The 57,671-nt window shown below is 42.6% G+C and carries 48 protein-coding genes and 2 tRNA genes (2 of these 50 running past the window's edge); 18 read left to right on the forward strand and 32 right to left on the reverse strand.

Features of this window, described 5'->3' with window-relative positions; genetic code table 11:
* Together msrB and ACFQZS_RS02045 are read right to left on the reverse strand one after the other, a co-directional pair.
* Window positions 1–243: the 5' portion of a peptide-methionine (R)-S-oxide reductase MsrB gene (msrB, locus tag ACFQZS_RS02040; RefSeq protein WP_377096820.1), read on the reverse strand. The gene continues 234 nt to the left of window position 1, outside the view; the window shows 243 of its 477 coding nt (coding positions 1–243); the start codon lies at window positions 241–243; its stop codon lies off the left edge, out of view.
* A 64-nt stretch (window positions 244–307) separates the two neighbouring features.
* Complete coding sequence (locus tag ACFQZS_RS02045) at window positions 308–886, reverse strand: fasciclin domain-containing protein (protein ID WP_377096822.1); 579 nt, start codon at window positions 884–886, stop codon at window positions 308–310.
* Window positions 887–1,060: 174 nt separating this feature from the next.
* Here ACFQZS_RS02045 and ACFQZS_RS02050 point away from each other — a divergent pair, with 174 nt between their 5' ends.
* The gene (locus ACFQZS_RS02050; RefSeq protein WP_377096824.1) at window positions 1,061–1,426 is read left to right on the forward strand and encodes a GntR family transcriptional regulator; all 366 of its coding nucleotides are present in this window, start codon (window positions 1,061–1,063) and stop codon (window positions 1,424–1,426) included.
* Between the two features lie 2 nt (window positions 1,427–1,428).
* Window positions 1,429–2,367 (forward strand): slipin family protein, encoded by a 939-nt coding sequence (locus tag ACFQZS_RS02055; RefSeq protein ID WP_377096826.1) that lies wholly within the window; start codon window positions 1,429–1,431, stop codon window positions 2,365–2,367.
* Between the two features lie 172 nt (window positions 2,368–2,539).
* Here ACFQZS_RS02055 and ACFQZS_RS02060 read toward each other — a convergent pair whose 3' ends face one another.
* The 5 genes from ACFQZS_RS02060 to ACFQZS_RS02080 form a co-directional block, all read right to left on the reverse strand.
* Entirely contained in the window at window positions 2,540–6,289 is a 3,750-nt protein-coding gene (locus tag ACFQZS_RS02060) for a beta-galactosidase small subunit-related protein (protein ID WP_377096827.1), read from the reverse strand.
* 126 nt (window positions 6,290–6,415) lie between these two features.
* Complete coding sequence (locus ACFQZS_RS02065) at window positions 6,416–7,165, reverse strand: helix-turn-helix domain-containing protein (RefSeq protein WP_377096829.1); 750 nt, start codon at window positions 7,163–7,165, stop codon at window positions 6,416–6,418.
* A gap of 560 nt (window positions 7,166–7,725) precedes the next feature.
* Window positions 7,726–7,810 (reverse strand) — tRNA-Leu (locus ACFQZS_RS02070).
* 53 nt (window positions 7,811–7,863) lie between these two features.
* A tRNA-Gly gene (locus tag ACFQZS_RS02075) sits at window positions 7,864–7,939 on the reverse strand.
* A gap of 97 nt (window positions 7,940–8,036) precedes the next feature.
* A complete protein-coding gene (locus tag ACFQZS_RS02080; RefSeq protein WP_377096831.1) occupies window positions 8,037–8,519 on the reverse strand; it encodes a regulatory protein RecX in 483 nt (160 codons plus the stop codon).
* A gap of 11 nt (window positions 8,520–8,530) precedes the next feature.
* Between ACFQZS_RS02080 and ACFQZS_RS02085 the strand changes: the two genes are divergently transcribed.
* Complete coding sequence (locus ACFQZS_RS02085) at window positions 8,531–11,044, forward strand: bifunctional UDP-N-acetylmuramoyl-tripeptide:D-alanyl-D-alanine ligase/alanine racemase (protein ID WP_377096833.1); 2,514 nt, start codon at window positions 8,531–8,533, stop codon at window positions 11,042–11,044.
* Window positions 11,045–11,059: 15 nt separating this feature from the next.
* Window positions 11,060–11,653 carry a DUF502 domain-containing protein gene (locus tag ACFQZS_RS02090; RefSeq protein WP_377096835.1) on the forward strand — a complete coding sequence of 198 codons (594 nt, stop codon included), beginning with the start codon at window positions 11,060–11,062 and terminating at the stop codon, window positions 11,651–11,653.
* Here the strand turns inward: ACFQZS_RS02090 and ACFQZS_RS02095 are convergent.
* Genes ACFQZS_RS02095 through ACFQZS_RS02110 form a run of 4 tightly spaced genes read right to left on the reverse strand, consistent with a single transcriptional unit; the run spans window position 11,637 to window position 16,485 of the window.
* The gene (locus ACFQZS_RS02095) at window positions 11,637–12,935 is read right to left on the reverse strand and encodes a TCR/Tet family MFS transporter (protein WP_377096837.1); all 1,299 of its coding nucleotides are present in this window, start codon (window positions 12,933–12,935) and stop codon (window positions 11,637–11,639) included. The genes ACFQZS_RS02090 and ACFQZS_RS02095 overlap by 17 nt on opposite strands.
* A gap of 35 nt (window positions 12,936–12,970) precedes the next feature.
* Window positions 12,971–14,200 (reverse strand): TCR/Tet family MFS transporter, encoded by a 1,230-nt coding sequence (locus ACFQZS_RS02100; RefSeq protein WP_377096838.1) that lies wholly within the window; start codon window positions 14,198–14,200, stop codon window positions 12,971–12,973.
* 35 nt (window positions 14,201–14,235) lie between these two features.
* Window positions 14,236–14,943, reverse strand: coding sequence for an LOG family protein (locus ACFQZS_RS02105; protein WP_377096840.1), 708 nt, complete (start codon window positions 14,941–14,943; stop codon window positions 14,236–14,238).
* 60 nt (window positions 14,944–15,003) lie between these two features.
* Window positions 15,004–16,485, reverse strand: coding sequence for a sodium:solute symporter (locus tag ACFQZS_RS02110; protein ID WP_377096841.1), 1,482 nt, complete (start codon window positions 16,483–16,485; stop codon window positions 15,004–15,006).
* Between the two features lie 156 nt (window positions 16,486–16,641).
* Here ACFQZS_RS02110 and recR point away from each other — a divergent pair, with 156 nt between their 5' ends.
* From recR to ACFQZS_RS02125, 3 genes are read left to right on the forward strand one after another with little or no spacing between them, the layout of a single operon-like run.
* Window positions 16,642–17,259 carry a recombination mediator RecR gene (gene recR, locus ACFQZS_RS02115; protein ID WP_377096842.1) on the forward strand — a complete coding sequence of 206 codons (618 nt, stop codon included), beginning with the start codon at window positions 16,642–16,644 and terminating at the stop codon, window positions 17,257–17,259.
* 1 nt (window position 17,260) lies between these two features.
* Window positions 17,261–18,094 carry a glycosyltransferase family 2 protein gene (locus tag ACFQZS_RS02120; protein WP_377096843.1) on the forward strand — a complete coding sequence of 278 codons (834 nt, stop codon included), beginning with the start codon at window positions 17,261–17,263 and terminating at the stop codon, window positions 18,092–18,094.
* On the forward strand, window positions 18,078–18,893 hold the full coding sequence (locus tag ACFQZS_RS02125; RefSeq protein WP_377096845.1) for an SDR family oxidoreductase: 816 nt from the start codon (window positions 18,078–18,080) through the stop codon (window positions 18,891–18,893). The genes ACFQZS_RS02120 and ACFQZS_RS02125 overlap by 17 nt, the downstream gene beginning before the upstream one ends.
* Here ACFQZS_RS02125 and ACFQZS_RS02130 read toward each other — a convergent pair.
* From ACFQZS_RS02130 to prmC, 3 genes are all read right to left on the reverse strand, one after another.
* Window positions 18,885–21,020: a tetratricopeptide repeat protein gene (locus tag ACFQZS_RS02130; RefSeq protein ID WP_377096847.1), complete on the reverse strand. Its 2,136-nt coding sequence runs from the start codon at window positions 21,018–21,020 to the stop codon at window positions 18,885–18,887. The genes ACFQZS_RS02125 and ACFQZS_RS02130 overlap by 9 nt on opposite strands.
* 116 nt (window positions 21,021–21,136) lie before the next feature.
* Window positions 21,137–21,454, reverse strand: coding sequence for a phosphoribosylpyrophosphate synthetase (locus tag ACFQZS_RS02135; RefSeq protein ID WP_377096849.1), 318 nt, complete (start codon window positions 21,452–21,454; stop codon window positions 21,137–21,139).
* 36 nt (window positions 21,455–21,490) lie between these two features.
* Complete coding sequence (gene prmC / locus ACFQZS_RS02140; RefSeq protein WP_377096851.1) at window positions 21,491–22,342, reverse strand: peptide chain release factor N(5)-glutamine methyltransferase; 852 nt, start codon at window positions 22,340–22,342, stop codon at window positions 21,491–21,493.
* A gap of 34 nt (window positions 22,343–22,376) precedes the next feature.
* On the opposite strand from prmC, the gene ribD reads away from it, so the two are divergent.
* Both ribD and ACFQZS_RS02150 read left to right on the forward strand, forming a co-directional pair.
* The gene (ribD, locus tag ACFQZS_RS02145) at window positions 22,377–23,423 is read left to right on the forward strand and encodes a bifunctional diaminohydroxyphosphoribosylaminopyrimidine deaminase/5-amino-6-(5-phosphoribosylamino)uracil reductase RibD (protein WP_377096852.1); all 1,047 of its coding nucleotides are present in this window, start codon (window positions 22,377–22,379) and stop codon (window positions 23,421–23,423) included.
* A gap of 8 nt (window positions 23,424–23,431) precedes the next feature.
* Window positions 23,432–24,046, forward strand: coding sequence for an IMPACT family protein (locus ACFQZS_RS02150; protein WP_377096854.1), 615 nt, complete (start codon window positions 23,432–23,434; stop codon window positions 24,044–24,046).
* 235 nt (window positions 24,047–24,281) lie between these two features.
* On the opposite strand, the gene ACFQZS_RS02155 is transcribed toward ACFQZS_RS02150, so the two are convergent.
* Entirely contained in the window at window positions 24,282–24,719 is a 438-nt protein-coding gene (locus tag ACFQZS_RS02155; protein WP_377096856.1) for a hypothetical protein, read from the reverse strand.
* A 207-nt stretch (window positions 24,720–24,926) separates the two neighbouring features.
* On the opposite strand from ACFQZS_RS02155, the gene ACFQZS_RS02160 reads away from it, so the two are divergent.
* Window positions 24,927–25,583, forward strand: a complete 657-nt coding sequence (locus ACFQZS_RS02160) for a 3-keto-disaccharide hydrolase (RefSeq protein WP_377096858.1) — start codon at window positions 24,927–24,929, stop codon at window positions 25,581–25,583.
* A gap of 142 nt (window positions 25,584–25,725) precedes the next feature.
* Here the strand turns inward: ACFQZS_RS02160 and ACFQZS_RS02165 are convergent, their stop codons facing one another.
* Entirely contained in the window at window positions 25,726–26,697 is a 972-nt protein-coding gene (locus tag ACFQZS_RS02165; RefSeq protein ID WP_377096859.1) for a DUF4097 family beta strand repeat-containing protein, read from the reverse strand.
* A gap of 200 nt (window positions 26,698–26,897) precedes the next feature.
* Here ACFQZS_RS02165 and ACFQZS_RS02170 point away from each other — a divergent pair, with 200 nt between their 5' ends.
* A complete protein-coding gene (locus ACFQZS_RS02170; protein ID WP_377096861.1) occupies window positions 26,898–27,116 on the forward strand; it encodes a VF530 family protein in 219 nt (72 codons plus the stop codon).
* 80 nt (window positions 27,117–27,196) lie between these two features.
* Entirely contained in the window at window positions 27,197–28,444 is a 1,248-nt protein-coding gene (locus ACFQZS_RS02175) for a PQQ-dependent sugar dehydrogenase (protein ID WP_377096862.1), read from the forward strand.
* A gap of 109 nt (window positions 28,445–28,553) precedes the next feature.
* Here the strand turns inward: ACFQZS_RS02175 and ACFQZS_RS02180 are convergent, their stop codons facing one another.
* From ACFQZS_RS02180 to ACFQZS_RS02205, 6 genes are all read right to left on the reverse strand, one after another.
* Entirely contained in the window at window positions 28,554–31,703 is a 3,150-nt protein-coding gene (locus ACFQZS_RS02180) for a tolB protein precursor (protein WP_377096864.1), read from the reverse strand.
* A 73-nt stretch (window positions 31,704–31,776) separates the two neighbouring features.
* Window positions 31,777–34,077, reverse strand: a complete 2,301-nt coding sequence (locus ACFQZS_RS02185; RefSeq protein ID WP_377096866.1) for a penicillin-binding protein 1A — start codon at window positions 34,075–34,077, stop codon at window positions 31,777–31,779.
* A 100-nt stretch (window positions 34,078–34,177) separates the two neighbouring features.
* Window positions 34,178–34,516: a TfoX/Sxy family protein gene (locus tag ACFQZS_RS02190; protein WP_377096867.1), complete on the reverse strand. Its 339-nt coding sequence runs from the start codon at window positions 34,514–34,516 to the stop codon at window positions 34,178–34,180.
* Window positions 34,517–34,521: 5 nt separating this feature from the next.
* Window positions 34,522–37,086: a GH92 family glycosyl hydrolase gene (locus ACFQZS_RS02195; protein ID WP_377096869.1), complete on the reverse strand. Its 2,565-nt coding sequence runs from the start codon at window positions 37,084–37,086 to the stop codon at window positions 34,522–34,524.
* A 26-nt stretch (window positions 37,087–37,112) separates the two neighbouring features.
* Window positions 37,113–37,895, reverse strand: a complete 783-nt coding sequence (locus ACFQZS_RS02200) for an amidohydrolase (RefSeq protein ID WP_377096871.1) — start codon at window positions 37,893–37,895, stop codon at window positions 37,113–37,115.
* Window positions 37,896–37,920: 25 nt separating this feature from the next.
* On the reverse strand, window positions 37,921–39,072 hold the full coding sequence (locus tag ACFQZS_RS02205) for a methionine aminotransferase (protein ID WP_377096873.1): 1,152 nt from the start codon (window positions 39,070–39,072) through the stop codon (window positions 37,921–37,923).
* A 74-nt stretch (window positions 39,073–39,146) separates the two neighbouring features.
* Here ACFQZS_RS02205 and ACFQZS_RS02210 point away from each other — a divergent pair, with 74 nt between their 5' ends.
* The 4 genes from ACFQZS_RS02210 to ACFQZS_RS02225 all read left to right on the forward strand — a co-directional run bounded on the left by ACFQZS_RS02210 (window position 39,147) and on the right by ACFQZS_RS02225 (window position 42,484).
* Entirely contained in the window at window positions 39,147–40,121 is a 975-nt protein-coding gene (locus tag ACFQZS_RS02210) for an ABC transporter substrate-binding protein (protein WP_377096875.1), read from the forward strand.
* Window positions 40,118–40,990, forward strand: a complete 873-nt coding sequence (locus tag ACFQZS_RS02215) for an ABC transporter permease (protein WP_377096877.1) — start codon at window positions 40,118–40,120, stop codon at window positions 40,988–40,990. Before ACFQZS_RS02210 ends, ACFQZS_RS02215 begins: the two co-directional genes overlap by 4 nt.
* 12 nt (window positions 40,991–41,002) lie before the next feature.
* Window positions 41,003–41,800 (forward strand): NIPSNAP family protein, encoded by a 798-nt coding sequence (locus ACFQZS_RS02220; RefSeq protein WP_377096879.1) that lies wholly within the window; start codon window positions 41,003–41,005, stop codon window positions 41,798–41,800.
* 69 nt (window positions 41,801–41,869) lie between these two features.
* Window positions 41,870–42,484, forward strand: a complete 615-nt coding sequence (locus ACFQZS_RS02225; RefSeq protein WP_377096881.1) for a TMEM175 family protein — start codon at window positions 41,870–41,872, stop codon at window positions 42,482–42,484.
* Here ACFQZS_RS02225 and ACFQZS_RS02230 read toward each other — a convergent pair.
* Window positions 42,481–43,869, reverse strand: coding sequence for a DUF3943 domain-containing protein (locus ACFQZS_RS02230; RefSeq protein WP_377096883.1), 1,389 nt, complete (start codon window positions 43,867–43,869; stop codon window positions 42,481–42,483). The two genes, ACFQZS_RS02225 and ACFQZS_RS02230, sit on opposite strands and share 4 nt — an antisense overlap.
* A 196-nt stretch (window positions 43,870–44,065) precedes the next feature.
* A complete protein-coding gene (locus ACFQZS_RS02235; RefSeq protein ID WP_377096884.1) occupies window positions 44,066–44,518 on the reverse strand; it encodes a VOC family protein in 453 nt (150 codons plus the stop codon).
* Between the two features lie 379 nt (window positions 44,519–44,897).
* Between ACFQZS_RS02235 and ACFQZS_RS02240 the strand changes: the two genes are divergently transcribed.
* Window positions 44,898–45,107, forward strand: coding sequence for a hypothetical protein (locus ACFQZS_RS02240; protein WP_377096886.1), 210 nt, complete (start codon window positions 44,898–44,900; stop codon window positions 45,105–45,107).
* A gap of 187 nt (window positions 45,108–45,294) precedes the next feature.
* Here ACFQZS_RS02240 and ACFQZS_RS02245 read toward each other — a convergent pair whose 3' ends face one another.
* The 8 genes from ACFQZS_RS02245 to ACFQZS_RS02280 form a co-directional block, all read right to left on the reverse strand.
* Window positions 45,295–47,067 (reverse strand): SMP-30/gluconolactonase/LRE family protein, encoded by a 1,773-nt coding sequence (locus tag ACFQZS_RS02245; protein ID WP_377096887.1) that lies wholly within the window; start codon window positions 47,065–47,067, stop codon window positions 45,295–45,297.
* Window positions 47,068–47,234: 167 nt separating this feature from the next.
* Window positions 47,235–49,532, reverse strand: a complete 2,298-nt coding sequence (locus ACFQZS_RS02250) for a TonB-dependent receptor (protein ID WP_377096888.1) — start codon at window positions 49,530–49,532, stop codon at window positions 47,235–47,237.
* 68 nt (window positions 49,533–49,600) lie between these two features.
* Window positions 49,601–49,918: a hypothetical protein gene (locus ACFQZS_RS02255; RefSeq protein WP_377096890.1), complete on the reverse strand. Its 318-nt coding sequence runs from the start codon at window positions 49,916–49,918 to the stop codon at window positions 49,601–49,603.
* Between the two features lie 79 nt (window positions 49,919–49,997).
* Window positions 49,998–50,210, reverse strand: coding sequence for a hypothetical protein (locus ACFQZS_RS02260; protein ID WP_377096892.1), 213 nt, complete (start codon window positions 50,208–50,210; stop codon window positions 49,998–50,000).
* Between the two features lie 130 nt (window positions 50,211–50,340).
* Window positions 50,341–51,792: a TolC family protein gene (locus ACFQZS_RS02265; RefSeq protein ID WP_377096894.1), complete on the reverse strand. Its 1,452-nt coding sequence runs from the start codon at window positions 51,790–51,792 to the stop codon at window positions 50,341–50,343.
* Between the two features lie 3 nt (window positions 51,793–51,795).
* On the reverse strand, window positions 51,796–54,960 hold the full coding sequence (locus ACFQZS_RS02270) for an efflux RND transporter permease subunit (RefSeq protein WP_377096895.1): 3,165 nt from the start codon (window positions 54,958–54,960) through the stop codon (window positions 51,796–51,798).
* A gap of 53 nt (window positions 54,961–55,013) precedes the next feature.
* Complete coding sequence (locus ACFQZS_RS02275) at window positions 55,014–56,150, reverse strand: efflux RND transporter periplasmic adaptor subunit (RefSeq protein ID WP_377096897.1); 1,137 nt, start codon at window positions 56,148–56,150, stop codon at window positions 55,014–55,016.
* Between the two features lie 91 nt (window positions 56,151–56,241).
* On the reverse strand, window positions 56,242–56,637 hold the full coding sequence (locus tag ACFQZS_RS02280; RefSeq protein ID WP_377096899.1) for a hypothetical protein: 396 nt from the start codon (window positions 56,635–56,637) through the stop codon (window positions 56,242–56,244).
* A 338-nt stretch (window positions 56,638–56,975) separates the two neighbouring features.
* On the opposite strand from ACFQZS_RS02280, the gene trpD reads away from it, so the two are divergent.
* Window positions 56,976–57,671, forward strand: the 5' portion of a protein-coding gene (trpD, locus tag ACFQZS_RS02285; RefSeq protein ID WP_377096901.1) for an anthranilate phosphoribosyltransferase. The gene runs 294 nt beyond the window's last position; 696 of the gene's 990 nt are visible here — the first part of the coding sequence; it begins with the start codon at window positions 56,976–56,978; the stop codon falls past the right edge of the window.

Below are 57,671 nucleotides of genomic sequence, written 5' to 3' on the forward strand. Positions count from 1 at the left end.
AAGCACGTCGCCGGTTGCGGCGCTAACATAAACCCCTTTTTGGTGGTTATCATGGTACGCGTTTTGAAAAGGCGTTTCTGTTCCGCTTTCAACCATTATTTGGTACTGGTTAGGGGTGAGGATTTTTTTCCATTCGGCCGCGGTTTTGGCTGCCGGTCTTTTTGTTTGCTGTCCGTTACTTGTTTGGCAGCTTACTACCGCTATACTGAGCATAATTAATAATGCTCCTGCTATCTTTCTCATATCTATTAAGTATTTATCAAAAATACGCAAAACCTAAGTTATCGGTTTGTCACAAATAAGTAGTTTAAATAGACTTAAATTTAGGTATCAATACAGATGAAATCAAATGTATAAGTCCGTTTTTTTGTTTCAGATCAGTTTTTAATAGTTTGCTTTTGTTGCCGCTTTCGTCTTGCAATTCAATATTCCCACCTTCATCAAACCGCGCTTTGAGCGGAGCGCCTGATATGGTTCTAAAAACCGCAACCCCTTTACCGCGACCAATCTCCTTAGCGATATTTTTCGCCGAAACCTTACCCGGTAGGGCATGATAGGTTATTAGCGCGATCAGATCAAATTTCTTTTTGGATAGCGTTGCAGTGTCCAGTTTATAGGGTGGCGATTGATTAAAGGCGCTATCTGGTGGGAGAAAGACCGTTAGGGGGCCGGGATCATTCATGGTTTGTATCAGGCCGCATGCCTTTATCCATCTGGAAAATATGTCCGCTTGCTTTAATGTGGCAATATTTGCGGCGATATCCTTTTTGGGATCTATAGCGTTCACCCGTTCGTCACCAGCTGAAATGTTGGTTTTGACTGCATTTTGGGCAACAGTTGTATTAATAACAGCACAGAAGGCAAGGGATAGCAATAATATTTTCATCGCTGCTACATTACGCTAATACCGTGCCTTATGAGTTGCAGCTGTAATCGAAAGCAATTAATAGAACATAAAGTCAGATTGCTCTTACTGATTTTATAGTTAGAAAAATAAATTTTGAAAGTGTAAAAGATGTTGTATGTTTGTACTATACATATAGTACAATAGTAGTTTAAAATGATTAATTTCAAATTAGATCCTAAAACAGGCACACCATTTTATCGGCAGATAATTGATCAAATTACATTCGGAATTGCAGCAGGAAACCTTAAAGTGGGCGAACAATTGCCTACCGTGCGAGCGTTAGCTGTGGATTTGAAGGTAAACCTGAATACTGTGGCGAAGGCATATAAAGAATTGGAAATACAGCGGGTTTTAGAAACCCAGCAGGGGACAGGTACATTTATAAGTGAAATAAAAATTCAAATATCTGATTATGAAAGAAGTGCCAAATTGAAAGATATATGTAATGAGTTTTCCTCTATTGCATTTAGCTATGGTTTTTCTACAGACGACATTATTAATCAATTAAAAAAGCAATAAATATGATAACACCTAAAAAAATTACCAAGCTGGGGCTTAATCCCATTGCAGGAATAATAGTTCTTGTATTGATAGGAGGATCTATCGCGATTTACGGTACGGGATATATTAGCGGTTTGATGCTTGCGCTACTCATGATAGTTTCTTTGTTTATTGCCGGTTCAATAAATGTAGCCGATCAATGGGAAAAAGCCATTGTTTTACGAATGGGTAAATACACAGGGCTTCGGGGTCCGGGGATATTTTTTACCATACCTATAATTGATAAAGTAGATAACTATATAGATCAGCGGGTTAGGGTTACCGAATTTAAAGCAGAACAAACACTTACAAAGGATACTGTGCCGGTAAATGTTGACGCGGTAGTGTATTGGACGGTTTGGGATGTTGAAAAAGCCGCGCTTGAAGTGCAGGACTATGAAATGGCAATTGCATACACGGCTCAAACCGGGTTAAGAGATGTAATAGGTAAACATGAATTAGCCGACCTTTTGCAGGAACGCGACAAGGTAACAGATTTACTGCAAAGAATGCTGGACGAGCATACCAACCCATGGGGCATTACCTGTCAAAATGTGGGTATTAAAGATATCGTTATTCCACAGGCATTGGCTGATGCGATGAGTAAGGAAGCCCAGGCAGAAAGAGAGCGTAGGGCCCGGGTAATACTTGGAACGGCTGAGACAGAAATTGCCGAAAAATTCGCGGAGGCCAGCCAGCAATACGTTAACAATCCGGTAGCGTTGCATCTTAGAGGAATGAATATGTTGTTTGAAGGTTTAAAAGAGAAAGGGTCTATGGTAATTGTTCCAAGTTCGGCGTTAGATTCAATGAATCTTGGAGCTATGGGTGGCTTAATTTCATTAGCGCAAGCAAACCAACCTCACAATGAACAGGTTACGGAAACGGAAAACAAAAATAAGCCCGGAAGAAATGTGTAATATATAAAACCTCTCAACTATGCCGGTAAGCTCGCTTTATTACGCGGGCTTACCGGCTATTTAATCGCATGAAATGCTGAAGTTTATCTAATGATTGCTGACAACAGTCGCTATTATTTTTTGAACCCTAAACCAATGTAATATAGCTTTGCTATTTTATGGATAATCAGCCTTACTTATTGATTTTAAATGGTTTTATAGAACTTGTGAACTGTATGGTTTTGGGAATGGTTTGATATTTATCAAGCACCCCTATCGCCGTGCATCCTACTCCGGTAGTTTGGTAGTCGAAATTGAATGTAACCCCATCCGATTTGACCAGATTATAAGTGTACTTTGCCTTTGACAAGTTTTCGGTGCTGTAATTATAGCAATTGAAATTGAATGGTTCGGTTGACGAAAATTCCATTCCTATTCCATCAGCAGTCGTCAGTCGTACGTAGCGGTTGTCGGTGCATAATCCATTATCCTGAGGTATCAAATACGGTACAAACATGGCATCAACTGTCGATTTATAAAGCCCCATCCGATAGCCTGTTTTGCGGTCCGGATAGTTTTCCTGCGGGCCACGTCCAAACCATTCTACATTTTGCAATTGATCATTAAAAACCCATTTAGTTCCGATGCGTGGTAACGATGTAGGCATTTTTCCATTCGGATCAATCGTGTGCTTCAAAGTAATTTCACCGTCGGGTGAGATCGTATAGACCATATCATTATCAAAGCCTGCACTGTTTGAAGTTCCTAAGGGTGCAAGTTGATGAACACTGACAATTACCTTCCCATCCTTATTTTCAACCCTAAATGTTTCCAATTTTGACTTTAGTTTATTCAGACCAACGGAATACCATGCAGTGGCAACCGTCTTTCCATAACCCTCGGCTCTAACTCCCGTAGAGGTCCAGTCGTCCTGTTCGTTCGCGAGCGGGGCACGCCAAACGTTAAGTTGCGCTCCCTGTTTCAGCAGCTCTGTGCCCATATATTTCATGGAGGTCAATTGTCCATCAACTTTACTAAAGGTATAATCAAAGTTTACTCCGGATACGCTCAACTGTTTCTCATTATCTGCCACTTTTAAAGCATTAGTGTTCTGCTGTACCGGCTTTTGATCGGTAGGAACAACCCATGGCAATTCTAATTGATCCCAACATTGTTCAAAACCTTTAGGCGCCCATTCCGTGGCTTCTTTTGAATGAAAGCTAACTGTTGCAAAATAGGTTGCACCGGCTTTTAACTGAGGCTTTGCAATAGGAAGAACAAAGGTCTTTTTCGCTTGCGGTTCAACATCCACTTCTAATTTTCCGGAAGCTATCGTTATTCCGTTTTCCTCCAGATTCCAACGTGCTTCAAGGGCATTGGTATTGGTAAAAAAGTTTCGGTTCTGTACTTCAATTTCCATTTTTTCGGCATTGCTCCACTTTACAGAAATAGGTTGAGCCGATTTTTTTATTTGCCACATTTCAGGTTCCGGAACCCGATCAGGCCAAATACTTCCATAAGTACGTGCGCCGATTCCATAGCTGAAAAAGTCGCCTTTGTTTTGCTCCTGTTCAAAATCAAGCCACAAAGCTGCGCGATTTTTCAAGTCAGCTTTTGAAGTAAATAAATCATTTATCTCAATCGCTTTTGGAAAAATACCAACCTGATCTATAATGGCATCGCACAAATAAACAGAGGTATGCTGCCCCTGTGTCTCGGTGTTTTTGCCCACATTAATCGGAAAAGGGAAATTAGTGATCTTTCCGGTAACCGGAGTTTCAGCTATCTTTTTGCTATCAATATATATTGCTATCGACTTCCCGTTGTAGATACCTGCCACGTGGTGCCATTTTTGTGTCCAGTCTTTGGGTAATTCACCACGTACAACTGTTTTTCTCGAAGTGTAGATATAGAACTCGATGGAGTTATCACCAACTTGCTGCAAACCAAATTGATTGTTTCCTTTAGTAAGCATTGTGCCACCCATTTTCATTAGATCGCGTGGATAGATCCAAAACGAAGCCGTTAGCTCATCGCCCGAGATCTCAATATTTTTGTCCTGGTAAACTTCCACCCACTGATCGTGCCCATTCAGATCAATGCCCTTTCCATCGTGTCCGGCCACCAGTTTAGCGCGGCCCATAATGTGAGTTGCAATATTATTTGGTGAAGAATCTGTCAGTTTGCGAACTGCCTCGCGCAATCCCGGACTCACAAAATCCCAGATCGCGCCGCCCATAATGCGCGGATACTTGTAAATTATATCCCAATATTCGTCTAGTCCGCCACCGCCATTTCCGGCCACCGAAAGGTATTCATCCATAAAGGATGGTCGCGGATCAACACTTTCCGGAACCATCGCCACCTGATTTTTAAGTTCAAACGGGGTTGGGTAACGTGGGCCGATGATCTCCTCGCAAGAATGCGCAAAAGCGTTTCCGCCATACATCCAATATCTTGTTGCATCGTATTTCCGTCCTTCCTCAATCACGGCACAAATATTTTTCCCTTCACCGCTTTCATTTCCGGCGCTCCAAAACAAAATGCTGGCATGATTACGATCGCGAAGTACCATTTTCCGCACACGTTCCCGATACATGGGTTCCCACGCAACATTGTTAGACAAAAATTCAGTGGCATGAGCCTCATCCCCGGTTTCGTCAATTATGTAAAATCCATATTCGTCTGCTAATTCTAAATAGCGTGCTACAGGCGGATAGTGGGATATGCGTACACAATTTATATTGAATTGTTTAAACAGCTCAAAATCCTTCCGAATGGTCGCTTCGTCCATGGTATGCCCCAGAGTAGGGTGCTGCATGTGCGTATTGATGCCGTTCAATTTTATGGCCTTGCCATTAAGGTAGAAAACCTGATTGCGAACTTCGGTTTCTTTAAAACCTATGCGCCCGGTAATTACTTCTTCTGTTTTTCCTTCACCGTTTATTAATTCCATTGTTAAGCGGTAAAGATCAGGCGTTTCGGCGGTCCACTTTTTAGGATTTAATACGTCTGATGAAATATTAACAACTTGCTTATTATTAGCAGTTATTTGAACTGCGTCAGAAGTAAGACTCTTGAATAAAACATTAGCGGAATTAAACAGCGAAGCACGAACCTTATAGTTCTTTTTATCAGTTTTTGATTGGTTATTTACCGTGATCTGCAAATTCAGTTTTGCGTTCTCATAATTTTTATCCAGGTCGGTAGTGGCACTCCAGTCAAAGAGATGAACATCCGATTTTGCGTACAACCAAACATCGTCAAAAATACCTGCCAGTCGCCAATAGTCCTGACTTTCCAGATACACACCGTCTGAGTATTTCATTACGTTTACGGCAATAGTATTTTTTCCTGGTTTCAGGAAAGGGGTAACATCATATTCGGCAGGCTCTTGCGCACCTTCGTTGTAGCCAACTTCCTGTCCGTTGATCCATACAAACGATGCAGAAGCAGTTTTTTCCATGCGTAAGAAAATGCGTTTGCTTTTCCAATTTGCCGGTAAGGTAAATGTTTTTCGGTAAGAACCGGTTGGGTTGTATTCGCGCGGGACGAAGGGAGGATTGGAGCGAAACGCATGTGCAACATTTCTGAAAAAAGGATCGCCAAAACCTTGCATCTCCCAGTTGGATGGAACTGTAATATCAGACCATTTCTGATCATTAAAACCGGTTGCAAAAAAGTTATTGGGTGTACCTTCCGGTGTATTGGCAAAATGGAACTTCCACTTTCCATTCAATGAAAGCACGTTATCTGACTTCGATTTCTGAAGGTTTAATGCATCAGCAACCGATTTGAAGGGAATACTAACCGTATGACCTTCAATCTGGTTGACTTCAAATACCGTTGTATTTTCGATAAAGGAATAAACGTTAGCAAATTTCTGTTGCTGTGCTGACGCTGATAAACTCATCAGGGTAAAGAAGTAAAATAATTTTTTCATTATCGAATCTTTCTAATAATTGGTTTTAAGACATGAGGGTTAGTCTAATTCAAAATTAAACTTTCGTTAAACCAAAAATTATACAGAAACAGACTATTTTTTGCACCAAACCTGACTTTTGGTAATTTAATTGGAGTACGAACTATTTATACGACGTTTATAAGCGCTCGGCGAAAGTCCGGTAACTCTTTTGAATGTTCTTGAAAAGTTTGATAAACTTTTAAAACCAGTTAATTCAGCTATCGATTCATAAGAGTGTCTGCTTGCTCCAATCATATGTTGGGCACGCTCAACTCTTTTTTGTGTAATGTAGGCCAATGGCCGCGTTCCGGTATGCGCCTCAAACGTCCTCGAAAAATATTCGGCATTTTGATTTGCCCTTTCGGCTAATGATGCAACCGTTAAAGGTAAATGCAGGTTAGCTTGTACAAACCGCATGGCATCCAAAATTTTCTCAGGAATAAACTGTTGACGTTTTTTCTTAAATATTTCAGGTAATGTGAAGCGGGATATAAATTGCAGTAAAATTCCCTGCGTTTCCAGGAAAACAGATAAGTTTTGATGGTTATTTAATTGCTGATATTCTTTATAATAAACGTGCTTTTCATAAACCTGGGGGTTATCGGAGCGATTAATCCCTCTACCGGGGTTTATTTCGATCAATCGCCTGAAATTGATGACATCAACTTCAGATGCTTTCACTTTCAATATAGAGGGGTTTGCAGGAAACAAGGATTCTCCCTCTAATGATTCTTCAAAAAACTGGACAAAATATTGACTTAAAAAACTGGTACAGGTTAAATCACACAAGGTGTAACTTGGTATAATGTAAAGATATCCCGCTTCTAATTTGAATTTTTTATCAGAATCAGACAATTCTCCTTCTCCATCGTCAATGTAATATATACGATGATAGGGACTGATTACACTTCTATAATTCCATTTACTATTTAGTTTCACATAGTCCACGTGCAAAAGAGAGAAACTATGCCTTAGAACTCTGCGGACTGACATGGGGTAAATGCTATTAATTTCATTTTAGGTATAGAAGTTCGACTTGTTCAAATTTTAATTAATGTAAAAGTCTTACACGCAATATACAATAACAGACTTTTATAAACAAAAATACGCTAAACACCCATATTCAAATAGTTCACTTTGCTGATCGCGAAAGTATTGATGCAGAAAGAGGGATGTTTATTGCGCAAACTTGTGTGTACAAAACACACAAAGGGTGTATACAACTATTGGTTGTATTTTGCATTTTTTAGTATTTTTATGTCAATAAGCACGAAAAACAGATTGAATAAGTGCCTAATTAATAAGTTTTTATGCTATTTGGTGTATACAATATGTAAATAGGTGTATACCCGTATACGGCTACACTTACAGGCTAAAAAACAACAAAGCCCGATACGGGCGTGTATCAGGCTTTGTACTCAGAGCGGGAATCGAACCCGCACTCCGTTTACGGGAACAGGATTTTAAGTCCTGCGTGTCTACCAGTTCCACCATCTGAGCAGGTGTTAACCTTTTAAAAATAAAACCCCTCTGTTAGTTCAGAAGGGTGTTATTGGAGCGAAAGACGAGATTCGAACTCGCGACCCCGACCTTGGCAAGGTCGTGCTCTACCAACTGAGCTACTTTCGCGTTGGTGTTTCCGTTTAGCGCTTTTGCGTTGCGGAGTGCAAATATAGACAGTTTTGAACTTTATGCAAGAGTAAATTTAATAATTTTTTAAAGTTTTTTATAAGTGGCTGGTTGTCAAAACATCATTTATCAAATCACTCTCAAAACCCCTGCTCATGGCATACTGATGCAGTTTATAGCGGCGTTTGTAGGTGTCGCCCTCCTTTAATAAGGCGGCCTTTTTTTCCATAATATTGAGCAAGGTCTCCAGGTAGTCGTCGTAATTAATGCCGTTCAGCGCTTTTTTTATCAGCACATCCGGCACTTTTTTTAGTTTAAGCCCTTGTTTTATCTTGATCTTTCCCCATGCTTTTTGTCTGAATTTACCCGTAGCGTATGCTTTAGCAAAGCGTTCTTCATTTAAAAAGCCATCGCCAATCAATTTTACAATTACATTTTCAACGGCAGCGGGCCAAAGTCCCCACTCATATAATTTATCTCTAACCTCCTGTTGCGATCGCTCCTGATAGGCGCAATAATTCCCGGCTTTTTCAAGCGCAAGTTGCTCATCAATTATTTTTTGTTTTTTTGGAGCGTCCATAAAAACCAAAAATGCCAAAAATTTCTTCTATTGGCAGAAATATAAGCAAATTAGCGTCATATATGCTCAGCAATCAATACACCATTCAGCAGGTTAAGACTATTATTACAGCCGAAGGCGACATTATTACGGATGACATTATCAGCGTATTGCTTACCGATAGCCGCCGTATAACCAACGCCGCTGATGGCTTATTTTTTGCCCTGAGTGGCAGGCGCAACGGGCATGCCTTTATTGCCGAAGCTTACGCCGCCGGTGTGCGCAATTTTGTAGTAAAACAGGGCCCTGAGATAAAGTTACCGCATGCTAATTTCATGATAGTACCTGATGTGCTTACCGCCTTGCAGCAATTAGCAACCCATCACCGCGACCGCTTTAATATTGAAGTGATAGGCATTACGGGTAGCAATGGCAAAACCATTGTAAAAGAATGGCTCTATCAGCTATTTGCCATTGATAAAAACGTTGTGCGAAATCCTAAAAGTTATAACTCGCAAATAGGGGTGCCTTTGTCTGTATGGCAAATGAGCGAGAAGAACGAGTTGGGTGTTTTTGAGGCAGGTATTTCTATGCCCGGCGAAATGGATAGATTGAAAGAGATCATAAAGCCATCTGTGGGTGTGCTTACCCATTTAGGCCCTGCCCACAACGAAGGCTTTGAGGATTTTAAAGGCAAAGTGCGCGAAAAATTAAAGCTGTTTGTTGGCTGCAGGTTAGCGATTTATAATTATGACCAGGTAACGGACTATAAAGACGAAATAATAGCTGACAATTGTTTTACGTGGAGCCGAACCTTCCGCCAGGCGGATCTGTACGTTTTTAGCGAGACCGTTATCTCCAAAAGTTATTACCTGCGTGCTAAATACAAAGAGCAGGAAATTGAGTGCCTTGTTCCGTTTACTGACGAGGCTTCTGTTGAGAATGCGATAACGTGCTGGGCCACCATGCTGGCCTTAGGTTACTCGCCTGTTGAAGCTGATAAGCGTATTGAGCGGCTTACCGCTGTGAGCATGCGGTTGGAGCTTAAGAACGGCACCAATGATTGTTCTGTTATTGACGATACCTACAATTCAGATATCCAATCGTTAGAGATAGCGCTTAATTTTTTGAATCAACAGAATCAGCATAAAAAAAAGACACTTATTCTGTCAGATATCTTTCAATCCGGATTATCTGAAGAGATACTCTATAAACAAGTAGCCGAACTGGTGCATAGTAAAACCATAGACAGGTTTATTGGAGTAGGAGAAGCCCTGATGAGCCGGCAGGACACTATAAATGTACCCGAAAAGCATTTTTTTGCAGATACTAATGCCTTGCTGGCTAAACTCAATACGCTGCGGTTTAGAGACGAGACCATTCTGATAAAAGGTTCGCGCAGCTTTGAGTTTGAACGGATAAGCAGGTTGCTATCGCAGAAGAATCATGAGACGGTGATGGAGATTAATTTAAATGCCTTGCTTAATAACCTCAACTACTACAAGGCTAAACTAAAGCCTGGCGTTAAGGTGATGGCTATGGTAAAGGCATTCAGCTACGGCAGCGGCACCTTTGAACTGGCCAATATGCTGCAATACAACAAGGTAGATTATCTGGCGGTGGCTTACGCAGACGAAGGCGTTACACTAAGGCAATCGGGTATTACATTGCCAATTACTGTAATGAACGCTGAATATTCTGCGTTTGATAAGCTGGTAGAATATAAATTAGAGCCCGTTATGTACAGCTTTGGTTTGTTAGATGAGTTTGTTAAATATGCCCAGTTGAACGAAATTTCTGCCTATCCGGTGCACATTAAGTTAGATACCGGCATGCACCGCCTTGGCTTTGAAGAATTTGAGGTAGATACCTTGTGTGATATGCTGGAGATAAATAAGTATATCCATATTAAATCGGTATTCTCTCATTTGGTAGCCAGCGATGCAGCTGAGCATGATGGTTTTACCGAAACCCAGATAAAACGCTTTGATACCTCCTACAAAAAAATAGAAGAAGCATTAGGGTATAAGGTCATCAAACATTTATGCAATACATCCGGAATTACCCGATGGCCGGCAGCGCAATACGATATGGTAAGATTGGGTATTGGCTTGTATGGAGTTGATGCTGCTGTACCACCCACAGAAGGTGTTTTACAGCCCATTGCTACCTTAAAAACCAGTGTTTCGCAAGTGCGCAAAGTAACGGCTGGTGATACGATAGGCTATTCAAGAAAGGGCCTTATGGCTGATGATGGCAAAATAGCCACCGTGCGCATAGGTTACGCTGATGGTTACTTAAGGGCCTTTGGAAATGGTGTAGGTAAAATGCTGGTAAATGGCACTTTGGTACCTACCATAGGCAACATATCAATGGATATGACCATGATTGATGTTACAGCATTGAATGTAGAAGAGGGGGATGACGTAATAGTATTTAACAATGAGTACCGTATAGAAGAGCTGGCTACTCAGATCGGTACTATTCCCTATGAAATTTTAACTAATATTTCGCAACGCGTAAAAAGGGTGTACTTTTACGAGTAGAAATATTAGCAAGATATGAAGAAGGTAATTGGTGCGCTGTTAAATTATTTTCTAAAGGGTGTTATAGTTGTTGTGCCTATTGGTGCCGCTATATTTTTGATCTATTGGGCCGTATCCACTATTGATAACGCGCTTAACATCAGCGACGTTATTCTGGCTAACAGGGACGGCGAGCCTATCCATATTCCTGGATTGGGCATTCTGAACGTTTTTGTTTTGATAATGATTGCCGGCGTGCTGGTAACCAACGTAATTACAGACCCTATAAAAAAATGGTTTAACCGATGGCTAAACCGTTTGCCTCTTTTTAAATTTTTGTATTCGTCTATTAAAGATCTTACCAATGCTTTTGTTGGCGACGAAAAGAAATTTAACGAAGCCGTTATAGTGGAGGTTAACGAGTTTGGTTTAAAAAAGATAGGTTTCCTGGTACAAAAGGATCTGTCCAAATTGGGTCTTCCGGGCGAGGTAGCTGTTTACTTCCCGTATTCTTACTCGTTTGCCGGGCAGGTGGTTATCATTGCTGCCAACAAAGTTAAGCCGCTTGATAAAAATGCGGCAGATATGATGAAGTTCGTTATCTCTGGCGGTGTTAGTGGGCTGGATTAATCACCGGCTTGCGTTTATCAGCGGCAGCTTTTCTGAAACCTTTTATCACAATAAACATAGCAATTAACACCATAAGGGCGCCTATCAAATAGGAAAAGCCCGGAAAATACCATGCACCATTTTTATTGGTAGAAGCATAAAACGTATAGCCAAACAATAATGGCCCTACAATTACACTCAGGCTATTAACAATCGTTATAGCGCCTTGCAGCTCACCTTGTTCGTTGTTTGCAACCTTTTCCGTAGCAAATGCCTGCAATGCAGGGCCGCCTATTCCCCCAAGACAATAAGGTATCATAAACAGGTACATCATCCAGCCCTGGGTGGCAAAGGCAATCAGAATAAGCCCTATCGCGTAAAAAATTAAGCCCGCTACTATGTTTTTTTGCTGACCGAATTTAGGTATGGTGTAACGGATGAGCCCGCCTTGTATACCCACCAACAGCACCCCTATAAAAATACCCAGCGTACCTACGCTGTTCAGGGTCCACTCAAACTTCTCAAACAAATAGAATGATAAAAGGTACTCCACCGATTTTTGGGCCGTGTAAACCAGCGTTAACACACTGATCAATCCGCCCAGCTCAGGGTGGCGTTTAAAGATAGTGACCAGCGCACCCACGGGGTTGGCACGTTTCCATTCAAAATTGCGGCGATGCTGCGGTTTTAATGATTCCGGCAATACAAAAAAGCCATACAATGCATTAAAAAATGCAAATCCGGCGGCAGCCAGGAATGGGAATTTTAAATTAAGATCGCCCAAATATGCGCCTAAGCCTATCCCTATTATAAAGCCGAAACCCGACGCAGCCCCTACCAAGCCAAAATTGGCAGCGCGTTTATGGCCTGTACTTATATCAGAAATATAGGCCGTGGCAGTTGCGTTACTTGCACCGGCAACGCCTGCTATAAAACGCCCTACAAACAGCCATGCAATTGTAGGAGCAAAGGCCATAAACAAATAATCAATACTAAACCCGAATAAGGAGATAAGCAGAACGGGGCGCCGGCCATATTTATCGCTTAGGCCGCCTATAACAGAAGCAAACAATAATTGCATGCTGGCATATACAAAGTTTAGCCAACCGCTGTATTTTGAAGCTGTGCTAACATCTATGTGGCCAAGCGTTTCTAAAAGTTTGGGTAGCACAGGTACTATAATGCCCAAACCCAATACATCAATAAATATGGTAATGAAAATAAAACCCAATGCCGCGGACCGCTTTTTGCCGGTTTTGTTTACAGAAGTTTTATCAGACTCAGGCGTAAGTTGTGCAGACATATTAAAGGGCCGAAATTAAACCTTACTAATAACCATTAAGTTAATTTTGTGTTTCTTTTAAAACTCCTTATTGCAAAAAATGCGCCCATCAGCATTAAAATAGCCCCTATAATAAAAGGCGCACCCGGAAAATGGACTTTACTATCAGGGCGGGTAAAATAATAAAAAGACTCCGTCATTACCAACGGGCCAAAGATTGAACTCAGGCTCATTAATCCCGTAAGGCCGCCTTGCAGGTTGCCCTGCTCATTGGCAGGCACCTTGTTACTCATATAACCCTGTATGGCGGGGCCGGCTATACCGCCAAGGCAGTAGGGTACCAGTATGGCAAACATCATCCAGCCTTGAGTGGCAAATGCAAATAAAATAAGCCCGGCAGAATAAAGTAATAAGCCTATCCAGATGCTGCGTTGTTCGCCAAATTTGGGTAGTATAATTCTGATCAACCCTCCTTGTACCGCACCTATCATCAAGCCAACAAAACCTAAAGAATAACCTACCCAATCTTCGTTCCAATGAAACTTATACATGGTATAAAAGGTCCAAACGCTTTGTACAGCCTGACCAGCAAAATAAACCAGGAATAAAACCACCGCCAAACCAACTACCGAGTCGTATTTTTTTAATCTAAAAACAGATGTAAACGGATTGATCTTTTTAAGATCTAATGGACGTCTGTGTTCAACAGGTAATGATTCCGGCAACATAAAATAGCCGTAGGTTGCATTTGCAAAAGCCAATATTGCTGCTGCAATAAATGGATAATGCATGTCATGTTTACCTAATATACCGCCAATTACGGGCCCTATTATAAAGCCAAGGCCAAAAGCCGCGCCAATCATTCCGAAATTTTGCGCGCGTTTCTCCGGCGAGCTTACGTCGGCAATATAGGCGGTTGCCGTGGTGAAACTTGCCCCGGTTATTCCGGCCACAATTCTGCCCACAAACAGCCAGGCAATAGTAGGCGCAAACGCCGAAAACAGGTAATCTATACCAAATCCAACCAGGGAACACAATAACACGGGCCTGCGGCCAAATTTGTCGCTCAGGTTACCTATTAAAGGAGCGCATGCAAACTGCATAATGGCATAAGCCGCGGTAAGCCAGCCCGCATAGGCGGAAGCATCGCTTAAACTACCATGAATAAGATGTGCTATTAGCTTGGGGATAACCGGTATAATAATACCCAGCCCCATAACGTCAATTAGTAACGTAGCAAAAATAAAGCCCAGACTGGCCTTTTTCTGCTTGTCGGGTAGTTCCATTAGTGTTGTTAAATGCTGATAAGTTTGTTGATGGATTAAAAGTTTGGTTTCAATACATATTTGTCGTAGAAACGGAAGATATGCTCCGTTGCTTCCTCTGCCGTATCCACCAAGCGGTAAAGGTTCAGATCGTCAGGGTGTATATTGTGCTCTTTTTCCAGCATGTTTTTAGATACCCATTCAAACAAGCCACCCCAGTAATCAGTACCCACAAACACAATCGGGAAACGTGCTATTTTGCCTGTCTGTATCAGCGTCATCGCTTCAAAAGCCTCATCCATAGTGCCGAAACCACCGGGCAACACGATAAAGCCTTGTGAATATTTCATGAACATTACTTTACGTATAAAAAAGTAATCAAACTCCAGTAGTTTGTCCCTGTCAATGTACTTGTTGTTAAACTGCTCAAACGGCAGCTCAATGTTTAAGCCTACAGATTTACCTCCGGCCTCGTAAGCGCCCTTGTTAGCAGCTTCCATAATCCCCGGCCCGCCGCCTGATATAACACCATAACCTCTTTCGGTAAGTAAACGAGCTATTTCTTCGGTCATTTTATAGTATAAATGATCGTTTTTTGTGCGTGCTGAACCAAATATGGAAACACAAGGCCCAATGCGTGCCAGTTTCTCAAAGCCGTCAACAAATTCGGCCATTATTTTAAATATCTGCCACGAGTCGGTAACCTTTATCTCCTGCCAGTTTTTGTTATCAAACGCTCTTCGTAATTTTTCGTCTCCGGTCATATCTCTCTTAAACCTTTATAATTTATATCTGTTTCAAAAAATCTTATTATTAACTGAAAATCAGGCTTTCAGTGTCTCTTTTTTCGCTGATGAGGTAATCAGCAACCCGATAAAGGTTATCGATCCGTTAACCAATATTAATTCGTTATCAAATGTATAACCAAAAAGCGCTGTTGAATGCGAACTGAGGTAATAACATATTGCCGGCGAAATTAAACATATAAAAGGTACAAGCTTATCTTTTACCTGTCTGCCACCCATAAATAACCCAAACGAATATAAGCCAAGTAACGGCCCGTAAGTATATGATGCTACCTTGAAAATAGCGCTCACAACCGCGTCGTTATTTATAGCGTTAAAAATAACAATTGTTAAAAGCAGCAATACCGAAAAACCGATGTGAACATAGTGCCGTGTAGCTACGTTTGCTTTACTGTTAACATCTTTGCCTTTATTAAAGTTTAAAAAGTCGACACAAAAAGATGTGGTAAGTGCTGTAAGGGCAGAGTCTGTGGTAGCAAAAGTAGCTGCAGTTAGCCCCAGCATAAACACAATGGCAGGTATAACGCCCAGGTATTTTAGCGCGATGGTAGGGTAGAGGTAGTCCGTTTTTTCAACTGTTACGCCATATTTAGCCGCATACATATACAGCATAGCGCCCACGCATAAAAAGAAGATGTTTATCACCACAAACACCCCCGTAAAACTGAACATGTTTTTTTGCGCTTCGCGGATGTTTTTAAGGCTAAGGTTTTTCTGCATCAGATCCTGATCCAAGCCAACCATGCCAATTGTAATGAACATGCCCCCTATGAATTGCTTGCCGATGTGAAAATGGCTGGTCATGAAATCATCGAAGAAAAATATTTTGGAGTAACTGCTGTTTTTAACCGCTTCAACCGCTTCAAAAATACTCATATCAAGGCTTCGGCAAATAAAATAAATTGACAGGAAAACCGATGACACCAGGAAAAGCGTTTGCAGACTATCTGTTATAATGATGGTTTTAAGGCCGCCTTTAAACGTATAGGCCCATATTAGCAGTAAGCAAATAATTACCGTAGCAAAAAACGGAATGCCATAGCTGTCAAATATAAATCGCTGTAAAACAATAACTACCAAATACAATCTGAAGGCTGAACCGATGGTTCTGCTTAATAAAAATATCCCGGCGGCTGTTTTATAGCTCCAGGTACCTAAAGCGTGTTCAATATAGCTATATATCGACGTTAGCTTCATGCGATAGTACAAAGGCAATAATACTGTAGCCACAATTATAAATCCGGCCGCATTACCTAAAATAAACTGGAAATAAGCAAACTGATCACCGCTGGGCGCGCCAACTTTGCCGGGTACTGAAATAAAGGTTACGCCGCTTAACGCAGTGCCAATCATGCCAAAAGCAACCAGGTACCATTTAGAGTTGCGGTTGGCCACGAAGAAAGTATCGTTGTCGGCTGATTTGCGTGAGGTAAGCCACGATATAAGCAGAAGCACTAAAAAGTAGCCGATTATAAAAGATAAGAGTATACCTGATGACATATTTCTTTTTTAGTCCGAAAGTCATTAATTAATGTCATGCTGAACTTGTTTCAGCACCCCACATACATGGTGAGCGGATGAGTGCCGAAACAAGTTCGGCATGACATCGGCAATACAACGCTAAGCGATTTACCTAATATTTCTTACTTTCGCAAAATGAATTTCTCATCCAAGCTTTTGGAAAATGCAGTTGCAGAGTTTGCCAGACTACCGGGGGTAGGGCAAAAAACAGCTTTGCGCTTGGTGCTGCATCTGCTTAATCAAAATAAGCAGGAGGTAGAGCAATTCAGCCACGCTATCACCAAACTGCGTAACGAGATCCAGTTTTGCACCCGCTGTCATAACATATCAGACACCAGTATTTGTGAGATATGTTCATCACACAAAAGAGACGCGAGTGTGATTTGCGTTGTTGAGGATACGCGCGATGTAATGGCCATTGAAAACACCAGTCAGTTCAATGGTTTGTACCATGTATTAGGAGGATTGATATCGCCCATGGATGGCATAGGTCCATCTGATCTTCAGGTGGATTCATTAGTGGAACGGCTAAAGGACGGCGAAGTGAGAGAAGTAATATTTGCCCTTAGCGCAACTATGGAGGGAGATACCACCATCTTCTATCTGCACAAAAAATTAAAACATTTCAACATTAACATTTCAACTATTGCCCGTGGCATAGCATTTGGAGGTGAGTTAGAGTACGTTGACGAGATCACTTTAGGCCGATCTATCGTAACACGCGTTCCGTACGAGAACTCATTAACCAAGTAGTATGAAAATATCTGTAGTTGTAGTAAATCATAACAGATGTGATCTGTTAAAGCTTACGCTTAATTCTTTAATAAAATCAGCTAATTCAGCTGATAATGAAGTAATTATAGTGGATAACGCGTCTGCGGATAATACACTTGAAATGCTTAACACTGACTACCCTCAGTTTAGGGTTATTGCCAACAAAGTTAATGAGGGCATTGCCAAAGCGGCTAATCAAGGTATTCAGGCTTCAAGGGGTGAGTATATTTTATTGGTCAACCCTGATGTTATTTTAGGAAAAGAGACCTTAGAAAAGGTCACTGCCTATATGAGTGAACACGAGGACGTTAGTGGCTTGGGTGTGCGTATGTTAGGACCGCAGGGATCATTTCTGCAAGAGTCGAATCGCGGGTTAACTACGCCCTGGATAAGTTTTTTTAAACTAACAGGCCTTGCTAAGCATTTTCCAAAATCGCGTTTAACCAATCGTAATAACAAAGAGTGGGTGCAGGAGTTCCAAACTTCTGAGATAGATATCCTTAACGGCGCGTTTATGTTAGTACGCCGCTCGGTATTTAACGAAATAGGCGGCTTTGACGAGCGCTTCCATCAATATGGATATGATATTGATCTTTCCTACCGTATGCGTTTGGCGGGGTTTAAAAACTATTATTACCCAAAAACATATATCATCAACTTTAAAACCCAGTATGTTCCTAAATTTAGCTGGGCTTTCATAAAGCATTTTTATGGTGCTATGATTATCTTCGCCTCCAAGTACCTGTTTAAATTGCCTGAAATAAAAGTACCGGGCATACAGCTGTACCCGGCACAATATGAAGTTGAACGATAAGGCAGTTATTATTACCGGTGCCTCCTCCGGCATCGGCAAAGCATTAGCTATTGAATTTGCAAAACGTGGCGCTAACCTGGTATTAGGCGCGCGCCAGTATGTAACGCTTTGCGAAATAGCACAGTCGTTGGAGCAGCAATACAATGTAAAGGCGTTAGCTGTGCAATGTGATGTTGTGTCAGAGAGCGATTGTGAACACCTGATAAAGCAAGCAGTATTAACTTTCGGTAAAATTGATGTCTTGGTAAATAACGCGGGCATTTCTATGCGCGCGCTGTTTAAAGATGCCGATGTGGAGGTGCTTAAATCACTGATGGACGTTAATTTTTGGGGAATGGTATACTGCACCAAATATGCCATGCCCGAGCTTTTAAAAACTAAAGGCACGGTGGTAGGCGTATCGTCTATCGCCGGATACAAAGGTTTGCCGGGAAGAACAGGCTATTCTGCATCAAAATTTGCCATGAATGGTTTTTTAGATGCTTTAAGAGTTGAGAATTTAAAAACCGGGGTACATGTGCTTACGGCCTGCCCGGGTTTCACCGCTTCTAACATTCGCAATACGGCGCTTAATAAAGACGGCGTTCAGCAGGGGGAAAGTACTTTACACGAGGAAAAAATGATGACAGCTGAGCAGGTTGCCGCAGTTATTGGTGATGGTGTTGAAACCAGGTCGCGAACATTAATTATGACAGGCCAGGGTAAATTAACCGTTTTGCTAAGCAAAGTTTTACCTGCTTTATTGGATAAGCTTGTTTATAACGTGTTTACCAAAGAAAAGGACGCCCTGTTAAAATAAGGTATCTGACTGTTTACCTGCAGGTAGCGTTATGTGGAAGGTAGTTCCCTCGTTTAGTTTTGTTTCAAACGTTAGCGTGCCCCCATTTTGTACGATCATATCACGGCAAAGTATCAAGCCCAGCCTGTTACCTTTTTCACCCTGATCACTGGTGCTCACAGCATGTTCAAGGCTGAAAAGTTTTTCCACCTCGTTTTCACTAATACCTGGTCCGGTATCTTTGATAGTGATTATAACGCTATCGCCTTCAATAATGGCGGCCAATTCTATTTTATCCCCGCTTTTACAAAACTTTATACTGTTGGATAAAAGGTTGCGTACTACCAACCTTACCATGTTTGGGTCAGCATGTGCAAAAACAGGTTGTTTAACCTTATTGGTCACCTTAAGGCCCTTAAATTCTATTTTGGTTTTAAACAAATGCAGGTTATCTGTTATCGTATCCTTTACGTCAAAATCCAATGCTTGTACAACTATTCCCTCCAGCTGGCTTTTTGACCACTCCAGCAGATTGTCCAGAAATGCCCCTGTAGTTAATATGGTATCTTCTAAACGGCCAAGCAGCATGCGTAACTCGCTTTCTTTTATATCGCCTTCACGGTAAATGCTGAATAAGGTTTGTAAAGTATTAAGAGGCCCGCGCAGATCATGCGAGATAATGGAGAAGAATTTGTTTTTTACAGCGTTCAATCTTTCCAACTCGGCATTTTGGGCCGTTGTAAGCTCCATTTGCGCGTTTATCTCTTCATTGAGGTACTCAAGTTCTTTGTTTATCTGCGCTATTTCTTCCTTTTGATGGAGCAACTGCTGGTTAGCCAGTTGCTTTTCCTTGTTGCGTCTGTATAGTACAATTACAATCAATACTGCCGAAGCCAGGGTAGCTACAATAATGACCAGGATATTGTTATATCGTTGTAGCTTAGTGAGGTATCCGGTATTTTCTGACGCTATCTCCCTGTTATTGTCGGTTAGTGCCGCATTCTCACTCCTGGTGCGTTTTATTTCTGCCAGCGTTACGTCTTTTAGCTGCTTTTCTATTTTTATGCTGTCTTGAATAGAGACGTATTCGGATTGATACTTGAACGCACTCGGTATGTCGTTTTTATTTTTGTAAACACTTACCAGTTTTTCAAGGAACAATGAAGTGCCGGATTTTGACGCGATGTCCCGGGTTATCTGCAATCCTTTTAGCCCATAGTACTCTGCTTTATCTTTACTCCCCATAGCTAAATAAACATCAATTGAAGCCAGCATCATTGCCGCCTCCTGGTATTTATCGCCTAACTGTTGCATGGTGGTACGGGCGCTATCTAAATTGGATATGGCTTCGCTGTAATTTTTAAGGTGATAATGTGCAAGTCCTTTAGCTCTTTGTACCACACCTATCCCGTTGGCATCGTTCAGTTTTTTTCTAATAGCAAGGCTTTTATTAAGGTAGGTTAATGCGAGCTGGTCTTTTTTGAGCGCCTGATAACAACTGCCGAGCGTAAATAATCCGTAAGCAATTCCTTTTTCATCTTTTTCAGCCGTGGCAATTTTCAAACTTTGTTCAAAGTAGCTTTTTGCAACTTCGTTCTGACCGAGGTCAGAATAAAGCGAACCGATATTTATGTAACACTGGTTTATTCCCGGCGAATATTTCATCCGCTTAAATACTTCCAATCCCCTAAAGTAATACTGTATAGCTTCCTTGTCGTTGTCCAGCCTATCATTAAGCAAGCCCAAATTGGAAAGGCACTTACCCATAACCATGTCATATTTACTTTTCTCGGCCTGACTATATGCTTTGTTATAGTAATAAATAGCGCTGTCGTTAAGGCCGCGGATGGTGTAGGCTACGCCCATAGTTAAAAACGCTTCGGCCACAGATTTATCGTCATGTATTTTTACAGCCAAATCTTTACTTAGAAGGGAATAGTAGATACGTTGTTTAAGATCGACAGGAGTGTAAGCGGTGGCTATGTTTTTTAATAGTCTAAGGCGAACGGTATCGGGTATGTTTTTTTTAAGCTCTGATTTTAAGCTGTCTATCTTTGGCGTTTGTGCAAAACACGGACTTAACAATAAAAGTATTAGCCAACAGCAATGCCTTAAAATACCGCGGATATAAAAACGGGGATAGATCATAAATTAATTGGCTATAGTACGGTAAACGGTTTTTGGCGGTGCATTATCCGGGTACCTTATCGCTAATATAACTATTAGCGCAAATTTGGCAAGTACAATTATTTTTATAACAAAGGTTATTTTTGCTGATACTTGTAGTGAAGGCGTTTCAATGTTTCTTCGGATGCCTCATCGCTTGACGCTCCATAGCCTGCTACCAATACCCCTTTTACCCCTGATGGTGACGCGAGTGCATAAACTGTGGCTTCATCGCCCGGGTCTGTCTGTCCTTCATAGCGGTATATATCAACAATTTCAAATTCGTCGGCTGTATAGGCCTGTTCGCCAACTAATAATTGGTTTTGTTTAAGATTAAAATCGCAGGTAAAGCCTTGTTTGCGTAGTTGTTCTATGGCTTCGGATACGGTGGCGTAATGAAATTTTTGTTTTTCCATGGCAGATAGTTCAGAGTTATAAAGCTACTAAAAATATTATAACGACGCTTTTATCATCCTCTCGCGACCGCTCAAATCTTTTCGCAACTCAATTTCTTTAAATAGTTTCGCCTTGAGCATTTCGGTAGTTTGGGTGCCGTAACTCTCGTTGATCTCAAAAAATAAAAAGCCGCCTTTAGTGAGCTTCTCAGCAGCCAGATCGGCTATTGCCTTATAAAATATTAAGGGATCATTCTCCGATACGAAGAGCGCTGTGTGCGGCTCAAAGTCCGTTACATTGCTATGCATCAGGCTTTTGTCTGCAGGGGTAACGTAGGGCGGATTTGAAATGATGACGTTATAATTTGTGAGTTGTGCGTTTTGGGTGTTTAAAATGTCAGCTTCAATAAAGTTTACTTCCACCTTATTCAGCTTTGCATTTTCCCGGGCCGTTTTCAAAGCTGCTGCAGATATATCAATTGCCGACACATTGGCCTGTGGCAAATTCTTTTTCAGGCTGATGGCAATGCAACCGCTCCCTGTGCCGATATCCAGAATATCAATGCCCGCTTGCGGCAGATCACTTTTTAACACCCAGTGTACCAATTCTTCCGTTTCGGGCCGGGGTATCAATACGGATGAGTTTACTTTGAAGGGCAGGCCATAAAATTCCGTATGGCCAAGTACGTATTGCAAGGGTCTGCCTGTTACAAGCTGATCCAAAATTTCCTTGAGTTTGGATTGGTCCGCAGCGTTAATTTCGTATTCAGGAAATGCTTTTAAGTAGGCGTTGGATTGCCCGGTAATTTCCCTTAAGGCCGTTAAAGCTATCGCATCAGCTTCCTGTCCATCATACAGCGCCTTTAATTGTGCCCTGTAAGCTGCAAATACATCTTTAACGGTTTCCATAGCGCAAAGTAACATAAAAAGCTACTTTTGTACCATGCCGACCAACGAATTATACATGCGCCGCTGCCTTGACCTTGCTGCCTTGGCAAGGGGGGCGGTTAGTCCTAACCCGATGGTTGGCGCGGTTATAGTTTATAATGGCAATATAATAGGCGAGGGGTATCACCAAAAATACGGCGGCGCGCATGCCGAGGTGAATGCTGTAAATGATGTGTTGGAGCGATTTGATAATGCTGAGGAATTACTGCTGCAATCCACTATTTACGTTTCGCTCGAGCCCTGCGCTCATTACGGTAAAACACCACCCTGCGCTGATCTGATCATTAAATACCGTATCCCTAATGCAGTTGTAGGCTGCCGCGATCCGTTTGACCAGGTAGATGGCAAGGGTATAGAAAAGCTGCAGGCGGCGGGTATTAATGTTACCGTGGGCGTGTTGGAGCAGGAATGCCGACATCTTAACCGGCGTTTCTTTACACGGGTGCAAAAACACCGGCCCTATATCATTTTAAAGTGGGCTCAAACGTCAAACGGCTTCTTCGCGCCGGATGATAACAGTCAGTTCTGGATAACGGGGCTTGAGTCGCGTAAGCTGGTGCACCAATGGCGGGCTGAGGAAGATGCGGTGCTGGTTGGTAAAAATACGGCTGCTATTGATAACCCACAGCTAAATGTTAGGTACGCTGAGGGGCGAAACCCTAAACGGGTAGTAATAGACCGTAGGTTGGAGTTAGATAGCAGCCTGCACCTGTTTGATAACTCCGTTGAGACGCTCATATTCAACGAAGTGAAGGCCGGTATTACAGGCAGGAACAAATACATAGCCTTAGAGGATTTTGACCGTTATGTACCTCAGTACCTGATGTACCAGCTTTATCTGCAGGATATCCAATCCGTTATTATTGAAGGGGGGGCACATACGCTGCAAACCTTTATTGATGCCGGCATGTGGGATGAAGCGCGCATATTTACCGGGACGGCTGTTTTAAATAAAGGCATCCCCGCACTGCAAGTAACAGGCACTAAGGTTGATGAACAGCAATCTGGCGATGATCTGCTGGAGATCTGGTACAATGCTTAGCTTTTAATATGCTGTTTGACGATACCTATTTAACCATTTCTACATTTGCAGAAGGCGTATTCCGCGACCGCGGCAGTAAGTTCCTGGCTTATGCTTATCCTATTAACGGTGATGCAGAGATCAAAGATATTGTTAGCCGGTTGAAGGCCGAGCATCCTAAAGCTAACCACCATTGCTGGGCCATGCGCCTGGGCACCGATAGATCTGTTTTTAGAGTAAATGATGACGGCGAACCATCCGGCACAGCGGGCAGGCCAATTCTCAATGTACTGTTATCGCGCGATATCACGAACGTGCTGGTTGTTGTGGTGCGCTACTTTGGCGGTACGCTGCTGGGCGTTCCGGGGCTTATTAATGCGTATAAACAGGCCGCAATTGATGCCCTGGATAAAGCTACTGTGACTGAAAGGGCGATACAGGATATATACACGCTGCAATTTGCACATGAGCAGATGAACGACGTAATGCGTGTGGTGAAGGAGCACGGCCTAACCATAGTAAACCAGCATTTTGAAATGCTTTGCACCTTAAAGGTGGGGATACGCAAAACTAAGGTTAACGAGGTTTTAGGGAAGTTGGAGAAACTGCAGCATTTAAAGATAAGCTATACCGAAACCATTTAAAAAAGGGGAGAGGTGTTGCAGAAATATAGGCAACACTTTGCAACACTTGCAACAGTAGTTTTTGCAAGTGGTTGAAATTCAATAGTTTACAACTATTGTAAGTTTAAACATGCAACACTTTGCAACAGACTTATTCGTCAGGAATTTTAGCTGTAAAACCGATTTAATATATTGATTATCAGATTATTGAGAAAGTGTAAAATTGGCAATTTTTTTGCAACACTCCGTTAGTGTCCTATTTCTTCAGAATCACATTGATCGTTTTGATCTTTGCATTGTCTTCAACGCCGGTAAAAGATGATTGGTCGCTCCACCGCCAATAGATCCTGATCTGATCTACTTTATCGGCCCGTAAAACATGCGCGGCCGAAACAGGATCATCACTAAAAAATTCATTCCCATCAACCAACAGTTGTTGTACTTTTTCCTGCTGTGCATACAGTTTGCCCTGGTTGTCTATTGTTATATTGGGTAAACGTTTTAACAGATCGTCTAATTTATCATTTGGTTGTATCACAAAAGCACTGGCCTTATAAACCAAAGTGTCGGTACGCCGGGCTATTACATCCATGTTCTGTTTAAATGGCGCGTTATTTATCTGGGCAAATAATTGGTTGCTGAACGCAAATAAACAAATAGTGAGTAAGGAACTAAAGGATACTGATTTTTTCATTTTACGTTGATATGATCCGGCTCATCGAATATACATATATTATAACGTACGTAACATGCAAATCTTGCCCGGGGTAAAACTGTCAAAATTTATTACCTTTATTTAATTGATAACCAATCACTTTTAAAATAAACCTGCATGATCTGCTCACAACAACACCCCCTTAAAGTACCGGTAAACCATAAAAGTCGCCTCCAGCAATTGTTAATGGCACTATTACTCCCATTTATTATTTATGCTAACGCGAATGCACAGGCAGATACCACGTTAAAAAATACGCTTCCGGCGGGCGGTAAAATGGTTAACGGCAAACCCGCGGGCAAGGGCTGGGTTGATCTGCTGGCCAATGCAGACGACTGGAATTTTGAAAATGCTTTCTGGAAAGTAACCAACCACGAATTTCATGGCACCATTGGTAAAGAAAAGGAACATCATTATAGCTACACAAAAAAATCATACACAGATTTTGAACTGAATGTGATGATAAAAATGGTGGGCGATGAGGATGCCAATTCAGGGGTATGCGTACGCATAAACCCTACGAGTTACGATGACGCGCCCGGTTACCAGATAGATATGGGAAAAGGTTATTGGGGTTCGCTTTGGGAAGAGCGCAGGGCCAGCATGGTGCAAAAATTTCCGGATGCGCTGATACCCAAAGTTGTGAAGTTTAACGACTGGAACCATTATTATATAGTGGCAAACGGCCACCATATACAGGCCTGGCTAAATGGCGTTAAAACAATAGACATTGTGCACAATGCAGGTTTTGACAGCGGAAAGATAGGCTTTCAGCTTTGCCATTTGCATAACCCCACTGTTGTGGATGTAAAATCGCTTTTTATACGGGAGATAAAGAATTAGGCAGCTATGCAACTTTTATTTAGTGCATGAAACCCCTTAAGTCGCTTATCCTTTTAATATCGCACAACCTTACAATTCCATCTAACACAAAATTCACTGTATATCGCGCTTATTTATCATATCCTCCACAGTTTGCTAAAACCTACTTATAACTCAAATTAATGTTGCCATTAAGCGCTTTTATTTTAACCGGAACGCCCCCTCCGTTTAAGCGGCCCTGTATCGAACGTTTCTGTGAACTGCCCGAGAAATTTTTTAGGCGGGTGTGGATAGAACTGCCTTCTACGTCAAGATTAAGCCCTATCAGATCCGGAACGGTCAGGTCAATATTTCCGTCGCCTGTAGTTAACGATATTTCTCCTTTCACCTCATTTACCGTTCCCCTTATGCTTCCGTCAGAGGTACTGGCAGATACAGCTCCTTTTATGGCTGATAGCTCAATGTTACCATCAGATGTCTTTAAGAGAATATCTCCGCTAATTTTACTTGCCTTTAGGTGGCCATCCGAAGAGTAGGATAAAACATCGCCAACAATATCGTCCAGGCTGATGCTTCCGTCGGATGTTTTAAAATCTACATCGCCTTTAACAGCCCTCGCCATAACGTTCCCATCAGATGTATAACCTCCAACATTCCCTGCTATATTGATCACGCTGATATTGCCGTCGCTTGTTTTGATAAGCTGATCTGACGAAAGCCCCGTAACAGACACATTGCCATCAGCAGTTTGCAAATTACAGGCTGTTTGTTTTGGAACGTAAATTTTAAGATTGGCTATAGGTCGATTGTTGATTATAGCGAAATGCCTATTCTTGGGATACTTAATATCGATCTTTAAAATGTTGGCACCCGACGTAACTTCCAATGTTACCTCTTTTTCCAGCGTGGCACGATCTATTTTAAGCAACTCATTGTTCCTTTTCACAATGTAATACACCTCAACGCTGTTTTTATCAGATGGCAAAACTTCAATATTGCCATCATGCGACGAAATAACTAATTGCGCCGGTGTCGTAATTTTATATGATTCTTTAAAAGAATAGTTAGTTTCTTGCGCCATAGCGTTAAAGCTCAGCGCTAACAAACTTGTTATAGATAAGAGAAATGTTTTCATTTTTTGCTGTTTAAATATTTTGAACCTCATATTCTCCATTAATATGCCATTTAGATTAAGTAATTGAATTAAAACAAGTTACGTAGGTAATTAGAATGTGCAAGCGTGCATTTTCGGACGTTTAATGTGCGTTACTGATACAGGTGTATGCTGTTATGCCTTCGCGCAAATAGCTCTTTATAAATGCGTATTTTTACTCCATGCAACAACCCAACAACCCACTTCACGGCAAAACCCTGGAAACGATACTGACCGAGCTGGTGGCACACTACGGCTGGGGAGAGTTGGGTTATCGCATCCGCATTAATTGCTTTGTGTCAGATCCTTCCATTAAATCAAGCCTTAAGTTTTTGCGTAAAACCCAATGGGCACGAACCAAGGTAGAGGAGTTGTATGTGGATACTTTTAATAAGGCCTGATAATCTGCTATAAACGCACAATAAGGCTTTATAAAATAACTAATTATTTAGTAGCTTTGGTTAATTATAAACCTATTATCATGACCAAAAATTTTCATTACCCGGTTTGGCTTTTATTGGCCGCAGTTTGTTTAACCGGTTTTTCTGTTGCTATAAAATTAACTGATTATAAAGCTGATCTTAAACTTCCGGCGGGTTTTTCTGCCAGCATCGTTGCCGATTCTTTGGGCACCACACGGCACATAGCGGTAACCGACAACGGCGATATTTATGTAAAAATGTATTCGGCAAAAAAGGGAAGCGGGGTTTACTTTTTAAGCGATACGGATAATGATGGCCGTATGGATAGAAAAACAGGCTTTGCAACTTACCCGGGCACGGGCATAAAAATACATAACGGCTACCTGTATTCCGCTTCAAATAATGGCGTGTTCAGATATAAGCTAAATAGTAAAAGCGAAGTGGTCAATCCTGATAAACCGGAAACAATAGTTCAGGGTTTGGTTGAAAGAAAAACGGGTAACACCAAATCTATAGCTTTAGATGATAAAGGTAATTTATATGTAGCCATTGGTTCTTATTCTGAAGAATGCAGAGAGAAAGACTCCAACAAGGGCATGCCCGGTTGTCCGCTTTTAGATTCGATAGGAGGTATTTGGAAATTTAAGGCCGATAAGCTTAACCAAACTTATGCCGATGCCACACATTATGCCAGGGGGATAAAAAGTGCCATCGGTGTTGAGTGGAACACCAACACCAGGTCTTTATTTGCAACGCAACATGGGCGCGCCAATTTTGATGATAGATTTCCGCAATATTATACAGCACAGCAAAACGCAGAAATACCCGCCGAAACCGTATATGAATTGCATGAAGGGGCTGATGCCGGGTGGCCGTTTGTATATTATGATCATATAAAAAAGAAAAAGATGCTAACCCCTGAATACGGTGGAGACGGTATAAAAACAGTGGAAGATAAATACCTTGACCCGGCAATTGCATTTCCCGCGCATTTGGCACCTAACGACCTGTTGTTTTATAATGGTGATCAGTTTCCGGCGCGGTATAAAAACGGTGCTTTTGTAGCTTTACATAGCCAATCTACCGTATTAAAGAAAGGATATTTTGTTGCTTTTGTGCCCTTTAAAAATGGCAAGCCTGCCGGCGAATGGGAAATTTTTGCTGAATTAGCCGGTGTTGATCTTCAAAACCCGTCAGGTCCAATAAAATATCGCCCAAGTGGCTTAGCCGAAGGGCCCGATGGATCTTTATATATTGCTGATGACGTAAGGGGAGCTATTTTTAAGGTTACTTATAAAGGTAAATAGGCAATACTTTAATAAGTAACTGACTTACATTTTCTTATGTAAATAAGTTTATAAGCGGTAAAAGGCTGTATACCTGTATACGGCTACACTATTAAATGCATAAAATCAACTACCAGCCCGGGGTAAAGCCCAAGCCAAATACAGGTTTCTTTACATCTGTACGGTTAAGCGGCAGCGCGAAGTAAGGCTCCAATACAAAATAGCCAAAAAGGTTAACCCTTAATGATACACCCGTACTTAAGGCAGGCACACGCTGGTTGGCATTGTATACGGGTAAGCCGTTTACGTCAGCCAGCCTGTCGGGGGCAAGGCCAAGCTTTATCTGGTTGCCGGGGTTCCACGCTAAACCGGCATCAAAAAACAGGTTCAGGTCAGAAAACAGGAACTTTGATTTTATTTGTGCTAATTTCTCGGGGCCGGTAAACGGTAATCTTACCTCAAAACTACTCAACGCAATACGCGAACCCGAAAGCTGGTCTATAGTGAAGCCGTTGCTGGGTTGCCCGCTGCCATTGCCGTTATAAAAAGTTTGCGATTCATATCCCCGCATCAGGAAAGGATAGCCTAAAAACAATGGGTAAAGGGCATCAGCTTTGCCAAACCTGCCGTAACCGTATAAACGCATGGCAAAAGTTACCGGGGCTACCCTTAAATACTTACGCAGATCTATCGTCGGCGCGAAAAACTTATAGCTGCCAATGTTATACGCTGCTTCTACACGGTATCTGAAACCGCTTAGCGGGGCTGCAACACCAAAAAATGAATTGTCGCCCACTAATGCCGTGCTTGCCTGAAAAATCCTGAAGGTTTGCAGGTTAATGCCACCGTTGGTCGGATCCGCATTATATTCGCTTGTGCTGATATTACGCTTTTCGTAGCCTAAATAATAGTTGTCTTTGTCGTAGTAAGTGCTGTACCTGTCAACCCGGTAATAGTACTGCGAAGCAGCCGCGCCAAATTCAATACGATGAACTTTGTTGAACGGATAGGCAGTAAATACAGAAACCTGATCCTGAAAAGTGCGCACAATATCATACCGCTCTTCAATTGCCGGCGTTGGTTTGTTATTTAAATTATAACTGGTGGCTACCGCGCTATAAGTAGCAAAGCGGTAGGGGATGTGTGATATGCCTGCGCCCCAGTTCCAACGACTCTCCTGGTTGATGTACATAAACTGTCCGCCAAAATCGTATAACTCGCCGTTAACGGCCACGCCGGCATAGATCTGGTTACGGCCAAGGATATCACTAAAAACGCCTTGTATACCGCTGGACAGGCCCGTGTTACCGAATGAGCTTACAGATACGCCTACACCGCTGCCTGCCAGGTAGTCCATTTTAAATTTAGAGCGGTATTTAATCGTCTTAACAGAATCTGCGGGTATTCTGGGGTAAGCCAGGTAATTGTTAAGGTTGCTATTGATAAGGTCGACCCCAACAGAGCGTGGCGGAGGTAATGTACCCGCCGCAAAGTTTGTTTGCGCCGGATCTGCCGCTACAGCGGTAAAATCAGCTTCTTTAGCGCTGTATAAATTATATTTCTGCGCGCGATAGTAGGAGTAGGCCACATCGCCGCTGGCAGCTATGCTTAATGCAGGCGAAAACTCTGTTACCCCGCTGATGCCGGTAAACATGTTTGTCATTTGCTTTACCTGCCCGCTGCCTACGTTATAAAGGTAAAGGTTACGGAAACCGTCGCGGTTAGACAGGAAGTAGATCCCCGAACCATCCGAAGAATATTGCGGATTTAAATTATTGGCCCCGTTAAACACGTTCAGGTTGGTTACGGCACCGGTAGCCATGTCATAAACAGCCAGGTTAAACGTTATGGCCTGCGCCTGGGTTTTATCATATGTGGTCCTGTCTGAAGCAAATATGATCTTTTTACCGTCGCGAGAAAAAGCCGGTTGATAATCTGAGTATTTATCGTTAGTTAACTGGGTAACTTTTTTTGTATCGAAGTTGTAAACGTACAGATCGCTTTGTCCCTCAGACATCCCCTGAAACACGATCTGGTTACCCAATGGCGACCACGACAGGTTGCCAAACTGCTCCGCCTTTTCCATGGATACATTATACAGTACTTTGCCGCTTGGTACCTCAACAACCAACATGCGGTTACGGCCCTTACTAAACACACTAAAGGCAAACTTTTTACCATCAGGCGACCATGTTCCGGCTGACTCCAGGAAGTTAAATTCATCAACGTGGGTGTTGGTTGTTCGGCTGGTTAGCTTTGTAATTATTCGCCCCGTTCGGTTATCTGCCAGGAAAAGGTCAATAGAAAACAGACCCTTTTCTGATAAAAAGGCCATGTACTTACCATCAGGACTGATGGAAGGCGCCAAATTCATCTTGCCAGAGTTTTTATCATTAATAACAATATGGCCTATTGGTTTCTGTACTGTATCGGTTAAAAATGGCTTATAAGTGGCTTCTATTGATTTTTTCCAAAGCTCTGATAGTGTTTTATCATCATACCCAAACGTGCGCCGTATGGCATAAGGAAGCCCAAAGCGGGCTGTGTTTTTAAAGAAAGGCACAATAACCGTATCGCCATAGGTTGACCCAATAAACGACCAGAACGCCTCACCATAGCGGTAAGGGAAATATTTGCTGCTTTCGGTAAGGTCGCGTATGGTGGGGATATCATTGTTCAGGTAAGCATCCCGCATCCACATAGCGGTATAGCTATCTTTTTTACCGATGGACAGGTATTCGGCCATACCCTCCACCATCCATAGGGGTACGTTATCCAGATTTTCAAATTCGTCGCCCTTCCCCATCAATATATGGTATTGAAAGGCGTGCACCAGCTCATGCCCCAATACGTGACGGGTAACATGGTTATTCTCCATAATCGGCATTACCACCCGGTTTTTTAATCCTTCGGTAACCCCGCCTGTCCCTACATCAATATCTCCGTCAATGGCTGTAGTTTGTTGAAAATCAGGGTGATTAGCATATAAAATTATAGGGTTGGCTACCTTAAAAGTATCTCTAAAAACCTGTTGATGCAGGGTGTACCAAAGCTCACTTTCCTGCGCCATTCGTTTTACAAGGCTATCATTTTTCAGGTAATAGTATATTTCAAAATGCGGCGTTTTGTAAACCTGAAACTTGAGTTTTTTATAGCGAACCTTATTTTGGCCAAAATACTGGGCCTTTGCATCAAATCCGGCCAGCAACATATATACAATACTGACAAGTACAACAGAGAATTTTGCTGTTTTAGAGATAAGGAAGCAAGGTTTTGCCATAAGCTTAATATTATGCAAGCGCTAATTTAAATAAATGCACCATTAAACAATGTTAAATTTTGTTAAGGCATAATTATGGTGCAACAGCAGGGGCCGGCGCGGGTTCTGTTTGCAGCGTATCAAAAGGAACTTCCATCAAGCTATCTACAGCTAAAGTGTCTATCGGTATCCTTGGCGATGGGCAATCATAAGGCTTGCTGATCTTTACCCACGGCTTAGGGAATGGCCCGGGCGCATAGCCCGATTTCGGATCGGCATAAACTTTTTCCATAAAGCGACCAAAAATGGGTAACGCCGTGCGCGAACCTTCGCCTGTTTCGGACGAATTGAAATGCACGCTTCTGTCATCAGCACCCACCCACACACCGGTAACAAGGTCTTTGGTTATACCCATGTACCAGCCGTCAACATAGTCAGATGATGTACCTGTTTTCCCGCCTATCTGGTTGTTATGATCCCACAACTTATATTCCCAAAGCGCCTGCGATGTTCCACCCGGTTCTTCCATACCACCTCTGAACATGTATAGCATCAGCCAGGCTGTTTCTTCGCTTATAGCCCGTTCGCTTTTTAACTCAAATTCTTTTAATACCTTACCGTCCTGGTCGGTTATTTTAGTTACCAAAAGCGGGTCAATTTTTTGCCCTTTATTTAAGAAGGTGCTATAGGCACGTACCATTTCGTAAACTGATACATCATTTGAACCTAAAGATACCGACGGCACCGGTTTAAGCTCACTTTCAATACCAACTTTGTGCGCGTATTCTACCACCTTATCCCAGCCAACCTTTTCTGTAACCTGCGCTGTTATAGAGTTCACTGACCTGCCCATAGCCCAACGCAATGACATTTCGCGACCGGTAAAGTTCCAGTCGGCATTGTTGGGTTCCCAAACTTCTTCGTGTCCGCCGTAGGTGTATTTAATGCTTACGCGTTGGTCTGTAAACTTATCGCAGGGGGTATAGCCGTTATCCAACGCGGTTAAATAGGCAAAAGGTTTAAATGTTGAACCTGCCTGGCGTTTTGATTGGTTTACGTGGTCGTAATTAAAGTGCTTAAAATCAATGCCGCCCACCCAAACTTTTATCTTACCGGTGCTGGGCTCAATACTCATCATCCCGGTATTTAAAATGCGGGCGTAATATTTTATAGAATCCACAGTTGAGAAAGTAGTGTCCCGGTCACCTTTCCAGGTAAATACCTTCATGCGTTTGGGCGTTTCAAAATAGCGCTTTATCTGAACAGTGTCGCCTTTGTACTTTGCCTGCAATAGTTTATAAATAGGCAAGCGCTGTTCGGCTTTTAAAACAAAGTCTTTTATTTCGTTTCCTTTCGAGTCGCGCCACGGGTTTTGATCACCCCAAACATTATCAAAGCGGCGCTGCAGCATTTTCATTTTTTCTGCAACCGCCTCTTCTGCATATCCCTGCAAGCGCGAATCAATAGTGGTATATATTTTTAAGCCGTCCTCGTACAGATCATAGTCATTGTCTTTGCACCATTTTTTAAGGTAACGATCCACGGCTTCGCGCAGGTAAGAGTCGCCATGCGATGAATTTTCAACGTAACTTAAGTTAAGCTTAACGGGTTGCTTGCTATACCTGTCAAAATCCTGTTTAGTTATATGGTTATACTTCTGCATTTGCCCCAGCACAACGTTTCTGCGTTCTTTGGCTTTTTCGGGATTGTTGATAGGGTTATAAGTAGAGGTGGCCTTTAACATACCCACAAGCGTTGCCGCCTCGGCTGGATCAACCGCGTTTGGATTTTTATTAAAAAACTTAAGCGTAGCGGTTTTAATACCGAAAGAGTTATTGCCAAACGGTACGGTATTTAAGTAAAGGGTAAGTATTTCGTTTTTGTTGTAAACATGCTCCAGTTTAAATGCTGTTAACCACTCTTTAAATTTAAAAACAACGGTACGCAATACAGGGATGTGTTTTACAAGGCCCTGCGATTTACGTTTGCGGGTTGAGAAAAGATTTTTTGCCAACTGTTGCGTAATAGTACTTCCTCCGCGCCTGTCTCCGGTTGCTGTAGAGAGCATACTGGTAACAAACGAGTAAAAATCTACACCGCTGTGGTTATAAAATCTTATATCTTCAGTAGTAACAAGCGCGTTTATCAAGTTTGGAGAGAGATCCTTGTACTCAACCGGCGACCTGTTTTCTTTATAATACTGACCAATCAACTTGCCATCAGCCGTGTACACCTGCGACCCGACTGATAGTTCCGGTTGTTTAATATCCTGCATATCAGGTGAGTAACCAAAGAGCCATAAAAAGTTAAGCTCAATGGCGCAAAAGAAGAGAATAACAAAGTAAAAAAAGATGACCGTATACCTGAGGTACTTGTTATGTATGCGTTTGAACATTCGGTAAAGATGTAAAATTATGACTCAAAAACATAAGCCAATTATAATTCAATAGAACGACGTAGGCGACGATAAATTTTACAAAAACGCTGCTCTTGCTTTATTTTTTACTCGCCTTTGCAAATTTATTAAACGCAAGCGCAGTATCTATCCAGTAATTAAAATTTGTGTTGTTATTCAATATCGCCTTGCTTACAAAAACATAGTCCTTTAATGGCTTTCCGTTGCGTATCATTCCCCGTATGCCGTGTATCTCCAAAGCTTCCAGATAGGAGGGGCCAACGCGGCAAAGCATCTCATCGTTACTGGCGCACACGCACATTTTTCCATTCACCATAAAACAGATGCCGTTGAACATTTTTTTCTCTTCAACATCGGTAAGGCCTTTGCTCAACAGGGCTTCCCTTATTCTGTTTGTTAAATCCTCGTCAGCCGGCATTTTGACTATTTGAATGTGGCGGTTGTTACAAAACTTGATACACCGTTTCTTACCGCGATGGCTTTTATCGTCATTCCGGCTGTTAATGGTAAGGGCTTACTGTAAACTGATGATGATGTAGTTGGAGCGGAACCATCAGTGGTATAATAAATGGTATTGGCTTCAATATCATTGCTTTTTATAGCTACCTGTGCAGGCGGCGCAAAGGTTTGTAATAATGTTAGGGTTGGATTGGGTACAATTTTATTATCAGTTATCTTTGATGTAGGCCGCTCCATATCCTGCATCGCCATACGGTTAGGTAGCTTACCTGTAAAAATTTCAAGGTCGCCGCCATTGGCTATATCATCATGATTGATATACAGCTTGTTGTGCGATTTTTTGTTGAGGTTAACACCCTGAAGATAAATATTATCGCGACTAACAACAGCGCCGCTGTTTAGTATAGTCAGCTTTTTTCCATTTTCCAGATGCACCACAGCTTTGGCAAATTGCGGCAAACCTATTTGGTACTGCTGTTGGCCCGGCGCAATGTTATACAAGCCCAGGCTTGACATAATATACCATGCCGACATTTGTCCGCAATCTTCATTACCCGTAAGGCCATCGGGTTTGTTGGTATAGTAATCATTCAATATGCGGTTAAGATAAAGCTGGGTTTTATCGGGCGTATTGGTAAAATTAAACAGGTAAGCCAAATGATGGCTGGGTTCGTTACCGTGTGCGTACATGCCTATAAGGCCTGTCAGATCAGGCAGCACGGTGCCGGTTAACTTGGCATCAGTAGTAAATAGCTCATCTAATTTAGCTGCAAATTTATCTGCACCGCCCATATAATTTACCAAGCCCTCAACATCCTGCGGAACATAAAACGCGTATTGCCACGCGTTGCCTTCAACATAGTATTTATTATTAACCTCATTGGGGTCAAAATTGGCCAGCCATCCGCCGTTAACATGGGGTTGCATAAAGCCGCTCTGGTTGTTAAAAACATTTTTCCAGTACTGCGCACGCTGAATGTAGGTTTCATAGTCCTTTTGTTCGCCCAGCATTTTAGCCATTTGCGCAACGCACCAATCATCATAAGCGTACTCTAATGTTTTTGATACGTTTTCCTTTTCCTCGTTAGCAACCAACCCATTCTTAACATACGAACCTAACCCGAAATGATCCCGGTTGACCGTTGCCTTCATTGCTGCAAAAGCTTCCTTAGCATCAAAATCCCTTATACCTTTGGCGTATGCATCCACAATAACGGGTATAGAGTGGTTACCTATCATGCAATAGGTCTCGTCTGAACCCAGGGGCCATACCGGCAACTGACCACCTTGCTGGTTAATAGCTAAAAAGCTTTTTATAAAATCGGTGGTGCGTTTGCGGTCAATCAGCGTAAACAATGGGTGCGCTGCCCGGTAGGTATCCCAAAGTGAGAATACGGTATAATAGTTAAAACCCTGCGCATAGTGGATTCTGTTGTCCAATCCCCGGTATTGCCCGTCAACATCATTATAAATATTAGGAGCCAGCATAGCATGATACATAGCTGTATAAAATACGGTCGGCTTTATTTTAGCAGGATCCGGCGGAGGTGGCGTTTTTTTGTTTTTATCTTTCGGATTTTTTGCAGCATCCGGATTAGGCATGCCCATTGGTACTGTGCGCTGATTGGCAGGCGGAGCACCGCCCTCTACCTCAATTTTTGACAGCTCAACATTCCACGCAGCTTTTGCCGCTTTTTCTACGCGCTTAAAATCAAAATCGGGTAATTCGGCGTCAAGGTTCTTTAAGGCTCCCTCGGCGCTTACAGATGATATTCCCACTTTGCTTAACACCTCGCCGGGGTTATCAAACTGAATGAACAATTTGATGTTCTTTCCTTCTGCTTTTTTAAGTCCGTCTTTTACCTCGTCATTTACAGCTATTCCATACGTTTTAAACGGTTTAGAAAACTTGGCGTAGAAATATACATACTGATCTTTAGCCCAGCTTTTGGATTGCCGCAGGCCCCTTATCTCGTGGTCGTTTATTACCTCTATCCAGGCGTTTAAAACCTGGTCGCGGTGTTGCAGGTCTATAATAATATTGGCTTGTTTGGTGGTGGGGAAATCATATTTATGTACGCCTACTCGTGTGGTAGCCGTCAATTCGACATCAATATCGTACTTATCTAAATGGGTTTTATAGTAACCCGGTGAAGCTTCCTCATTCTTTTTTTGAAATGCTGAGCTGTATTGGGTGTTTTTAAACTGGGGCTGCCCGGTGGTTGGCATAAATAAAACATCGCAGTAATCTGCAATGCCCGTACCGCTTAAATGCGTGTGCGAAAAGCCATAAACCACGGTATCAGTATAATGATAACCCGAACAACCATCCCAGCCGGTTAGCCGCGTATCAGGGCTCAACTGCATCATGCCAAAAGGGCGTACTGCACCCGGATAGGTGTGCCCGTGCGCCCCCGTTCCAATAAACGGGTCAACATATTTTGTATAGTCCTGTTTTTTTTGCGCCGATGCCGACAGGGTAGAGGTTAATACAAACGCGGTAAACAGGGCGGTACAAAACGATCTCATGTGATGCAAATATTATTACTGTGAAATTAGGATTTTATGGCAAAATCGTCAGCGTCATTTAAAAAAGGCATAGCCGAGCGGGTTTTAGCCACCTCGTCGGCAATGATAGAGAAGGTGTAAACATCTTCCTCATCACGTTTATAGTATACCACGTTTCCGTAAGGGTCATGACAGGTGGAATCGCCCGAATGATAAACCTCATTACCATCGTGCCCAACGCGGTTTAGGCCAATAACGTAAGCCTGATTCTCAATGGCCCTTGCTAAAAGCAGCGCGCGCCAATGGGCAGCCCGTTTTTCGGGCCAGTTGGCAACTATTAGTAACAAATCGTACAGCTCGCCGGTATTTCTAAGCCATACCGGAAAGCGTAGATCATAGCAAATTGCCGGGCAAATTTTCCAGCCTTTTAACTCAACCATTATTCTTTTTTTGCCGGGCGTGTAAGTTTCGTGCTCTTTACCCATCGCAAAAAGATGTTTCTTATCATAATGTTGATAGGTACCATCCGGGCGCATCCATATCAAGCGGTTATAATATTTGCCGCTCTCTTTTATAATCAAACTGCCGGTTATTTCGCAATTATGTTTTATAGCGGTTTGATGCATCCAATCCATGGTTTTACCGCCCATGGGTTCAGCAAGTTGGGCCGCATTCATAGAAAACCCTGTATTAAACATTTCAGGCAAAATGATGAGGTCCGTTTTTTCGCGAATACCGCCTGATAGGCGCAAGCCTATATTTTGCAGGTTTTTATCAATGTTTTCCCAAAAAAGGTAGCCCTGAAATGTTGTGATCTTTAAATTTTCCATAGTGTTGTCCCCACTGTTTTCACTCCTAAAGTTTAAAATCAATCAATCTATTAACGGCATTGTCTAATGTTTCTTGTTTTTTAGCAAAGCAAAACCGAATTATGCGATGGTCTGTTCCCTGTGTATAAAACACGGATGTAGGTATGCAGGCCACGCCTGCCTCCCTGGTCATTCGTAAAGAAAAATCGACGTCCGATTCATTACTTAAGTGGCCATATTTTGCCAGCTGAAAATAAGAACCATAGGATGGAAGCAGCTCAAATTTAGTTTGCGATAGCCCTTTTACGAAATGATCCCGTTTTTGTTGAAAGAAGGAAGGAAGACTTAAGTATACATTTTCATCTTCCAGGTAATTAGCCATTCCGGTTTGCACCGCAGAGTTTACGCTGAATACAATGTATTGGTGGATCTTTCTAAACTCGGCCGTTAAATAGGCAGGAGCAAGGCAATATCCAACTTTCCACCCCGTAGCATGAAATAGTTTACCAAAGGATGCCACTACAAAGCTACGCTGCGCCAGTTCAGGATAACGGGCCATGCTGTGGTGGGTTGCTCCGTCATATATCAAATGCTCATAAACCTCGTCGCTTAAAATATATATGTCGCGGCCCCTTACCAATGCGGTAAGCTGGTCAATATCTTCCTGATGCAGAATGGTAGCGGTAGGGTTATGCGGCGAATTTATAATGATCAGCTTGGTTCGGTTACTCACCAGCTTTTTTACCATTCCCCAATCAATTCGATAATCAGGTGGCCGCAGCTCCATTGATTTTACCACGCCGCCCATCAGCTTAATGGCAGGGGCGTAACAATCAAAGGCAGGCTCAAATATTATAACCTCATCGTTAGGATTTACAACTGTGCAAATAGCTGTAAAGATGGCTTGTGTTCCACCAGCCGTTACGGTTATCTCTGATACGGGGTCGTATTTCGCACCGTATAGCCGTTCTGTTTTTCTAGCGATCTGTTCACGCAACTTCATAACCCCACCCATGGGCGCATATTGGTTATGGCCATCTTTCATGGCCTGGTTTACCAGTTCTATCAGTTCAGGCGAGCATTCATAATCAGGAAATCCCTGCGAAAGATTGATCGCTCCCAACTCGGTAGCCAGGGCAGACATGGTAGTAAAAATGGTAGTACCAACAGATGGTAACTTAGATGTTATGGTAGTCATGTAACGCTAAAGTAATAAAAAACGACCAGCGTTGGCGTTTTTTGCATTCTCTTCAATTTATTTAACTTAGTAGCATGAAGATGAAAAGCTACCTGCCTGTTGTTTTTTTCGCCCTTGTTATAAGTTCTTGCGGCCCTGCAAAAAAGAGTGATATTCCTGTTGTTGGCTTTGTTGATTACCTGGAAGATGCCACCTTAGCACAAGCCCGCACAGGCTTTACAGACGCGCTTAAAAAGAACGGCTTTAGTGAGGCTGACAAAACAATAAAAATTGAATACAGAAACGCGCAGGGTAGCCTGCCTACCTTAACGCAGATAGTTAATTATTTTGTTTCAGAACCGGTTGACCTGCTGGCCACCTGCAACACACTATCCACTCTTACATCTGTGCAAAAAACCAAAACTATCCCCATTTTTGGGATGGTTTCGCCAACGCCAGAGTTAATGAAAGTGTTGGATGCCAGTGGAAAAGCCCCGGCAAATTTGTTGGGTACCATGGAAGATCTTAATTACATAGATACATCGTTTAGCATCATTCCGCAGCTAATTAAGCCTAAAGGTAAAAAGCTTATTATCGGCATGATCTATAACCAGGCCGAGCCGCAATCCGCTGATGCTATGCAACATATAAAAGAACTGTCTGCTGCTGCTGGTATAACATTTATAGCATTGCCGGTAAATACATCGGCAGATGCCCAACTGGTTACCAAATCTTTGTTAGGTAAAAACATCGACGCTTTTTTTGCTAACCCCGATAACACGGTGTTCGCTTCTTTCGAAACTATCCTTAAAAACTGCAACGCAGCCAATGTGCCCATTTTTACCAGCGAAGCCGGATTGGTGCAACGCGGTGCAGTAGCAGCTTTTGGTGCCGATATTTATCAATGGGGTTACCAGGCGGGCTTGCAGGCAGCGCAATTTTTAAAAGCAGGCAAGAAAACCGATGGCTTGCAATTCGAAATGGTTAAAGTGCGCAAGCGGGTTTACAATGCAGATGCTGCTAAGAAATACAATCTGGTTATACCTGCTAACTTTGAGGCGGTAAAATGAGTTTCTACTTAACAGCGCTATTGCAAGGCCTGTGTTTTGCAGGGGTAGCGTTGGGTATTTTTATATCTATGAAGATATTTAAGATACCTGATATAACTACCGACGGAAGCTATACCCTTGGCGGAGCGGTTACAGCAGTAATGCTTACCCATAAACTGCCCTTTGGCTTAATATTGCCTGCTGTGCTTTTGGCAGGCGCGGCAGCAGGTGCAATAACTGGCTTTATACATACCCGGTTTAAAATAAATGCCTTGCTGGCCGGCATTTTGGTAATGTACGGGCTGTTTTCTGTTAACCTGGAAATAATGGGCAGGTCTGATCTGCCGCTTATTAATACGCCATCTATATTTACTATCTTATTAATTAGTAACAATGCCGACGTTAATACATTTTGGATATTGTCGTTATTTGTGCTAACCATTACTGTTCTTATTGGATACCTGCTTAAAACTGATTTTGGTTTGGCAATGCGGGCAACAGGCGACAGCGAAACTATGATCCGCGCCCTCGGCGTTAATACCGATAAAATGAAGATTATAGGCCTGGCCCTGGCTAACGCGCTTACAGCAGTAAGTGGTTATTTAATGAGCCAGCTGCAGGGCTTTGCAGATATCAACATGGGGATAGGTATTGTAATTATAGGCCTTGGTTCTGTTATTATTGCCGAAACGCTGATAGGCTGGTTGCAAATAACCTCGGTTTGGTTAAGTTTAGCGTTGGTGCTGGCAGGAGCTGTAATATTTCAATTGGTGCTGGCATTTACATTGGACATTGGTGTTGATGCCAACTTGCTTAAATTAGTAACCGCCTTATTTGTTTTGGCAATAGTAATTCTGCCACGATTGAATTTTTTTAGTAAACAATTATAAACCCGATAAAAAATGAAAATGTTTTACAAAGCCTGCCCAATGGCTTGCCTTGCTTTATTTGTATTTGTAACCTGCGTATTCTCCGGCATACGCGTTCAGGCAGCAACTCAATATTATTATAAAATAAAGGTATATCACTTTAAAACCAAAGCGCAGGAGGATAGGCTGGATGCCTACTTCAAAAACGCTTATTTACCTGCCATGCACAAAGCAGGCGTTAAAAATGTAGGTGTTTTTAAGGTTATTACACCAGATACGCTTGACAAGAAGATCTATGTTTTTGCACCTTACAAAACTTTTGAGGAGTTAGAAACAACTGACCAAAAACTAATAAACGATAAACAATATCTGGAGGCTGGTAAAGATTACCTGGAAGCTACAGCACCTACCGCAACCTATACCCGCATTGAAACCATCATTTTACGCGCTATGACGGGAGCACCGGAGCCTGCGGTACCTAATTTAAAAGGCCCTAAAGCGCAACGTGTATACGAGCTGCGCAGCTACGAAGGTGCGACAGAAGCATTGCACGCCAACAAGTTAAAAATGTTTAACGTAGGCGATGAGATGGGCATTTTCAAAAAGCTTGATTTTAACGCTGTATTTTACGGCGCGGTTATAGCCGGAAGCAAAATGCCTAACCTGATGTACATGACCACCTTTAACAATCAGCAGGAGAATACTGATAAATGGAAGTTGTTTATGAGCGATCCGCAGTTTTCTGCATTGAGCAAAGATCCGCAGTACAAAGGCAACGTATCAAAAAACGAACGTGTGTATTTGTATCCAACTGAATATTCAGACTACTAAAACATATATATTTGCTGCTGTGGTACAGTTACCGCAGCAGCAATATAAAAATCCCCCTACCTGAATCACATGAAGTCCGTTAAGGTCAATATGAGCAAGAACCGTTTGGAAGCGTTCAGCGACGGTGTTATTGCTATCATTATCACTATAATGGTGCTGGAGTTAAAAGTGCCGCACGGTCATCATCTGTCAGATCTAAAACCTGTTCTGCCTGTTTTTATAAGCTATATTATAAGTTTTGTGTATGTAGGCATCTACTGGAACAATCACCACCATATGCTGCACGCGGTGCGGTCTATAAATGGAGCTGTGCTTTGGGCCAATATGCATTTTTTGTTTTGGCTGTCTATGATACCCTTTGTTACCGCATGGATGGGTGAAACTTTGTTTGCAGAAATATGGCCGGTAGTTTTTTATGGCATAGTGCTGTTAATGAACTCCATATCCTACACCATTTTGGTTATAGTACTGCTTAAACACGAAGGAAAAAACTCACTGTTAGCCGACGCGTTCGGGCGCGATTGGAAGGGCAAAATCTCTCTTGGCTGTTATATCCTGGCTATTGCCCTCGCCTTCGTTAATACCTATATAACCTTCGCGTTATACATTACCGTGGCGTGTATCTGGTTTATCCCTGATAGACGGATAGAAACAAAGATGTCTGATGAACAACAGAAAAATTAGCGAGGCTGGAATTTGTACCTGTCGGCATTGTTAAAGTTAACCGTATAACGCGCCGATAATCTAACATAAGGGTAATTTTTAGTTACATCAGGAAAAGCCTTATAATTTCCCTGTAAAGTAAAGTAACCAGACTCCGCTACAAGAGAAAGTTTTTTAACAAGGGTGACATCTAGTTCGTTAGACACGGTATGCAGATAATAATGCGAAGGATTACCATTAACGGTATTTAAATAGCCCCCGTTATAGTGTATCCCGTAACATATCTTATCAGACAATGCAATGGTGCCACCACCGTTTACAGCAAACCCCATTCCGTAATCATAATTGCGCTTATTAAAAATATGATCATCGGGTACTGCACCCAGCAGGATAGGCCCTGCCCCAAGATTAGTAGTTAACTTGAATTTCTTCGGCAAGGTAAATTCAGAGATCAGGTTGATCTTTACACTCTGCCCGCCATAAAAGAAAGCCTGGTTGTTTATATAGTCATAGTTTGCCGACAGAACAGCAACGTGATTGATCTGTTTGTTAGACTTTATACGCCAACCGGCCAGCGACCCATATACACTTAGCAGGTTAACCATTGAACTGTCGTCCTTACCGCCTTCAATGTTTACCACTATATTGCTAAATGGTGTACGATAACCCTGATAGGGTGTGCCATACAGAAATTTCATATGCCCGTACCAGCCAAACCGGCCCCGGTTATCGGCGTTGTAACGGCGAACGCCCAGGTCAAATTCTGCCAGTACTTTTGATGAGTCGCGTTCAATTGTATTACGGGTTGATTTGCCCCATTTGCCGGTTAGTATACGGTTAAAGCCATTCATGGGGCTTACCACAAATGCCAGTACCTCGCTGGCATTGCGCTTAAAACCCCTGCCACGATTGTTTACTATCATGTTAGAAAGGCGGTAGGTCATCTCACCTAACACTATACCGCCGTAAGTGGTATTTACCGCATCGTTGATAGATGGGCGTTCCGTTTCGGCCAATAATTCCCAGGTTAAGGTACCGGCTACCGTACCGGGTATTGATTCCCAAAAGTTATAGCCGTTTGCTCTGAATGAATTAAAATATAAGCTGCCGTGGTAGGGGTGGCCAAACTGGTTGGTTTGAAAGGGATCTCTGTCCCACTCCCAGGCGCTAGGCTTAAGGTTGCGCCCCATGGTTGACAGGTTAATGTCCGCGTAATCTTTGTTTACCACCCATTTGTCGTATATAAAGGGGGCTAACAATGAGGTGCCCAATTGCAAAGCCGCCCGGCCAAAATGTTTCTCACGCGGAGGTTCTACCGGAGGTCTTTTCCGCTTTACCGAATCAACCACTGCAGGTACCTCTAAAACGGGTATAACCTGTGCGAAGGCATCTGAAGTCAGTATCATGAAAGAAAATGCAATAAATAACTTTACAATGAGGGGTCTCAGGGAAAAAGGTTGAAGTTTCTTCATAGACGTAACGCACCAGCTAAAAGAGGAGCCTGACATCCATTCAAACATCCGTCGGTGACGCCTTTATAAAGCAGAAAATTATTAAAATGTTTGCATAGTATTAATTTTTTGCTGTGCAAACATTAAAAGATTAACCATTATAGGCAGCTTGTAACCTGGCAACATCCAGTTTACCCATTTGCATCATGGCCTGCATGGCACGTTGCGAACCTTCTTTATCTGGCCCCCACAGGGTAGAGCCAAGCATTTGCGGCACAATTTGCCAGGAAAGGCCAAACTTGTCTTTTAACCAACCGCATTGGCTTTCCTGCCCGCCATCAGCGGTTAGTTTTTCCCATAAGTAATCAACCTCGGCCTGATTTGCACAGTTTACAAAAAACGATACCGACTCGTTAAATTTAAACAGTGGACCGCCGTTAAGTACCATAAATTCCTGCCCGTTAATTGTAAACGATGCGGTAAGCACTTTGTCGCCCATTTTGTGTACGTTGCTTATGCTTGCATCCTTAAAAACAGATACGTAAAAGTTCATAGCTTCTTCGGCATTGTTATCAAACCACAAGAACGGTGTTATTTTTTGCATGATTTTTTCCTCCTGATATTTAGTAAAATAGATTGCTATTGTTAATGTAAAGATAGGCGGAGTGTTTTTAGCGGGAAGGGGGTATGCAAGACAATATACGGGGGATGCTGGGCCATAATATCGGTGGTTAATAAGGGTGTGGGGAGGGGGGCTCACGGGGGCTCACAGGGGCTCACGGGGTTCACAGGGGCTCACGGGGTTCACAGGGGCTCACGGGGTTCACAGGGGCTCACACTCGACCTGAGCCACCCCACCTTAATAATTATGTCGTTATCGTTGCTATCGTATAGCAAATGTTGAAATGTTGATATAAAACAAATGCGAAAAGTGTAAATGAAAATTCAATTTTATATATTTGCCGCACAATAGTAGATAATACATGAAAAATTTAGGACTTGTTATTGCATTAGTTGGGTTAGCTATAATTGCCGGATGTTTCTTTTTAACGCCCCCGCATTCATTAAACCCTGCAGATTCTGAAAGTGGTATCCACGCCTCGGCTATGGCTACCTACGGTGGTTTCATTGTTTTTGGTGTAGGCATTGTGATGTATATCTCAAGCCTTCCGTTTGCTAACGAGAAGAAGTAATATTTTACGATGGCATTTTAATGTTACGATATCGGTATCGCAGCATTGTTTATCATCAATATTCCGCAATAAAAAAGGCAGCCTCGCAAAATGTGAGGCTGCCTTTTTATTTGCCCCCTAGCCCCCTAAAGGGGGAACCTTTTTGAACTACAAAGAAAGTTCCCCCTTTAGGGGGCGGAGGGGGTTCTTAGATCCTTTGTATCTCCGGCTTGAAAGGTTTTTCAAAAGGTTTTACGCCTTTAACACCCACCTTACGGCGATATACCTTATCATTTATAGTAACATACATTATATCAAAGTTTGGCCCTCCAAAGCAAAGGTTAGAAGGGTTACCTTTGCCGGGAGTAGGGATAATGCTTATCACGCGGCTTTGTTCGTCAAGCACCTGAATACCCATACGGGTTGTTACCCACATGCGGCCATTAGCGTCAAATTTAGCACCATCGGACCACGCGTTATCAGCATCATCCGGAACATGCAGCCAGCCCAGGCGTTGTTTATTGGTAAGTGTTCCATCGGCCTTAATTTTATAAACATAAACCCAGTGCGTTGCTGATTCGCACACGTACAATAGGGTTTGGTCTACGCTTAAAGCTAAACCGTTGGCAAACTTAAGGCCTTCATCAACCACCTGCTTTTGGCCGTTTGGTTTTACCAGGTAAATTTTGCTGGGTTTATCAACGCCGTTGGGAGCGGTAACATAGATGTTTCCATTGTTGCCTATAGTAAGGTCATTACCATTAATTATGCCGCTGGCAACAATGGTTGCTTTGTTGTTGGCATCATAGCTTATAATCTGATTGGTTGCATCCGCCATAGTGTAGCGCTTACCATCAGGCCCGAAAGCAGTTCCGCTGGCTTTTTTCGCGTCGATATTTAACTGGGTAAGCTTGCCGTTCAGATCAACTTTATATGTTTTTGAGTTAGGGATATCCTGAAAGAAAACTTCGCCCGCGGCGTTTGTAGCGGTTCCCTCGCTAAAGCCATATCCTTCGCCAACCAGTTCCCAACCTTCATTAGGAAGAAGGATTTTACTGGTATATGCATTTTTTGAAACGGCGTTTTTAACCGGAGCCGGATAGTCTTTCCATAAAAAGCGCATAGCTTGAGGGAAAATGGCTGTGGCATGCGTGCTGTTATGGGCACCTTCGCCCCATGAGTGTTCCACCTCATATCCCGCGAACTTAAATGCCCGCTCCATCATTTGCGCGGTTATCCACCAGTCACCCGCGTAGTTGTTAAGGTCATTGGTGCCATCCTGCAAAAATACCCTTATAGGTCGCGGCTCGTATTTCCTTATCAGGGTGGCAAATCTTTCGCCGCCACGCAGACCTACAAATGTGCTTATGGCGCTAAACACCCGCGAAAAAGATTCCGGATGTTCCCATGCAACATTAAAGCCCGCAATAGCACCGCTGCTTTGCCCGCCAATTGCCCTGTCGTTGGCATTTTTAGATACCATTATAGCACGGCCGTCCTTGGTTTTTTGTTTTTCAACAAAGGGCAAAATCTCAGTTAGTAAAAACTTTGAGTAATTATCACCTAAACCGTCATACTCGTAACTACGATTGTTACGGTTACTGGCGATTTGTGGGTTTTCGGCTAAAACCTGTCCCGGCGTTACAAAAACGCCAATAGTAACAGGCATTTCTTTACTGTTTATCAGGTTGTCAAAAACGGTAGGGGCCTTAAACTGAACGGCATCCTGATTGATATATAAGCAGACAGGCTTTTTGCCATCATATTGTGCCGGCACATAAATGGTAACCGTGCGTGTTGTTCCGGGGAAGATCTTAGAATCTGTAAAAGGCAGCTGTATCAGTTCGCCCTGCGGCACACCGGCATGTACTACCGAAGCAGAATCAACAGGGTATTTTTCTGCGGGTGCCTGCGCGAAAGTGGTTTGCAAAGCAAAACAAGAAACAAAAGCAACAGCTTTTATCAATTTTGATGTGTTCATTTTTTATTGATTTATACAATTGGTTATCAAATATATAAATTAATAAGGCACACACCCGGCCTGTAAAAGCACTATGTTTTTGATGAGGTGCTTTTTGCGTTATCGAATTTAAAGGCAAAAAAAATCCTTCTCCCTTTCGGAAGAAGGATAATAAATTATGGATTGATCTAATTGATATTAAGCGGAAGGTATAAGCTAAAAGTAACATTTCGCCCCGGATTGTAAACCCCAAAGCTTGGGTCTGTTAAAGCCAGACGCCCCGGGCGCAGGCGATTAAGCGCGTCGTAGTAGCGTCTATCAGTCAGGTTATTGCCTGATATCGCCAACTTTACTGCTTGTTTGCCCATGTTAAATGTGGCACCTACGCCGGCATTTAACAAAGTATAACTACCTGCCGGTGTTTCAAAAGTTGGGTCTATACGGTTCTGACTGAAAAAGTTATCTACTCCTAACGAGATATAGAGGTTTTTAAGTCCGTTTACTTTTGGCTCAAAACGCAGTGTATTATGAATAACCCCGGCGGGTATAAGCGCCAGCGGGCGATCAAACGTTTTGTTTTGAGCGTGAGTGTAGGAAAATGTATTATCAAAATGAATAAACTCGGCAGGATGCAGGTTAAGGCTTCCTTCTAAACCGTAAAGATTTGCATTTACCTGCCCGTAACGGTACACATCAAAATTTTGCGGGTTGCCGTCTGCGTCAATTTCTGTTATTTGTTCTCCTGCTTTGGCAGAAGCGTAGATGTAATTATTAATATAGTTCTCATATACGCCAAAACTTCCGGAGAATATATCGGCATCAAAATCAAGTGTCGCATCGGCCTGATAACTACGTTCGGGTTTCAGGTTCGGATTGCCTATCTCGTAACGCACGGTGCCTTCGTGGGCACCATTTGAGCCTAATTCAGCAGGGTTAGGTGCACGAAAGGCCGAACCGGCATTGGCTTTAAAAGTAAGCCCATCGCTAAAGGAATGGGTATAGCCGGCGGCACCGCTTACGTTACTAAACCTGTTTTTAAATCCGGCAAACTGTTCTGTGCCGTTAACAAACAATTGTTTCCCGTCGTTATTTATATAATCATAGCGCAGGCCTGCATTAAAGGTGTTTTTATCCCATGATTTTTTGATGTAGGCGAATGTTCCAACAGAGGTTTGGTCATATTCGGGGATCAGGAATTCATAGCCTTTGTTCGCGCTGCTTTCATTTGATGCGCTTAAGCCTATTATGGGCTGCCAGCCATTAGCTTCTCCTAAATAGTATTTGGCATCCGCAGAGAAGGTATTCAAGTCAAAAAACAGGGCCGGGTTGGGGCTTTCCAGTTCTCGCCGCTGGTTTTTTTGATAACCCAGATCAAGCTTTAAGGTATTATTGCCAATAATAAAATTGTTGTTCAGCGCCAGTTTATAATGGCGGATATCCTGCCGCGGATAATCAAGCTTTCTGCCGGCAGCTTTATCTGTATATAATTCGTCGCCGGGTTCTGCGTCGTTAAAACCTATGTTATTTTTAAAGTACGAGAAATTAAGGTGAGAGTATCCCCATTCCTTATTAAGGCCAAGCATACCGCTTAAACTGGTATTATTAAACCCGCTGTTAATGTAATAACCGGCAGGGGTTTTAAAATCGCCCGCGTTTTGGTAGGAGCCTCTGCCGCGCCATACAAAGCCATTGCTGTTACCACTTAGCATTAATGATGTATTAGTAAGCCCGTTGTTGGTGGCATAGCTGCTCAAAAGCTCGCCTTTTATTTTTCCGGGAGATGGTACCAATGGATCGAGCACATTAATAACCCCGCCAATAGCGTCTGAGCCGTATAACAGAGACGCAGCACCGCGAAGCACTTCAACACGGTCTGCCTGGTTTTGGTCTATTTCTATACCATGTTCATCACCCCATTGCTGGCCCTGTTGTTTTACGCCGTTGGTAAGCGTAACAACACGATTATAACTCAACCCACGGATAACAGGTTTTGAAATGGCACCACCTGTAGTAATTTGGCCCATACCTGGTACCTGGCGTGCCAAAGCGTCTATCAGATTGGTTGATGGTGCGAGCAGTTCTTCGCGCGATACACTGCTTGCTGATGTGCTGTTGCTTTTATTGCTGGATGTAATGGGCGTGCCAGTAATTACTACTTCTTTTATCTCAACAATACTTGCTTCTAACGCAAAATTTAAGGCCCCGCCTGTAGCAAGGTCAATGGTTTTAACTTGTGTTTTATAACCCGAATAACGCGCTTCTACAACGTAACGCCCTTTTGATGGAAGCGAAGAAAACGAAAACTGACCGTTCGCGTCGGCAACAGTACTCAAGCGTAGTTGGGATATGGTTATTACAGTGCCCGGCAAATTTACGCCTGTTTTGGCATCTGTTATAGTACCGCTTACCGACCCGGCAGCATTGGCAAATAAATAATATGGAAATATTACAGCTATTAAAAAGCTGAATAATAGTCTTGATCTCATTACAAGAATGTTTAACTGAATTTTTAACAAAAGGATTAATTATGCCTTAAAAGGCATGTTTGTTTCAGTTAAGCAAGGGGTGGCCCGCGCGTTGCCGCAAGCACCAATGATATGCTTTGATAGGAGAGGGCTGTAGCCTGAACCTGCTTATAAGCCGTACCGTAAATTACGGTGTGATTTAAATCGACACTTAAAAGTGCCGTAGCATTATGATTGGCCTGGCAAATTTTACAGTTTTCCTCGTTTGATGTAGATGAACTGTGTTTTGATGGAGTTGTTTTAGAATAAGATGCAACGTGGCTGTGTGTAAAAACAATGGCTTGTCCTGTAATAAAACACAGAAGCAGGCCAAATGCGACTAAAATTGTTGTTGTCCTATTCTTCATAAGGTTCGACAAAGGTAACATAAAAACCAAAAGCAACAAACTTGCATTAAGTAAATTTTATGTTATGCCTGCATTAATCTTATGATTTTTTGCCGGTAGCAAATACAATTATGCCGCCCACAAGTAAGATACCGCCGGCGTATGGAGGCCAGCTAACGCTTTTTTCTTTGTCTGCAGATATTTCTAAAGGCCCCGCGTCAACTATTTTTTCTTTTTTTGTGTAGGTAAAACCGGTCCAGATCAGCATAACTGCGCCAATCACTATCATTATAATTCCAACAGTTCTGTTCATAGCAGGTTGTTTTAAAGTATAGCAGATTAACATAGCGTACTTTAAATTGTTTCAGCGGTGGATAGCGGAGGGCCTAAACAAAAAAGGGCAGAGACCAATTGATCCCTACCCCCAACTTTACAAAAAAAATTTAACGCCAACCACCGCCTAAGGCGCGGTACAGGTTCACTTCGTTTAAAAATATGTTCTTTTTAGTAACCGCTAATTGCAATTCGGCATCAAGCACATTGCGTTGCGCGGTAATAACTTCCAGGTATGTTGCCCGGCCAACCAGGTAAAGATCCCTTGACACACTCACAGCATTGTTTAAAGCCGTTACTTCTTCCTGCTTAAACTGGTAGTATCGTCTAAAGTTATCCATCCCCCGCAAGCTGTTCATCACCTCCTGGTAACCGCCAATAATGGTTTTTTGATAGTCGTATAAAGCGGCTTTGGCTTCAGCAACTTTATATTCATAATCGGCTTTAATACGTCGCCGGTTAAGCACCGGGGCAGTAAGTCCACCCACAATACCATACACTGCCGATGCCGGATTAAACAACAACGCTCCTCTAAACGCATTGTAGCCCCCATAGGCGTTAATGGTTAACGCCGGGAAGAACGCGGCCCGCGCCGAACGGATATCCGCGTTAAGCGCGGTTAGTTCCAATTCGGCTTGCCTTATGTCTGGCCGGTTAAGCAGTAATTGGGTGGGTATACCTGTGTTTAACTGCCGTGGTTCCGCCAGCGTTATAATAGAAGTATCGCGCGGAATAGCACGGTTAAAGCTGCCGGTAAGCAAACGAATAGCATTTTCCGTTTCCGTTATCTGCTGCGATACTTCATACTGCAAACCCTTGGTATAAGCCAGTTGTGCAACAAATTGCTGTACAGCGAGCTCGGTGGCGCGGCCGCCCAACTTTTGTATCTGTACAATTTCAAGCGCGCTTTCCTGTAGGGTGATATTTTTTTTGATAATACCCAATTCGCTGTCAAGTGCCAGCAGTTCGTAATAATTGGCGGCTATTTGGGCTGTCAATTCGGTAGCAATTAACCTGTAGCCACTTTGTGTAGCCAGATAACGCGCCAATGCCGCCTTTTTTTGGTTTTTTAGCTTACCCCACAGATCAACTTCCCATGAACTGCGCGCACCGGCGAAAAAGTCGGGCGTAGGACTGGTAGGAACTTTTTGATCGCTGTTAATATTGTTTGAAAAATTGGTATCAAAATTACCAACGCCATTCATGGTATACTTGCCAAAGCGGTCTGCCCCGGCACTTACGTTCAGATCAACTGTAGGTAACAGCAACGATTTATTGTACCTGAAACTGGCAGCCGCCATCTCAACGCGCTGCATTGTGGCCTGCATATCAAGGTTTGATTGAAAGGCAGTATCAATAAGGCGTGTTAAAAAGGAATCAGCAAAGAAATTCTTAACAGGTAAAGCCGCAATGGTAACGGTGTCTGCAGCCGGTTTTTCAAAGATCGCTGGTAATGCCTTGTCTGATTTTACGGTAATGGCCTTATAATTTTTACATCCCGCCGCTATAACAAGTAGCAGGATGAAGGTGTAGAACTTATAGTGTTTTATAGTGTGTAGCATTGTTTATTGATGATGGTTTAAATGCTCGGGTTCTATTACTTGTACCGGTACGGCCTGCGGATCAGGTTTCTTTTTGCCCATTGAGGCAAAGATTACATACAACCCCGGGATGATAAATACCCCGAAAATTGTTCCGAATAACATACCTCCCGCGGCTGCTGTACCTATTGAGCGGTTACCCACTGCACCGGCCCCTGTCGCTATACACAACGGAATTAAACCGGCAATAAATGCAAAGGATGTCATCAGGATAGGGCGTAAACGCGAACTAGCGCCTTCAACTGCTGCCTGCAATACCGTTGCGCCCTGGCGTTGGCGTTGCACCGCGAACTCGATGATCAGGATAGCGTTTTTGCCCAATAAGCCTATTAACATTACCAATGCCACCTGCGCGTAAATGTTGTTTTCGAGCCCTAAAATTTTCAGGAAGAAGAAAGCGCCAAAAATACCCGTGGGCAGTGAAAGTATAACCGGAAGCGGTAGTAAAAAACTTTCGTACTGCGCGCAAAGTAGCAGGTAAACAAATATTAAACACAGAAGGAATACATAAAGCGTTTGATCTCCTGATAATATCTGTTCCCTCGTCATACCCGACCATTGAAATACGTAACCGCGCGGCAGCTCTGAACTTTTTTCCTCTATGGTTTTAATAGCATCGCCACTACTAAAACCTGCAGCCGCATCGCCGGTAACCATGGCCGATGTATACATGTTAAAGCGGGTAACCTGTTCAGGGCCTAATACCCTTTTTAAGGTAATAAACGTTGAAAAGGGTACCATTTCACCTTTGTTATTCTTTACCATCAGGTGCAACAGATCCTCGGGTTTGGCCCGGTATTCAGGCGAAGCCTGTACCATAACCTTATACATTTGGCCGAAGCGAATGAAGTTAGAGGCATAGTAGCTTCCCATTAAAGTTTGAAGCGTAGACATGGCTTCGTCAATAGTGATACCTTTCTGCGCGGCCACGGCTTGATCTATTGAAACAAGGTATTGCGGAAAAGTAGCATTAAAGTTGCTCGTTGTACCTTCAATCTGTTGTGTGTTATTAAGCGTATTTACAAAGGCGTTAGTAACCTCTGCCTCTTTAACCAGGTTGCCGGTACCGCTTTTGTCTAGTACCCTGAATTCAAACCCGCTGGTGTTACCAAAACCCTGTACGGTAGGTGGTGGAAGGAACTGGATATCGGCATCGGATATGCCTTTTGTCTTTTCCGCCAATAGCGCTATTATATCATTAACCGTTTCTTTACGGTCATCCCACGGTTTAAGATTTATCATTCCCATTCCGTAGGACGCGCCGGCGGTGTTATTAACCAAACTGAAACCCGCAAGGGTTGACATCGATTCAACTGCTTTAAGCGACTTGGTTTGCTCATAAATGGCCGATAAAACATTTTCTGTACGCTCAACTGTAGCTCCCGGAGGCGTAGTTACGTTAACGTAGATAACACCTTGATCCTCCGTAGGTATAAAGCCGGTGGGCAATATTGCATTAAAGCCCCAAGTGGCTACAAAGAATAACGCCAGCACCCCGATAGTAAGTGCTTTACGACCGGCTATTTTAGCGGTAATGCCTGTATACTTATCGGCCACCGAATTATAGCCATGGTTAAATTTATCAAAGAACCGGCTCAGCGCTCCTTTATGCCCAGCAGGGTTGTGGGGTTTGAGCATAAGGGCGCAAAGAGCCGGTGTTAGTGTTACCGCGTTTATACCCGAAATTACTATAGAGAAGGCCAGCGTTAAAGAAAACTGACGATAAAAAACGCCGACAGGTCCGGTCATAAAAGCTACCGGAACGAACACTGCCGACATTACCAATGTTATGGCAATAATTGCACCGCTGATATCTTTCATGGCAGCAATAGTAGCATCCATAGGAGAGAGGTGTTCTTCACTCATTTTTACGTGTACTGCCTCAACTACTACAATGGCATTATCCACCACTATACCAATAGCTAGTACCAATGCAAACAGTGTAAGCAGGTTAATAGAGAATCCTAAAGCCTGCATACATGCCAGCGTCCCTATAAGCGCGACAGGTACAGCTAATCCGGATATTAATGTTGAACGGAAATCCTGCAGAAACAGGTAAACCACTATAAATACCAGTATAAATGCTTCAACCAGTGTGCGTAAAACTTCGTGTATAGAAGCATCCAGAAACCTCGACACATCATAATTAACATTGTAGCCCATTCCCTTCGGAAACTGTGTTTCTTTGAGTTCGGCCATGCGTGCTTTTATATTGGTAATAACCTCGCGCGCGTTTGAGCCGGGGCGCTGTTTGATCATAATAGATGCGGAAGGCCTGCCATCCGTTTTTGAAACCATGCCGTAGTTAAGCGATCCAAATTCTACATCAGCGATTTCTCGCAGTTTTAAAACAGATCCGTTGGCATCAGCGCGAACAACAATGTTTTTGTATTCTTCCGGTTCAAAAAATTTGCCGGGATACCGCAACACATATTGAAGTAATTGCGGCGACTTATCAGAACTTACCCCGGTTTTACCTGGCGCAGCCTCTACGTTTTGAGCACGTATGGCTTCAATAACATCATCTGTAGATACTTTGTAAGCCGTCATACGGTCTGGCTTAAGCCATACACGCATAGCGTATTCTTTAGCGCCCAAAATTTCCGCATAGCCAACGCCGTCAATACGTTTTAACTCTTGCAGAACATTAATATCGGCAAAGTTGTAGATGAATTTTTCATCCAGTTTATCATCTTCACTGATAATATTAAGGTATAACAGCATACTGTTTACCTCTTTTTCGGTTTGAACACCGGCCTTTGTTACCTCTTCGGGCAACTCATCGAGTGTTTTTGACACACGGCCCTGCACAATAACAGCAGCCTGGTCGGGGTCAGTTCCTACGTTAAAATTAACTTCTATAACGGTAAGACCATCATTAGTACAAACGGTTGACATGTAGGTCATGCCAGGTACACCGTTAATGGAACGCTCAAGCGGCGTAGCCACCGCCTTAGCGCAAACTTCGGCGTTTGCACCCGTATAATTAGCTGTTACTGTAACAGTTGGCGGGGCAATATCAGGAAACTGTGTTATAGGAAGCTGCAATAAAGCCAGCACACCCACCAACACAATAAGCAGAGAAATAACAAGCGACAATATTGGCCGCCTGATGAACATTTCGAACATAAGGTAGTACGTTAGATAAAATAATAAACGAATGCCAGCCTTTAAAAGGCTTACTATTTCATAGCCAGTTTTTTACCGGCCGACGCGTTAACAGGTTGTATTACCATGCCATCGCGTGCGTTTTGCGTGCCTTCATACACAATCTTGTCACCGTGTTTAAGGCCGTCTTTTATCACATAATAATGTGCAAGGCGGGTAACCGGTGCAATACTTTGCATGTGCAACATGTTATTTTTATCTACTACGTACACGTAGCTCTTGTCCTGTACATCAAATACCGACTGTTGCGGAACCAGTATTACTGAATCAACAGTTGATGAAATATACAGCTTGCCGGTAGCTCCGTGGCGAAGCAACCTGTTTGGATTTGGAAATTTTGCTCTAAAATCAATAGACCCGGTTGACTGTTCAATTTGCCCTTCAATGGTTTCTATCTTTCCCGGATGCTGATAAGCGCTGCCATCAGAAAGTACCAGTTTAACATTAGGGTCTGATACCTTATTTCTCTCAGCACGCTGATACCTCAGGTATTCATTCTCCGGGAAACTGAAGTAGGCATACATTGCCGAGATATCAGAAACATCGGTAAGCAGGGTGCCTTCATCAATTAAACTACCGGCCTTAAGTGGTATTCTGTCAATTATGCCGTCAAATGGTGCGCGGATATTGGTATAAGCCAAATGGTTTTCGGCACTTTGAACAGAAGAACGTGCTTCGTCTATGGTGGCCTTATCTGCATTTAATTTAGCAAGGGCCACTTCCAGTTCTGATTTTGAGATAACCTTTTTATCAACCAGTAATTTTATACGTTCGGCTTCTACCTCTGTTGCACGGGCGGCAGCTATGGCGTTGCTCAGGGCTGCTTTAGCTTTGCTTAGCATAACGCGGTATTCCTCGTCGCTTATTTTAAAAAGCAATTGGCCCTTTGTAACTGATTTGCCCTCATCCACATATATCTTCTCCAAAAATCCCTTAACACGGGCTCTTATTTCTACATTCCGTATGGCTTGTATATCAGCTACGTATGGGGTTTCTAAAACGGTGTCGCGGGCGGTAAGCGTAACCACCGGTAATTGTGCAATAGATTGAGTTTGTTGTGTATTGTCCTGACTATTAGCCGTACACCCGGTTATGTAAACCGGTATAGCGATAACTAATAGCCATTTATATATTGATCTTATCGTTGCCATGATGTTGTTATATTAAGCTATGTATTTGATATCTGTGCGGTAGATATCACCAAAAAAAACGCGTATGCGTTGTGCGAAATAAACAGTTAAATCAGAACGGACTTAGCCTGAACAAGAAGTTGTAGTAACTTGGCAAAAAGTGGCTTACCGTACGGTATTTACCAACATAAAGCTTTATTGTAGTAGGTATAGTATTACAAATGGAAAATAGCTGCAGCGCAGGAGCCAATATAGCCGGTGATGAGATCCGGTTAATTAAAAAATGGTTGCGGTATTTTATTTTATGGGAATGGTTGCCATCGTCCTCGTTAAGGTCTTCGTAAAAATGTACCGCGGTGCTTAGCAACGAGCTCATTTCCAGCAGGCATTCTTCTGATGTATCAGTACATGATGAATTTATGTCTACAAAACTTGCAGGCACCTGAAACCATATAACTGAGTTGATCAGCCATGCAGAAAGAAATATAATACTCCATCTTTTCAGCATACTGCGAATTTAGCGATAAAAAAGTAATAAAATCAATCTTTTTTGAATAAATTGATATTATTTTAGCCTTTGTAATAAAAATATTATAATTTCTATACTTTATATAATCCATTTAATAAATAAGTCGCAAAAATCTCAAATAACAGCATCGTTTTTAAAAAACTATTTTCATATTTGTGAAGTTAAAATGATGACAAGAAATTTAAACATTAACTGGTGGTGGCTTAACGAGAGATCGTAAGGCAAATCCGTGTTATATATAATATACTTAAGGGTTGCCAATTGGTAACCCTTTTTTTTTAACATCATTTTTAGGTAATACCCCTTATAATTAAATTATGAAACAGATATTAAATTATCTTTTTGAAAATAAAGCATTCAGCAAGGAAGAGGCGCGGGAGATACTGACCAACATATCAATAGGCAAGTATAACAACTCGCAAATTACCGCTTTTATGACGGCCTATTGTATGCGCAATATCACCGTTAACGAGTTGGAGGGTTTTAGGGATGCAATGCTGGATCTGTGCCTGCCGGTAGATATGGGAGGGGCGGAGATGATAGACCTTTGCGGCACGGGCGGCGATGGTAAGGATACGTTTAATATATCAACCCTGGCTTCGTTCATTGTTGCTGGCGCGGGCTATAAAGTAGCAAAGCACGGTAATTATGGCGTATCATCCGGATGCGGGTCATCTAATGTTATGGAGTATCTGGGCTACAGTTTTACAAATGATATTGATACCCTTAAAAGAAACGCTGATACGGCCAACATCTGCTTTTTACACGCTCCGCTTTTTCACCCGGCCATGAAAACTGTAGCACCTATCAGGCGCGAATTAGGAGTTAAAACTTTTTTTAACATGCTGGGTCCCATGGTTAATCCCGCAAGGCCAAAAAATCAGTTGGTAGGGGTATATAACCTGGAACTTGCACGTATGTACGCTTATTTGTATCAACGCTCTGACAGGAAATATACCATATTGAACGCACTTGACGGATATGATGAAGTGTCACTTACTTGCGATTTTAAA

It is taken from the genome of Mucilaginibacter calamicampi (genome assembly GCF_042676765.1).
GTDB classification, from domain to species: Bacteria; Bacteroidota; Bacteroidia; order Sphingobacteriales; family Sphingobacteriaceae; genus Mucilaginibacter; species Mucilaginibacter calamicampi.

Coding starts and splice junctions, on each gene's coding strand:
- ACFQZS_RS02060 (WP_377096827.1), bottom strand. CDS start 6,289: ATGAAAAAATTATTTTACTTCTTTACCCTGATGAGTTTATCAGCGTCA.
- ACFQZS_RS02095 (WP_377096837.1), bottom strand. CDS start 12,935: ATGTCTGCACAACTTACGCCTGAGTCTGATAAAACTTCTGTAAACAAA.
- ACFQZS_RS02185 (WP_377096866.1), bottom strand. CDS start 34,077: ATGTTCAAACGCATACATAACAAGTACCTCAGGTATACGGTCATCTTT.
- ACFQZS_RS02190 (WP_377096867.1), bottom strand. CDS start 34,516: ATGCCGGCTGACGAGGATTTAACAAACAGAATAAGGGAAGCCCTGTTG.
- ACFQZS_RS02205 (WP_377096873.1), bottom strand. CDS start 39,072: ATGACTACCATAACATCTAAGTTACCATCTGTTGGTACTACCATTTTT.
- ACFQZS_RS02160 (WP_377096858.1), top strand. CDS start 24,927: ATGGCACTATTACTCCCATTTATTATTTATGCTAACGCGAATGCACAG.
- ACFQZS_RS02170 (WP_377096861.1), top strand. CDS start 26,898: ATGCAACAACCCAACAACCCACTTCACGGCAAAACCCTGGAAACGATA.
- ACFQZS_RS02275 (WP_377096897.1), bottom strand. CDS start 56,150: ATGGCAACGATAAGATCAATATATAAATGGCTATTAGTTATCGCTATA.
- ACFQZS_RS02245 (WP_377096887.1), bottom strand. CDS start 47,067: ATGAACACATCAAAATTGATAAAAGCTGTTGCTTTTGTTTCTTGTTTT.
- ACFQZS_RS02175 (WP_377096862.1), top strand. CDS start 27,197: ATGACCAAAAATTTTCATTACCCGGTTTGGCTTTTATTGGCCGCAGTT.
- ACFQZS_RS02150 (WP_377096854.1), top strand. CDS start 23,432: ATGCTGTTTGACGATACCTATTTAACCATTTCTACATTTGCAGAAGGC.
- ACFQZS_RS02100 (WP_377096838.1), bottom strand. CDS start 14,200: ATGGAACTACCCGACAAGCAGAAAAAGGCCAGTCTGGGCTTTATTTTT.
- ACFQZS_RS02105 (WP_377096840.1), bottom strand. CDS start 14,943: ATGACCGGAGACGAAAAATTACGAAGAGCGTTTGATAACAAAAACTGG.
- ACFQZS_RS02120 (WP_377096843.1), top strand. CDS start 17,261: ATGAAAATATCTGTAGTTGTAGTAAATCATAACAGATGTGATCTGTTA.
- ACFQZS_RS02220 (WP_377096879.1), top strand. CDS start 41,003: ATGAAAATGTTTTACAAAGCCTGCCCAATGGCTTGCCTTGCTTTATTT.
- ACFQZS_RS02240 (WP_377096886.1), top strand. CDS start 44,898: ATGAAAAATTTAGGACTTGTTATTGCATTAGTTGGGTTAGCTATAATT.
- ACFQZS_RS02255 (WP_377096890.1), bottom strand. CDS start 49,918: ATGAAGAATAGGACAACAACAATTTTAGTCGCATTTGGCCTGCTTCTG.
- ACFQZS_RS02225 (WP_377096881.1), top strand. CDS start 41,870: ATGAAGTCCGTTAAGGTCAATATGAGCAAGAACCGTTTGGAAGCGTTC.
- ACFQZS_RS02230 (WP_377096883.1), bottom strand. CDS start 43,869: ATGATACTGACTTCAGATGCCTTCGCACAGGTTATACCCGTTTTAGAG.
- ACFQZS_RS02135 (WP_377096849.1), bottom strand. CDS start 21,454: ATGGAAAAACAAAAATTTCATTACGCCACCGTATCCGAAGCCATAGAA.
- ACFQZS_RS02090 (WP_377096835.1), top strand. CDS start 11,060: ATGAAGAAGGTAATTGGTGCGCTGTTAAATTATTTTCTAAAGGGTGTT.
- ACFQZS_RS02260 (WP_377096892.1), bottom strand. CDS start 50,210: ATGAACAGAACTGTTGGAATTATAATGATAGTGATTGGCGCAGTTATG.
- ACFQZS_RS02125 (WP_377096845.1), top strand. CDS start 18,078: ATGAAGTTGAACGATAAGGCAGTTATTATTACCGGTGCCTCCTCCGGC.
- ACFQZS_RS02200 (WP_377096871.1), bottom strand. CDS start 37,895: ATGGAAAATTTAAAGATCACAACATTTCAGGGCTACCTTTTTTGGGAA.
- ACFQZS_RS02050 (WP_377096824.1), top strand. CDS start 1,061: ATGATTAATTTCAAATTAGATCCTAAAACAGGCACACCATTTTATCGG.
- ACFQZS_RS02045 (WP_377096822.1), bottom strand. CDS start 886: ATGAAAATATTATTGCTATCCCTTGCCTTCTGTGCTGTTATTAATACA.
- ACFQZS_RS02155 (WP_377096856.1), bottom strand. CDS start 24,719: ATGAAAAAATCAGTATCCTTTAGTTCCTTACTCACTATTTGTTTATTT.
- ACFQZS_RS02110 (WP_377096841.1), bottom strand. CDS start 16,485: ATGTCATCAGGTATACTCTTATCTTTTATAATCGGCTACTTTTTAGTG.
- ACFQZS_RS02235 (WP_377096884.1), bottom strand. CDS start 44,518: ATGCAAAAAATAACACCGTTCTTGTGGTTTGATAACAATGCCGAAGAA.
- recR (WP_377096842.1), top strand. CDS start 16,642: ATGAATTTCTCATCCAAGCTTTTGGAAAATGCAGTTGCAGAGTTTGCC.
- ACFQZS_RS02180 (WP_377096864.1), bottom strand. CDS start 31,703: ATGGCAAAACCTTGCTTCCTTATCTCTAAAACAGCAAAATTCTCTGTT.
- ACFQZS_RS02265 (WP_377096894.1), bottom strand. CDS start 51,792: ATGCTACACACTATAAAACACTATAAGTTCTACACCTTCATCCTGCTA.
- ACFQZS_RS02250 (WP_377096888.1), bottom strand. CDS start 49,532: ATGAGATCAAGACTATTATTCAGCTTTTTAATAGCTGTAATATTTCCA.
- ACFQZS_RS02055 (WP_377096826.1), top strand. CDS start 1,429: ATGATAACACCTAAAAAAATTACCAAGCTGGGGCTTAATCCCATTGCA.
- ACFQZS_RS02215 (WP_377096877.1), top strand. CDS start 40,118: ATGAGTTTCTACTTAACAGCGCTATTGCAAGGCCTGTGTTTTGCAGGG.
- ACFQZS_RS02085 (WP_377096833.1), top strand. CDS start 8,531: ATGCCAAAAATTTCTTCTATTGGCAGAAATATAAGCAAATTAGCGTCA.
- ribD (WP_377096852.1), top strand. CDS start 22,377: ATGCCGACCAACGAATTATACATGCGCCGCTGCCTTGACCTTGCTGCC.
- ACFQZS_RS02280 (WP_377096899.1), bottom strand. CDS start 56,637: ATGCTGAAAAGATGGAGTATTATATTTCTTTCTGCATGGCTGATCAAC.
- ACFQZS_RS02130 (WP_377096847.1), bottom strand. CDS start 21,020: ATGATCTATCCCCGTTTTTATATCCGCGGTATTTTAAGGCATTGCTGT.
- ACFQZS_RS02080 (WP_377096831.1), bottom strand. CDS start 8,519: ATGGACGCTCCAAAAAAACAAAAAATAATTGATGAGCAACTTGCGCTT.
- ACFQZS_RS02195 (WP_377096869.1), bottom strand. CDS start 37,086: ATGAGATCGTTTTGTACCGCCCTGTTTACCGCGTTTGTATTAACCTCT.
- ACFQZS_RS02210 (WP_377096875.1), top strand. CDS start 39,147: ATGAAGATGAAAAGCTACCTGCCTGTTGTTTTTTTCGCCCTTGTTATA.
- prmC (WP_377096851.1), bottom strand. CDS start 22,342: ATGGAAACCGTTAAAGATGTATTTGCAGCTTACAGGGCACAATTAAAG.
- ACFQZS_RS02165 (WP_377096859.1), bottom strand. CDS start 26,697: ATGAAAACATTTCTCTTATCTATAACAAGTTTGTTAGCGCTGAGCTTT.
- ACFQZS_RS02270 (WP_377096895.1), bottom strand. CDS start 54,960: ATGTTCGAAATGTTCATCAGGCGGCCAATATTGTCGCTTGTTATTTCT.